The organism is Saccharomonospora sp. CUA-673, from assembly GCF_001942305.1.
Taxonomy (GTDB): Bacteria; Actinomycetota; Actinomycetes; order Mycobacteriales; family Pseudonocardiaceae; genus Prauserella.
Window position 1 is genome coordinate 115,344 of sequence record NZ_MKKE01000002.1, and the last position, 40,964, is coordinate 156,307.

The 40,964-nt window shown below is 70.5% G+C and carries 37 protein-coding genes, 1 tRNA gene and 3 pseudogenes (1 of these 41 only partly in view); 6 read left to right on the top strand and 35 right to left on the bottom strand.

Annotated elements, in window-relative coordinates; all coding sequences use genetic code 11:
* On the bottom strand, positions 1 to 238 hold the 5' portion of the coding sequence (locus BJF85_RS01405) for an NADPH-dependent FMN reductase (RefSeq protein WP_075845457.1). It extends 341 nt beyond the left edge of the window; 238 of the gene's 579 nt are visible here — the first part of the coding sequence; the start codon lies at positions 236 to 238; its stop codon lies beyond the left edge, outside the window.
* A 71-nt stretch (positions 239 to 309) separates the two neighbouring features.
* Between BJF85_RS01405 and BJF85_RS01410 the strand changes: the two genes are divergently transcribed.
* Positions 310 to 723 carry a MerR family DNA-binding transcriptional regulator gene (locus BJF85_RS01410; RefSeq protein ID WP_075845409.1) on the top strand — a complete coding sequence of 138 codons (414 nt, stop codon included), beginning with the start codon at positions 310 to 312 and terminating at the stop codon, positions 721 to 723.
* On the opposite strand, the gene BJF85_RS01415 is transcribed toward BJF85_RS01410, so the two are convergent.
* From BJF85_RS01415 to BJF85_RS01530, 24 genes and pseudogenes are all read right to left on the bottom strand, one after another.
* A complete protein-coding gene (locus tag BJF85_RS01415) occupies positions 654 to 1,994 on the bottom strand; it encodes an MFS transporter (protein WP_075845410.1) in 1,341 nt (446 codons plus the stop codon). The two genes, BJF85_RS01410 and BJF85_RS01415, sit on opposite strands and share 70 nt — an antisense overlap.
* A 25-nt stretch (positions 1,995 to 2,019) precedes the next feature.
* On the bottom strand, positions 2,020 to 2,919 hold the full coding sequence (locus BJF85_RS01420; RefSeq protein WP_255375319.1) for a biotin carboxylase N-terminal domain-containing protein: 900 nt from the start codon (positions 2,917 to 2,919) through the stop codon (positions 2,020 to 2,022).
* A gap of 98 nt (positions 2,920 to 3,017) precedes the next feature.
* Positions 3,018 to 3,764: a glycosyltransferase gene (locus BJF85_RS01425; RefSeq protein ID WP_075845412.1), complete on the bottom strand. Its 747-nt coding sequence runs from the start codon at positions 3,762 to 3,764 to the stop codon at positions 3,018 to 3,020.
* Positions 3,765 to 3,803: 39 nt separating this feature from the next.
* Complete coding sequence (locus BJF85_RS01430; RefSeq protein ID WP_222844413.1) at positions 3,804 to 5,159, bottom strand: NDP-hexose 2,3-dehydratase family protein; 1,356 nt, start codon at positions 5,157 to 5,159, stop codon at positions 3,804 to 3,806.
* On the bottom strand, positions 5,156 to 5,752 hold the full coding sequence (locus BJF85_RS01435; RefSeq protein ID WP_075845458.1) for a dTDP-4-dehydrorhamnose 3,5-epimerase family protein: 597 nt from the start codon (positions 5,750 to 5,752) through the stop codon (positions 5,156 to 5,158). Before BJF85_RS01435 ends, BJF85_RS01430 begins: the two co-directional genes overlap by 4 nt.
* Before the next feature lie 64 nt (positions 5,753 to 5,816).
* Positions 5,817 to 6,812, bottom strand: a complete 996-nt coding sequence (locus BJF85_RS01440) for a Gfo/Idh/MocA family protein (protein WP_255375312.1) — start codon at positions 6,810 to 6,812, stop codon at positions 5,817 to 5,819.
* 117 nt (positions 6,813 to 6,929) lie between these two features.
* Positions 6,930 to 7,529, bottom strand: coding sequence for a DsbA family protein (locus BJF85_RS01445; RefSeq protein WP_158056735.1), 600 nt, complete (start codon positions 7,527 to 7,529; stop codon positions 6,930 to 6,932).
* 25 nt (positions 7,530 to 7,554) lie between these two features.
* Positions 7,555 to 8,831: pseudogene (locus BJF85_RS01450) on the bottom strand (nucleotide disphospho-sugar-binding domain-containing protein).
* A gap of 93 nt (positions 8,832 to 8,924) precedes the next feature.
* Positions 8,925 to 10,163: an MFS transporter gene (locus BJF85_RS01455; RefSeq protein WP_075845414.1), complete on the bottom strand. Its 1,239-nt coding sequence runs from the start codon at positions 10,161 to 10,163 to the stop codon at positions 8,925 to 8,927.
* A 158-nt stretch (positions 10,164 to 10,321) separates the two neighbouring features.
* Entirely contained in the window at positions 10,322 to 11,470 is a 1,149-nt protein-coding gene (locus BJF85_RS01460; RefSeq protein ID WP_075845415.1) for a nucleotide disphospho-sugar-binding domain-containing protein, read from the bottom strand.
* Positions 11,471 to 11,551: 81 nt separating this feature from the next.
* The gene (locus BJF85_RS01465; protein ID WP_083665831.1) at positions 11,552 to 12,331 is read right to left on the bottom strand and encodes a trans-aconitate 2-methyltransferase; all 780 of its coding nucleotides are present in this window, start codon (positions 12,329 to 12,331) and stop codon (positions 11,552 to 11,554) included.
* Positions 12,332 to 12,369: 38 nt separating this feature from the next.
* Positions 12,370 to 13,700, bottom strand: a pseudogene (gene rfbH, locus BJF85_RS01470) (lipopolysaccharide biosynthesis protein RfbH).
* Between the two features lie 41 nt (positions 13,701 to 13,741).
* Complete coding sequence (locus BJF85_RS01475; protein ID WP_075845416.1) at positions 13,742 to 14,884, bottom strand: DegT/DnrJ/EryC1/StrS aminotransferase family protein; 1,143 nt, start codon at positions 14,882 to 14,884, stop codon at positions 13,742 to 13,744.
* Positions 14,881 to 15,873 carry a dTDP-glucose 4,6-dehydratase gene (gene rfbB / locus BJF85_RS01480; protein WP_075845417.1) on the bottom strand — a complete coding sequence of 331 codons (993 nt, stop codon included), beginning with the start codon at positions 15,871 to 15,873 and terminating at the stop codon, positions 14,881 to 14,883. The genes BJF85_RS01475 and rfbB overlap by 4 nt, the downstream gene beginning before the upstream one ends.
* A pseudogene (gene rfbA / locus BJF85_RS01485) lies at positions 15,870 to 16,762 on the bottom strand (glucose-1-phosphate thymidylyltransferase RfbA). The gene rfbB and the pseudogene rfbA overlap by 4 nt, the downstream one beginning before the upstream one ends.
* A gap of 61 nt (positions 16,763 to 16,823) precedes the next feature.
* Positions 16,824 to 18,026: an MFS transporter gene (locus tag BJF85_RS01490; RefSeq protein ID WP_075845418.1), complete on the bottom strand. Its 1,203-nt coding sequence runs from the start codon at positions 18,024 to 18,026 to the stop codon at positions 16,824 to 16,826.
* The gene (locus tag BJF85_RS30870; protein WP_075845419.1) at positions 18,023 to 20,158 is read right to left on the bottom strand and encodes an SDR family oxidoreductase; all 2,136 of its coding nucleotides are present in this window, start codon (positions 20,156 to 20,158) and stop codon (positions 18,023 to 18,025) included. Before BJF85_RS30870 ends, BJF85_RS01490 begins: the two co-directional genes overlap by 4 nt.
* 1 nt (position 20,159) lies before the next feature.
* Positions 20,160 to 21,095 carry an aromatase/cyclase gene (locus BJF85_RS01500; protein WP_075845420.1) on the bottom strand — a complete coding sequence of 312 codons (936 nt, stop codon included), beginning with the start codon at positions 21,093 to 21,095 and terminating at the stop codon, positions 20,160 to 20,162.
* Positions 21,096 to 21,107: 12 nt separating this feature from the next.
* Positions 21,108 to 21,896: an SDR family NAD(P)-dependent oxidoreductase gene (locus BJF85_RS01505; RefSeq protein WP_075845421.1), complete on the bottom strand. Its 789-nt coding sequence runs from the start codon at positions 21,894 to 21,896 to the stop codon at positions 21,108 to 21,110.
* 24 nt (positions 21,897 to 21,920) lie between these two features.
* A complete protein-coding gene (locus BJF85_RS01510) occupies positions 21,921 to 22,196 on the bottom strand; it encodes an acyl carrier protein (RefSeq protein ID WP_075845422.1) in 276 nt (91 codons plus the stop codon).
* Positions 22,197 to 22,260: 64 nt separating this feature from the next.
* Positions 22,261 to 23,493 (bottom strand): ketosynthase chain-length factor, encoded by a 1,233-nt coding sequence (locus BJF85_RS01515; RefSeq protein ID WP_075845423.1) that lies wholly within the window; start codon positions 23,491 to 23,493, stop codon positions 22,261 to 22,263.
* Positions 23,493 to 24,758: a beta-ketoacyl synthase gene (locus BJF85_RS01520; protein WP_075845424.1), complete on the bottom strand. Its 1,266-nt coding sequence runs from the start codon at positions 24,756 to 24,758 to the stop codon at positions 23,493 to 23,495. The genes BJF85_RS01515 and BJF85_RS01520 overlap by 1 nt, the downstream gene beginning before the upstream one ends.
* A complete protein-coding gene (locus tag BJF85_RS01525) occupies positions 24,755 to 25,081 on the bottom strand; it encodes a TcmI family type II polyketide cyclase (protein WP_075845425.1) in 327 nt (108 codons plus the stop codon). The genes BJF85_RS01520 and BJF85_RS01525 overlap by 4 nt, the downstream gene beginning before the upstream one ends.
* 49 nt (positions 25,082 to 25,130) lie before the next feature.
* A complete protein-coding gene (locus BJF85_RS01530) occupies positions 25,131 to 26,594 on the bottom strand; it encodes an FAD-dependent monooxygenase (protein WP_075845426.1) in 1,464 nt (487 codons plus the stop codon).
* 336 nt (positions 26,595 to 26,930) lie between these two features.
* On the opposite strand from BJF85_RS01530, the gene BJF85_RS28645 reads away from it, so the two are divergent.
* Positions 26,931 to 27,770 (top strand): helix-turn-helix domain-containing protein, encoded by an 840-nt coding sequence (locus BJF85_RS28645; RefSeq protein WP_075845427.1) that lies wholly within the window; start codon positions 26,931 to 26,933, stop codon positions 27,768 to 27,770.
* A 66-nt stretch (positions 27,771 to 27,836) separates the two neighbouring features.
* Here the strand turns inward: BJF85_RS28645 and BJF85_RS01540 are convergent, their stop codons facing one another.
* The 3 genes from BJF85_RS01540 to BJF85_RS01550 form a co-directional block, all read right to left on the bottom strand.
* Positions 27,837 to 28,595, bottom strand: coding sequence for a response regulator transcription factor (locus BJF85_RS01540; protein WP_075845428.1), 759 nt, complete (start codon positions 28,593 to 28,595; stop codon positions 27,837 to 27,839).
* A gap of 891 nt (positions 28,596 to 29,486) precedes the next feature.
* A complete protein-coding gene (locus BJF85_RS01545; RefSeq protein ID WP_075845429.1) occupies positions 29,487 to 30,341 on the bottom strand; it encodes an ABC transporter permease in 855 nt (284 codons plus the stop codon).
* Positions 30,338 to 31,306: an ATP-binding cassette domain-containing protein gene (locus BJF85_RS01550; RefSeq protein ID WP_075845430.1), complete on the bottom strand. Its 969-nt coding sequence runs from the start codon at positions 31,304 to 31,306 to the stop codon at positions 30,338 to 30,340. Before BJF85_RS01550 ends, BJF85_RS01545 begins: the two co-directional genes overlap by 4 nt.
* 111 nt (positions 31,307 to 31,417) lie before the next feature.
* On the opposite strand from BJF85_RS01550, the gene BJF85_RS01555 reads away from it, so the two are divergent.
* On the top strand, positions 31,418 to 32,212 hold the full coding sequence (locus tag BJF85_RS01555; protein ID WP_075845431.1) for an MOSC domain-containing protein: 795 nt from the start codon (positions 31,418 to 31,420) through the stop codon (positions 32,210 to 32,212).
* Here the strand turns inward: BJF85_RS01555 and BJF85_RS01560 are convergent.
* Together BJF85_RS01560 and BJF85_RS01565 are read right to left on the bottom strand one after the other, a co-directional pair.
* Entirely contained in the window at positions 32,205 to 33,101 is an 897-nt protein-coding gene (locus BJF85_RS01560; protein ID WP_075845432.1) for an alpha/beta hydrolase, read from the bottom strand. The genes BJF85_RS01555 and BJF85_RS01560 overlap by 8 nt on opposite strands.
* Before the next feature lie 131 nt (positions 33,102 to 33,232).
* The gene (locus tag BJF85_RS01565) at positions 33,233 to 33,892 is read right to left on the bottom strand and encodes a TetR/AcrR family transcriptional regulator (protein ID WP_075845433.1); all 660 of its coding nucleotides are present in this window, start codon (positions 33,890 to 33,892) and stop codon (positions 33,233 to 33,235) included.
* A gap of 129 nt (positions 33,893 to 34,021) precedes the next feature.
* Here BJF85_RS01565 and BJF85_RS01570 point away from each other — a divergent pair, with 129 nt between their 5' ends.
* Complete coding sequence (locus tag BJF85_RS01570) at positions 34,022 to 34,663, top strand: NAD(P)-dependent oxidoreductase (RefSeq protein ID WP_075845434.1); 642 nt, start codon at positions 34,022 to 34,024, stop codon at positions 34,661 to 34,663.
* Here the strand turns inward: BJF85_RS01570 and BJF85_RS01575 are convergent.
* Together BJF85_RS01575 and BJF85_RS01580 are read right to left on the bottom strand one after the other, a co-directional pair.
* Positions 34,602 to 35,099: a hypothetical protein gene (locus BJF85_RS01575; protein WP_139320411.1), complete on the bottom strand. Its 498-nt coding sequence runs from the start codon at positions 35,097 to 35,099 to the stop codon at positions 34,602 to 34,604. The two genes, BJF85_RS01570 and BJF85_RS01575, sit on opposite strands and share 62 nt — an antisense overlap.
* A 113-nt stretch (positions 35,100 to 35,212) precedes the next feature.
* The gene (locus BJF85_RS01580) at positions 35,213 to 35,488 is read right to left on the bottom strand and encodes a PASTA domain-containing protein (RefSeq protein ID WP_075845436.1); all 276 of its coding nucleotides are present in this window, start codon (positions 35,486 to 35,488) and stop codon (positions 35,213 to 35,215) included.
* Positions 35,489 to 35,597: 109 nt separating this feature from the next.
* On the opposite strand from BJF85_RS01580, the gene BJF85_RS01585 reads away from it, so the two are divergent.
* Entirely contained in the window at positions 35,598 to 36,254 is a 657-nt protein-coding gene (locus tag BJF85_RS01585) for an alpha-ketoglutarate-dependent dioxygenase AlkB (protein ID WP_075845462.1), read from the top strand.
* A gap of 6 nt (positions 36,255 to 36,260) precedes the next feature.
* Here BJF85_RS01585 and selB read toward each other — a convergent pair whose 3' ends face one another.
* The 3 genes from selB to BJF85_RS01600 all read right to left on the bottom strand — a co-directional run bounded on the left by selB (position 36,261) and on the right by BJF85_RS01600 (position 39,483).
* Positions 36,261 to 38,060 (bottom strand): selenocysteine-specific translation elongation factor, encoded by a 1,800-nt coding sequence (gene selB / locus BJF85_RS01590; RefSeq protein ID WP_075845437.1) that lies wholly within the window; start codon positions 38,058 to 38,060, stop codon positions 36,261 to 36,263.
* Positions 38,048 to 39,364 carry an L-seryl-tRNA(Sec) selenium transferase gene (gene selA, locus BJF85_RS01595; RefSeq protein ID WP_075845463.1) on the bottom strand — a complete coding sequence of 439 codons (1,317 nt, stop codon included), beginning with the start codon at positions 39,362 to 39,364 and terminating at the stop codon, positions 38,048 to 38,050. The genes selB and selA overlap by 13 nt, the downstream gene beginning before the upstream one ends.
* A 27-nt stretch (positions 39,365 to 39,391) precedes the next feature.
* Positions 39,392 to 39,483: transfer RNA gene (locus BJF85_RS01600), tRNA-Sec, on the bottom strand.
* A 122-nt stretch (positions 39,484 to 39,605) separates the two neighbouring features.
* On the opposite strand from BJF85_RS01600, the gene selD reads away from it, so the two are divergent.
* Complete coding sequence (selD, locus tag BJF85_RS01605; RefSeq protein WP_075845438.1) at positions 39,606 to 40,601, top strand: selenide, water dikinase SelD; 996 nt, start codon at positions 39,606 to 39,608, stop codon at positions 40,599 to 40,601.
* Positions 40,602 to 40,964: the final 363 nt, after the last annotated feature.

Here is a 40,964-nt window from a genome sequence, read left to right on the forward strand (position 1 = left end):
CCACGAAGGCGTCGGCGGCCGCCATGCGCGGCGCCAGCTCGGTCACGGGGGCCTCGGGCTCCTCGTGGAAGTCGCCGATCGTCTCGGGCAGCTTCGCCTCGGCGAGGTCGATGATGTCGACGTCGACGTCGTCACGGCCGCCGAGCTCGGCGGCGTACCAGTTGGCAACGACCGGGCCGAAACGGCCACGGCGGGTGCTGCCGATGATGACAGCTACGGAGATCTTGTCTTCAGTCATGAACCCATCCTCGATCTTGAACATATGTTGAAGTCAACCCGGCGGTCGCCTAGGCTAACGGCATGACACCCATGACGGTGACCAGCCCGACCGTGACCAGGCCGGCGCCGACCGGCGAGCACCTGTCCGTCAGCGAGGTGGCCGAGGTCGCCGGCATCGCGCCGTCGGCGGTGCGCTTCTACGAGAAGCACGGCGTGATCAAGGCCGTCCGCACGCCGGGCAACCAGCGCCGCTTCGACGACTCCGCGGGCTGCCGCGTGCAGGTCGCCAAGCTCGCCCAGCGCGTGGGGCTGACCATCAAGGAGATCGCGGCGCTGTTCGACGGCCTGCCGCCGAACCCGTCCCCCGACCACTGGGACCGCATCGCGAACCGACTCGTCACCGAGGCACAGCAGCGCGTCGAGGAACTCAAGAGTCATCTCGAGGTGCTCGGCTCCGACGCGCTGCTCTGCGAGGCCGGCGCGACACTCGACTCGGACTCGTAGCCCTCGGACTCGTAGCCCTCGGACTCGTAGCTCTCGGACTCCTCGCGTTCGGAGTCGTAGCGCTCGGGTCCCGAGCCGCGGCGGGCGTAGCCCGCACCGGTGGCGATCAGTGCCGCCACGGCGCACGCGGCACCGCCGAGCAACAGCGGCGCCTGCGGCCACACGTGCTCGGCGAGCACACCGGCCAGCAGCGCACCCAACGGCGCGCCGCCCAGCAGCAGCAACAGGTACAGGGCCATCATCCGGCCTCGCATACCCGGCGCCACGGTCAGCTGCACGGCGGCGTTCGCCAGCAGCGTGAAGACCATCTGGCCGGCCCCGGCGATCACCAGGCCGACGACACACCACACCAGCGACGGCGCCAGCGCCGCACCGAGCTGCGCGACCCCCAGCACCGCCGCGGCCGTGACGAACCGCCGGTGGTTCGGGCCGTCCCGGGTGAACCGCCACGCGCACAGCAGCGCACCGCTGAACGTGCCCACCGCCAACGCCGTGTGCAACAGGCCGAAACCGTCCGCGCCCAGCCCGTACACACTGCCCGCCAGCACCGGGATCGACGTGGTGAACGTGTTACCGAGCGTGCCCACCGTCAGCACCAACGCCAGCACCATCGACAGGTCCCGATGCCGGCACGCGTGCCACACGACGTCCCGTAGCCGGTAGCTCGACGTCCGGTCCGGACCGTCGAGGTGGAACCGGTCGGGATTCATCAACCACAACGTGATGACCACCGGAATCAGGCTCGCGGCGTTCAGCGCGAACAACCACCCGGTACCGATCAGCAGGATCAGGAAACCACCGATTGCGGGCCCCGCCACCCGCGCCGAGTTGAAGATGATCGAGTTGACGGCCACCGCGTTGGTGACGGTGTCCCTGCCGACGATCTCCATCACGAACGCGTGCCGCACCGGAACCTCGACCGCGCTGGCACACCCGAGGATCAGGCACAGGGCCAGCACGTGCCACAACTGCACCGCGCCCGTGAGATCCAGGACCGCCAACAGCGCCGCGCAGGACCCGACGACGTACTGCAGCCGAATGATCAGCGTGCGCTTGTCCAGCCGGTCGGCCAGTACGCCCGCCCACAGCGTGAACACCGGCATCGGCACGAACTGCAACGCGACGGCCAGGCCGAGGGCCACGGGACTGCCGTCCGAGATCTGCCAGACCAGCCAGTCCTGGGCCACCCGCTGGATCCACGTACCGAGCAACGACAGGATCTGCCCGATCGCGTACAGACGGAAGTTGGCTACGCGCAACGACGCGAGCATCGGTCCCCCACTGGGTTGTCGATCGTCAGCCGGCCTCGGCCAGCCGGTCGGGCTGCCACGGTGCGGCCGCCGGCGGCGCTCCGCCGCCCACCCGCGGATCCTCCAGCGCATCAGCGGCGCGCCGCAGCACGACGTCCCGGTCGGCACCGAAGACGAGGATCGTGTCCGCGCCGCCACAGACTCGGAGCGCGAGCGCGTGGCCGTGGGCCGGTAGCCGGTCGTAGGTCAACGGATGGCCGTCGACCACGCGGATGTGCTCGAACACGACGTCGACGTCGGCGACCTGCTCCACCGCCCGGCTGCGCGCCGGCCCGGCCGCGACGTCCACGAACGACACCGGCCCGGCACCGGACACCGTGAACGAGCACGTCGCGATCCCGACGTAGCCCGCGTCCCGCAGCACGGCCGTGCAGACGCCGCGCAGCACGGCCTCATGCTCGCCGGACAGGAACGGTGCCGGTGCCTCCTCCACGATCGGCCCGCCGAGGTGTCCCGGCGTGCGGTCCCGGGTGGACACGACCACGACCGTCCCCGCGGCATCCGCGAGGCATTCGGCGTCCACCCTGCGGACGGGGCCGGGCCCGGCACCCACCGCGGTCCGGACGCCCGCGCGCGCCGCACTCGCCCGCACGGCGGCGGAGTCGAGCAGTCGGCGGGCCGCGCTCGGCTGCGGCCCGATCCACGCCAGGCCGTGGTCGAGCACGGCGGCGGCCACGGAGGCGTCGCACGCGAGCGGTCCGTGTCCGGGGTGGACCGCATCGGCGCCGGCCTCGTCCGCCGCGGCGACGAGCGCATCCGCCGTCGCCGCAGAACCCGTCGCCTCGCACGCGGCCGCGGCCACCGCGCTCAGCCCCAGGTCCTCGCACGTTCTGACGATCCGAGCACCGGTGACACCGCGGTCCGCGACGAGCACCTTGCGCAACATCGTGATCACGACCTTCCGTCTCGACTTCGGATCTCTCACTCGGCCGGCACCCCAGACCCGCTACCGCACCGCCCCGGCCACCGCGCACGCCGAGCGCTTCACGCGCTCCGGACGGACATCCCCGTGGACCGCAGCGCGGCCAGGCGTTGGTCGATCATCCGGACCGCGGCATCACCGCGCGCCTGCCAATCGGCCTCGAGGTGGGTCTGCGCGCGATGTCTGCGGTACAACCAACCGACCTCGTCGTCGACGTAGCCGTCCGACAGTTCCGCCAGCGCCGTCATCAGACCCACGTCCTCCGACCTCGGCGCCGCCATCCACCCACCCAGCGCTCGGACCAGGTCCGTCCGCGCCGTCAGTCCCGCACACATCTGCGACCACGACCCACCGACATCGGTGACCGCGCCGACCGTGCCGCGGGGCACCGAGCCGGTCCGGGCGGGCGCGGCCCCGCCGGACCGGACACCGGTCTCGTCGATCTCCCCCGCGGCCGTCATGACCCAGCCCAACGCCGGCTCGTCGGCCAGGCGCGTGAGCGGGTTCGCGAGTGCTCCGTCCAGCAGGACGTCGTCGTGGTCCAGGACCCGCACCAGCTCACCCCGCGCCCGGGCGAGCGCGAGGTTGCGGGTGCCCGCGATGCCGGCCTGGGTTCCGTTGGCCGCGTAGCGGACCCCTGCCACCCGCCCGACGACGGACTCCAGTGCCGGCTCGGCGCCGTCCTCCTGCACCAACCACTCGAACTCCCAGTCGTCCGGGAGTTTCTGGTCGGCCAGGCTCTCCGCGGTCTCGGCCAGGAAGGCCGCCTTCGGCGCGTACGCGGCCGTGATCACCGACAACATGGGCATGGGACACCGATCCTCACCGGGGACGACAACGACACTGGATCACACCGCGGCGGCCAACGTGGCCTTCTCCCCGGCGATGCAGCTCATGAGACAGCGGGCGGCCACGTTGACGTGATTGCCGTGCCGGATGAACGAGGTGACCTGGCTCAGGGTCATCCAGCAGAAGTCGTCGTCCACGTCCAGATCGAAGTCCTCGCCGACGTCGACGATCAGGTACCGGTTCTCCGCGTGGTAGAAGCGGCCGCCCTCCTCCGAATGCACGACGTCCACCAGTGTCCGGCTCTCCGGGGCGCCCAGCAGGTCGTCCAAGAAGGCCGGTCGGTACGCGGCGAGACTTCCGGTGTAGTTGTCGGGAATGCAGCTCACCGTCGGTGCCATCTCCACCGTGTCGTGCGTTCCCGCCTCGGCCTCGGCGCGCACCAGAACGTGGAACGTGCCGTCGATGTAGCGTCCGAGGAAACCGATCACGCCACGTCCCTGCGGTTCGAACAGCGGCTGCGACCAGCGTGCGACCTCCCGTCCGGACGCGGCCACGTCGACCCCGATCACCGCGAAGTGCTTGCCCTCGCGGTGGACGATCTCGCCGCCGCGCAGCGACCAGTCCGGCAGTTCGCCGAGCGGGACGAGCCGCCGCTCGATCTCGTGCCGCGATTTCGCCTCGGTGAACCAGCTGAGCAGCTCCGAGGTCGAGTGCCGGGCCCGCTCGACACGCCCACCGCTGAGTTCGGTGCCGAGACCGGACACCCGGCCCAGCCCCGACAGCAGGAACGGCAGGCCCGACAGCACCGTGCGCGCGTCCATGTTCACGAGGTTCGGTTCGCGCAGCAACGCCGACATCTCGGTCAGCGACACCCAGCGGAAATCGTCCTGCGCCGGAACCTGCTCGTCGATCTCGACGATGACGTTGCGGTTCCGCTTGGCCAGGAACCACGAGCCCTGCTCGGACTGCAACGCGTCGTACACCCATCCCCCGTGCCGGGGCGGGCGGAAGTAGTCGAGGTACGGAACGTCCTTGCCCTTGTGGACCTTCTGGTAGTTGCTGCGGGTGGCCTGCACGGTCGGCGACAACTGGATCCGGTTGATGTTGCCCGGTTCCATCTTCGCCTGCATCAGGAAGTGCACCTCGCCCCGCGCCACCGTCGCGACGATGCCGAGGATGCCGATCTCCGGCTGCACGATGATGGGCTGCGACCACTCGCCGGGCCCGCGTGCGGCTGTCTTGGCATGCAGTCCCCGGACGGAGAAGAACCGTCCCGTCTCGTGGACGACGTCGCCGGTGTCTCCGTCGATCCGCCATCCGCCCAGGCTCTCCAACGGAGCCTTGGTCACCTCGTACTCGTGTTGTCTCGCACGCTCGTCGTACCAACTGTGGAAGTCGGAGATCTGGTCGGTCACGATGATGTCCCCTTGCTGAGGGTAGGGCCAGGCCAGGTCATCAGGAGTCCGTCCCGTTCCGCCTCGGCCACACTCGGTGCCGCGCGGTCCTTGTCCGAGATGTAGACCGGTTCCACGGCCTTCCACGGGAGGTTCAGCGACGGGTCCCAGGGGTTGATGTCGATCTGCGTTCCCGGCACATGCACCGACGACAGCACGTAACAGATCACGGTGTCGTCGGTGAGGGTCAGGAACCCGTGTCCCACACCCTCGGGCACGTACACGGTGCAGGCGCGGTCGGGGTCGAGGATCGTGCTGTGGTGCACGCCGAACGTCGGGGACCCGAGGCGCAGGTCGACGGCGACGTCCCGGGCGGCGCCGCGTACGCAACTGACCAATTTGGCCTGCCCGGGCGGCACCGTCACGCTGTGGATCCCGCGCAGGGTGTTGCGCCGGGAGGTCGAGTAGTTCACCTGCGCCGCGCGGAACGGCCGCTCCGTCAACTCCTCGAGGTGCGGAAACCGCAGGGCCTCGAAAAAATCACCACGATTGTCGAGGATCTTCTTCGGGTGGAACACGAAGACATCGGGAATCGCGGTTGTCTCAACGTCCATGAGCATCCTCGTCCATGACAATCCTTCTGATCGGCCTGGTCCGCGGCCGTGCCGCGGGTACCGCCTACCTCGCGTGCACCGGACGGGCGTGCGTCCGGATCGCGTCGATCAACCTCGCCTGGCGGGCGATGGCGCCGTGGCCCCATTCCGGCAGGTCCGGTTCCTTCCGGACCGCGCCGGCGAACGCGTCGACCGCGGCCCGGAACTGGTCGGCCGCGGGCAACGTCACCGGCTCGCTGCCGTGGGAGGTCACGAGGCGCGCCTCCGGCACGTGTCCGACCGGCGTCGTGAACACGTGCGAGACCTCGATGCGTCCCGTGCTCCCGGTGATCTCGTACGCCGACGTGTAGGCGTCGGCAAGTCCGAATCGGACCTGGGCGAACACCCCGTCGGGTCGGGCCAGCAGCGCCGCGCCGCCGAGATCGACCTCTCCGGTCTCCGGTTCGCGCAGCACCGTCCCGTGCACGGTGAGCGCGGGGCCGAGGAACATCTGCGCCGCCCGCACCGGGTACCCGCACGTGTCGTGCAGCGCCCCACCGCCGAGCTCACGGCGGTGGCGGATGTCCCCTTCGGGCCGTGCGGGGATGGCGAACGTCGAGGAGAACGAGCGGAGCTCGCCGATCGCGCCGTCGTCGACGAGGTCGCGCAGCGCGCCGTGCATCGGGTGGTGGCAGAACATGAAGTTCTCCCGCAGCACCAGGCCGGATTCCTCGGCCAGCGTCAGGAGCGCATCGGTCGTGTCCCCGTCCAGGGTGAGCGGTTTCTCGGCCAGCACATGCTTTCCCGCACGCAGGGCACGCTCGATCCACTCGGCGTGCAGCCCCGAGGGCAGCGGGAGGTAGACGGCGTCGACGTCGTCGCGCTCCAGCAGTGCCGCGTATCCGGTCATCGCCTCCGCTCCGTGGCGTTCGGCGAACTCCCGCGCCTTCCTCTCGGTCCGGCTCGCGACGGCCACGAGATGGCAGCGGCGGCTCGCGGCGACGGCGGGCAGGACCCGCCGATCGGCGACGTCGGCGCAGCCGAGCACCCCGATACCCACGGATTCGTCGTCAACGGACACGGAGACCTCCTCGCCAGGGTCACCGGCGGCGCCGATGATGTGTCGGTCGGACCGACACGCAGCGAGGGCGACCCACCGGCTTCGGTGGATCGCCCTCGCTGCGTGTCGCGTGTTGTCTTATGCGCCGGTCAACGCCGTGTAGTAGTCGTCCTCGGCGCGGACCCCGGACAGCTGCTTGCCGTCGGGCAGCAGCACATGCGGAACCGACCGGAAGCCCATCGCCCGGACCCGGTCGAGTTCGGCGCGCAACTCGTCCGCCCCGTCGGTGGTGAAGGAGACATCGAGTTCCTGCGCGATCCGGCCCAGCACCGCCGTGTCGCCGATGTCGAGGCCGTCGGTGAAGTGCGCGCGGAACAGCCGCTCGGTCATCGCGCGGCCGCTCCCCTGCTCGGCGGCCTGGCGGATCAACCGGTGCGCCTCGAACGTGCCTGCGCCGAGCGCGCGGTCGTAGTCGAGCACGACCCCGTCGGCCTTCGCGTCGACCGCCATCTGCCGGGCGTGGGCGATGGCCTCCTCCCCGAAGTGTTCGCGGAGTTCGTCGAGCAGTGGGCGGCCGTGTTCCTGCTCCCCCGGCGCGAGCTCGAACGGCAGCACGGTCAGTTCGCAGGACCCGCCGTCCGCGGTGAACCGGTCCACGGCCCGCCCGAAGCGCGTGAAGGCGACGTACGAGGCCGAGCAGATGACATCGAGTACAAAGTGTACGGTTACCGGTTTCACCGATCCCTCTCCCATAATCCGGCGTTCACCCCGTGTTGGCGGGGCGTGCCTTGTCGTGTTCCGATCGCTGTGCCTTCGCCCGGTGCAGCGCGGTGAGCTCCTCGATCGCGGGCACCAGATCACCCGGCCGAGCCGCCGCGACGAGATCGGCGTGGAGTTCGCCCGCACCGAGTTGGAACGACGGTTCGGTGATCACCCGCAACAGTTGTTTGCGCAGTTCCGGCACCGACAGTCCCTCCCTTCCCACCACGACCCCGCCGCCGCGTTCGGCGACGTACTCCCCCGTGAGCTCCTCGTTCCACTCGGTCAGCGGGACGATCAGTTGGGGGATTCGGTAGTTCGCGGCGCGGCCGCGGTGCCGTCGCCGCCGTGGTGGATGATCGCCGAGCAGGTCGGCAGAATCTGACTCAGGGGAAGGTACTCCATCGTCCGGACATTGTCGGGGATGCGCGGCAGCATCGCCCGTTGAGCCGAATTCATCGTCACCAATGCCTCGACGTCGGACTCGGCGACCGCTTCGAGCACATCGCCGAGCGAGACCCGCTGCCAGTCCCGTTCGTAACCGGTGGTCGCCGCCGGGATGCAGATCCGCGGCCGCCGGGGCGGTTCGCGGAGCCAGTCCGGCACCGGCCGCGAACCGTTGTAGGGCACCCAACGCATCGGGATGGAGCGCGCCGGACTCGGCAACCGCAACGGCGCCGCCATCGGGTCGAGGGTCCACTGGCCGAGCACCGTCTCCGGGTCGAACTCCACCCCGTGCCGCTCCGCGTGCGGCCGCATCAGCCCGGCCACCGCCTCGGCGGCGAGCCGCGCACCCGGCGAACCCGACCGTGCGAGCCCGAGGACCCATCCGAAGTAGTCCGGCCCCCACAGCACCCGCGCATGCGCCGCCCCGCACACCCGCGCCGCGACCGGCGAACCCACCATGGCCGGGTCCCACAGGACGAGGTCTGGCCGCCAGGACCGCGCGTAGGCCACGAGGTCGTCGGTCGCGGTCCGCTGCGGCGCCTCGGCCGGCAGCGGCGGGCAGAAGTACGCCATCGCGGGCAGGATCCGGTTCCGCAGCACCGCCCAACTCCGCCGGTCCTCGGCGGCCAGCTGCCATTCCGCATCGACCTCGGCCAGCTGCTCCTCGACGCGGTCGAACGACTCCTCGCCGAGAGTTCGGACCGTCCCGTCCTCGCCGTCGCCGACAAGCACCGGGGTCAGGCCGGCGGCGATCACCTCGTCGACCAGCGACGGGTACGCCGCGATCTGCACCTCGTGCCCGGCGTTCCGCAGCGCCCACGCGATCGGAATCATGGTCAACAGATGGGATCTGTTGGGAAACGTCGTGATCAGTACGCGCACCGGCGCTCCTTCGAGGTGATGTGACGAGCTGCGAAGGTCACCGCGTCAGGTGCGGGCCTCCTCGGTCTCCGGGGTCTCGTCGGCCTCACCGGTCCGGTCGTTGTCCTCGGCGGGTTGCTCCGCCAACCGGACCAGCAACAGGGCCGCGAGGATGACCGCACTGAACGCGGCCGCGACGAGGTAGCCCGTCTTGATCGTGGTGGCGTCGATGATCGGGCCGAGCACCAGCGGCGACAGGAACTGGCCGAGGAACGTGGCGGTGCCCGTCGCGGCGAGCGCCTGGCCCCGCAGCGCCGCGGGCACCCGCTCGCCGATCAGCACCGTCAGTGCCGGGATCGCGATACCGGTACCGATGCCGAACAACGCGAGCGCCACGGCCATCAGGTACGGCTCGTCGACGACACCCACGATCAGGAACGCCGCCGTCCACGTCAGACCCGTCACCCGCAGCAGGCGGGTGTAGCCGAGCCCGGCGCGCAACTTCGCGTACACCAGACCGACCAGGGTCATGGCCACCGAGATCGACACGCCGATGATCGCGACGATCAGCGGGTCGGTGACCCCCACCTCCGCCAGGCGCAGCGGCAGGAAGACACCGATACCCATGAGCAGGATCGACGTCGCGAACAGCAGGCCGTACAACCCGAGCAGACCCGGGGTCAGCAGCGTCCACATGCTCACCTCGGCCCGTTCCTTGGGAGGGGCCGGCGCCGTGTTCGGCAGGGACAGCACGGCGAACACGCCGAGCGGCACGCCGATCAGGTAGATCGCGAACGGGGCGTGCCACGACATGCCGCCGACCGCGCCGGCCAGGATCGGCCACAGGATCCCGCCGAGGCTGATGGCCGAGGACCGCCAGCCCATCACGCGGTCCAGCTCGGCGCCCCGGTAGAACTCCATGAGCGCCACCGTCGTGCCGGCGAACACGGCCGCCGCGCCGAGGCCGAAGATGAAGCGGCTGGCCAGCAGCGCCTCGTACGACTCGGTGACGACGCCGGCACCGCCGGCGAGGCCGTAGACGATCAACCCGCCGATCAGCGGCGCTCGCACGCCCCAGCGGTCGATCATCCACCCGGCCAACGGGCTCGCGGCCGCGATGGTCAGACCGTGGGCCGTGCCGATCAGGCCGGCCGCAGTGCCCTGGACTCCGAGGTCGCCGCGGATCAGCTCCAGTACCGGCGAGACGATCGCGCCGGCCATCACGGTCAGCGTCGAGGCCAGCAACAGGACGGTCAGTGGCAGTCGGCTGGTGCGAATCTCCAGCGTGGGGGTGGCTGCGGACATAGTGCGTTCCTGCTCTCTCACGTGCCGGCGACGGGGTCTACCGCCGCCCGCGTCGTTGGACACCCACCACGCTGGTGATTGAACATATGTTTAAGTCAAGTGAGATCGACGGGCGGTTGCGGAAGATTCACCCGCGCGACCGTCCCGACCGCCGGGAATCAGACATCTCCGGCGGACTCGGACACCAGTTTCTCCAGCTGCGGGACGATCTCGAACGGGGTCGGCAACCCGTGCAGCTGCCCCGCCAGTTGTCGGGCCCTTTCGCGGTAGCCCTCGTCGGTGAGCAGCGTGCCGCATGCGGCCGCGACCGCCTCTGCCGTGGCGTCGGCCGCGCTCAGCACGATCGCCGCGCCGTAGTCGGCCAGCCGCTGCACCGGCGGGCCGAACGCGACGGTCTCCGGGATGGCCAACTGGGGCACGCCGGCGTCGACGGCGGTCATCGTCGTGGCGCCGCCGGCGTGGTGCACGACCAGGCTGCAGGTCGGCATGAGCACATCGAGCGGCACCCACCCGGTCCGGACGTCGTCGGGGACGCGTTCGCGGAGCGCGGCCGCCAGCTCCTCCGGGGCGGGAATCACGATCTCGACGTCCAGCACGCGCAGACTCTCGACCGCGGCGAGCAGGAAGTCCAGACTGCGCTCCTCGCTCGCCCGGCTGCCTGCGGTCAGACACACCCGGGGCCGTGCCGGCGGGGTCACCATCCACGGCTCGACCTCCTTCTGGAGGTTGCCGGGGGTCCACCGCATCAGCGTCGCCCCGTCATCCGGTGCCCGTAGCGCAGGCGGGCAGATCTCGATCCGCACGTCGGGGGCCGGGAGGTCGGCCAGCCCGAGCTCCTGCAGTTCCGGGGCCAGTACCGGACGGGCGCCCTCGTCGGTCCACGGCCAGTCCCCGGAGTCCCAGGCGACCTGCACGTGCGGCACCCCGAGACGCGCCGCGAGCAACGGCGCCGCGTAACACATCCGGCCCCCCACCACGAGGTCCGGTCGCCAATGCTCCGTCAGTGCCCGCAGGTACTCGTACCCGTCGGCGCCGAGGTGCGCGAACCACCCGCCGGTGAACTCCAACTCCTCGCGGTAGCCCTCGACGAACGTCCGCTCGTTGCCGGCCCGGTCCTGCCACACGTAGTGCCAGATGTCGTGCTCGACCATGGCGACGGCGGGCATCCCTGCGCCGGCCGCGATCGGCACGGACGGCCGGTTGACCGCCGCGAGGACCTCATGTCCGTTGCTGCGCAACGCGTTCGCCAACGGAACCAGGCCGAAGACGATGGCGGGACTCCCCGCGCCGACGAACAGAACTCTCACGTTTCCTCCCTGACGTTGTGCGGATCCGTGTGCGCCCGCCCGCTCGGAACAGCCCCGGGGCGTCCGGGGTCCGTCCCGGCGTCAGGCCCGGACGGCGGTGAACAGGCCGCGTCCGCTCGGACCTCCGGGCTCGTACTCGGCCCGCAGTCCGGCAGCCGCGAACGCGGCCAGATACTCGTCGAGCTCGAAGAGGGTGTAGAGCTCCTGCTCGGCGAAACTCCGGATGCCCCGGGACTCGGCCACCGTGTAGTTGACGCTCATGCGGGTGGCGTTGCCCTCGCGCACGGTGTGCGAGACGCGGCTGACGACGAGTCCCGGCTTCTCCGCGATGCCACCGGAGACGAATCCGTCGAGGAAGTTCTCCGGGAACCACCACGGTTCGGCGATGACGACCCCGCCCGGGGCCAGACAGTCGGCCATGACCGCGACGGCGGCCTCGAGCTCCTCGCGATCCTTCATGTATCCCAGCGAGAAGCACATGCACACGACCGCGTCGTAGGTCCGCTCGGCGCGGAAGGTGCGCATGTCGCCGGAGGTGATCGTGGCCCGCGGCGCGTTCCGGCGGGCCATGTCGCACATTCCCTCGGACAGGTCGAAGCCCGCCGTCACGGAGAAGTGGTCCGCCAGGCGCGCCAGGTGGGCGCCCGTGCCGCACGCGACGTCCAGGAGCGAATCCGCATCGGGTTTCACGGCCCGCACCCGCTCGGCGAGCTCGTCGGACTCACCGGCCCAGTCCCGCCCGCGTGCCGCGTGGATGAAATCGTAGATCTCCGCATGCCGGCGGCTGTAGTAGGTCGCGTCGTCCTCGATTTCCACATCGGACACGAGCCCGACCGTGCTGCCGGGAACCGTCTCGGTCATCGCTTCGGCCCACCCTTCTTTCGTTGCCGTCGGTGCGGTCAGCCAGCCTTGACGCCGGACAGGGAGCTGCGCTGCGCGAACTCGGCGATCGACGAGACCATGTAGTCGATCATCTCCTCGGTCAGTCCGGGGTACACGCCGATCCAGAAGGTGTCGCTGGTGACGATGTCGCTGTTGGTCAGATCGCTCGCGATGCGGAAGTTCTGCCCGTCGTAGGCGGGATGCCGGGTGAGGTTGCCGCCGAAGAACCGGCGGGTCGCGATCTTGCGGGATTCGAGGAAGTCGCACAGCTCGCGTCGCGTGTACGCGGCATCGGGCCGGACGGTGATGACGAACCCGAACCAGCTGGGATCCGAGTTGGGCGTCGCCTCGGGCAGCATCAGTCCCGGGACGTCGGCCAACCCGTCGTGCATCCGCTGCCAGTTCCGCCGCCGGGCGCGCCGAACTCCTCGACACGCGCCAGTTGCTGGACGCCGAGCGCGGCCTGCAGGTCGGTCGACTTCAGGTTGTAGCCGACGTGGGAGAAGATGTACTTGTGGTCGTAGCCGTGCGGCAACGAGCCCATCTGGTGGTCGAACCGTTTGAAGCAGGTGTTGCTGTCGCCGGGCTCGCACCAGCAGTCCCGGCCCCAGTCGCGCATCGACTCGACGAGCCTGGCCAGCCGCAGGTCGCCGGTGACGACACAGCCGCCCTCGCCCATCGTGATGTGGTGCGCGGGATAGAAGCTCGTCGTGGCGAGGTGGCCGAAGGTTCCGGTGAGCCGGCCGTCGTAGCGCGAGCCGACCGCGTCGCAGTTGTCCTCGACCAGATAGAGCCCGTGTTCGCGCGCCAGGTCGGCGATCTCGGTCGCCGGGAACGGATTTCCGAGCGCGTGCGCGATCATGATCGCGCGGGTGCGCGGTCCGATGGCGTCGGCCACGCGCTCGGGGCTGGTGTTGTAGGTGCCGAGTTCGGTGTCCACGAACACCGGGACCATGCCGTTCTGCAGGATCGGGTTCACCGTCGTCGGAAATCCCGCGGCGACGGTGATGACCTCGTCGCCGGGCCGGAGCCGGTCGTCACCGAGTTGCGGGGAGGTCAGCGAGCTCAGCGCGACCAGGTTGGCCGACGAGCCCGAGTTCGTCAGATGGGCCTTGCGCAGGCCGAAATAGCGGGCGAAGCTCCGCTCGAACTCCCGCGAGTTCGGGCCGGCCGCGATGCGCATCTCCAGCGCCGCCTTGACCAGTGCGACCCGGTCGCGTTCCTCGAGCACCGCTCCGGAACTCAACAGCGGTGTCTCGCCGGGGACGAACTCGGCCGCATCCTGTTCGGCGTGGTACGTGCGCACCAGCTCGAGAATCGTCTCGGCGGTGTCCTGGGCGTGCGACATCGTCCTGCCTTTCCGGGGGTTCGAACCGTGCCGGGCGCCGGTCACGCCGCGACGCTCGTGAGGGAGTCGGTCAGCACGGACGTGACGTGCTCGACGTCGGTCCTGCTGATGGTCTGGTGGATCGGCAGCAGCAGGGTCCGGTCCGCGGCGCGATCCGTGGCCGGCAGGTCCGGTCCGGACCAGCCGTACACCGGCACACGGTGCAGCGGCGGATACCGGAAGGTGGTGTAGACGCCGTTGTCGAGCAGGTCCTTGGCCAACGCGTCCCGCTGCGCCGGCTCGACCTGCACCCAGTAGAAGTAGTACGAGGTCGTGTGGCCCTCGGGCAGCGCGGGCGGCCGCAGCAGGCCCGGGACCTCGGCCAACAACGAGTCGTAGTGGCGGGCGGCCTCGGCGCGCTGGGCGACGAAGCTCGGCAACCGCCGTAGCTGGACGCTGCCGATCGCGGCGGTCAGGTCGTTGCCGATGACCCGGCGGCCGAACTCCCGGACGTCGAGTTCCCACCACCGGTGCGAGACCCGTGCCGCGGACGAGAATCCGCTGGCTCGCTCGAGGCCGTGGTAGGCCAGCCGTCGCGCCGTGCGCGCCAGCTCCGGGTCACGGACGTAGAGCATGCCGCCGTCGCCGGTGACGAGCACCTTCATCGCGTCGAAGCTCCACATGGCGACGTCGCCGAACGTGCCGCAGGCCTGCCCGTCGGCACTGGAGGCCACGGCACACGCCGCGTCCTCCACCAGCAGTAGGCCGCGGTCGCGGCACAGCTGCGCGATCTCCTGCACCTGACCGGGGTATCCGCCGTAGTGGAGCAGGAACACCGCCCGGGTGTCCGGGGTGAGGGCCGCCTCGATGTCGGCTGCCGTCGGGTTCAGCGTGCGTTCGTCGACGTCGCAGAACACCGGTCGCGCACCCGTGGCCGCGATGGCATTGGCGGCGGAGACGAAGCTGACCGACGGGAGCACCACGTCGTCGCCCGGTCCGAGGCCGAGGAGCTCGGTGGTGAGAAACAGCCCCGCGGTGGCCGAGTTGATGAACAGCACGTGCTCCGGCTCCACCCCGATGTGCTCGGCGAACTCCGCCTCGAACGCGGCCGTCCGCTTGCCGTGCCCGAGCCAGTTCGACGACAGCACCTCACCGATCGCGGCGAGTTCCTCGTCCCCGAGGCTGGGCTGGAATACGTTGATCATGCGGATGCGCCTTTCTCGGAGATCTGTGCCTTCCACCAGTCGGCGTTGTCGCGGTACCACCGGACCGTCTCGGCCAGGCCGTGCTCGAACGACGCGTGCGGCGCGTACCCGAGTTCGTGGCGGATGCGACTGTCGTCCACGGCGTAACGCCGGTCGTGGCCGAGCCGGTCGGTGACCCGCTCGACGCTGCTCCAGTCGCCGCCTGCGGCCTCGAGGATGCGGGTGGTGAGCTCGACGTTCGTCAACTCGACGCCGCCGCCGATGTTGTAGACCGCGCCCGGGGTGCCGCCCTCGGCCACCAGCCGCAGCGCCGCGCAGTGGTCGTCGACGTGGAGCCAGTCCCTGCGGTTCTGCCCGTCGCCGTAGAGCGGGAGCGTGCGGCCCTGCAGCAGGTTGGTCACGAACAGCGGGATGACCTTCTCGGGGTTCTGGTACGGGCCGTAGTTGTTGGAGCAGCGCGTGATGCACACCGGAAGGCCGTGGGTCCGGAAGTACGAGCGGGCGAGCAGGTCGGAACCGGCCTTGGCCGCCGCGTACGGCGAGTTCGGCTCCAACGGGTCGGTTTCGCGCGAGTGTCCTGTTTCGACACTCCCGTAGACCTCGTCGGTCGAGACGTGCACGAACCGCCGGACCTCGGCCTCCAGGGAGGCCTCCAACAACACCTGCGTACCGAGCACGTTGGTCGTGACGAACTCGGCCGACCCGGTGATGGAGCGGTCGACGTGCGTCTCGGCGGCGAAGTGCACCACCGTGTCGATGTCGCGGAGGGCGGCGGTGACCGCCTCCGGGTCGCGGATGTCGCCCCGGCGGAACTCGAACCGGGGATCATCGGCCACCGGGTCCAGGTTGGCGAGGTTGCCCGCGTAGGTGAGGGCGTCCAGCACGACGACCCGCTCCGGGACCGCCTCGGCCGCCACCGTGCCGTCCAGCAGCCGCCGCACGTAGTTCGAACCGATGAACCCGGCACCGCCGGTGACCAGGACCCTCATGAGGCGACCGTTTCCAGGCGCGCCCGCGGGGCCGCGACCTTCGTGACGTACTGGCCGTACTCGGACTTGCCGATGCGCTCACCGAGTTCCAGACACTGCTCCGCGTCGATGTAGCCCATCTGCAAGGCGACCTCCTCGACACACGCGACTCGCACGCTTGGCGCTTCTCGATCAGCTGCACGTACAGGCTCGCGTCGGTGAGCGCGTCGTGCGTACCCGTGTCGAGCCAGGTGAACCCGCGACCGAGGTCGTACACGGTTGCCTGGTCGCGCTCGAGGTAGGTCCGGTTGACGTCGGTGATCTCGAGTTCTCCGCGCGCCGAGGGGGTGATGGACCGGGCGATGTCGACGACGTCGTTGTCGTACAGGTACAGGCCGGTCACCGCCATGTCCGAACGGGGCCGCTCCGGCTTCTCCTCGAGCGAGAGCAGCCGGCCGCGCGCGTCGGACTCGGCGACGCCGAACCGTTCGGGATCCGAGACCCGGTAGCCGAACAATGCGCAGCCGTCCAGATCGGCGCACGCCCGGTTCAGCAGCTCCCGGAAGCCCGGCCCGTGGAAGATGTTGTCCCCCAACGTCAACGCGACCCGGTCGGTGCCGATGTGGTCGGCGCCGATCCGGAATGCGTCGGCCAGACCGCGCGGCTCGGACTGCTCGGCGTACGAGAAGTTCAGGCCCAGCTGGCTGCCGTCGCCCAAGAGGTTCCGGAACGCGGCCTGATCGCGGGGTGTCGAGATGATCAGGATGTCCCGGATCCCGGCGAGCATCAGGACCGACAGCGGGTAATAGATCATCGGCTTGTCGTGCACCGGCAGCAGTTGCTTCGAGACGCTGTAGGTGATGGGTCTGAGCCGGCTTCCGTTTCCGCCGGCCAGGATGATGCCCTTCATCGTCGACTCCTTGCGGTTCGTCAGGCATGCGGTGTCGCGGCGCTGATGCGCGCGGTGGGTCTCAGGCCGGCGTCCTTGCCGAACTCCTGATCAGGGACAGGACGAGCGTGAGCGCGCCGGCGCAGCCGACGACGGCGACGAGGATCCGGGCGTCGTCGAACCCGCGCAGGGTGGCGAGCGCCGCGGTGGCCACGAGCATGGCGACGGCGCCGCACTGCACCGCGCACTGGTACACCGGCACCGCGGCACCGCGGGCCTCGGCGGGCACACTCGCCGTCGCCGCGGTGTTCAGTGCGCCGAACGACAACACGAACGCCAGGCCGACGAGCACCAGTGCCGGCAGGGTCTGCGTCGCGTAGCCGCCCGGGATCGGCAGCGCGGCGAACACCTGGCCCGCCGCGGCGGCGCTCGCGCCGGCCACAACGAGCCTGCCCGTGCCGACCCGCTCGATCAGAGTGCCGCCGAACGGCGTCGTGAGCGCGACGGGCAGGCACGCCGGCAGGAAGGCCAGCGCCACCAGCCACGGCGGCCAGCCCCGGCCGTGCAGGGTCAGTGCCGTCAGCAGCAGCATCGCCAGGTAGGTGCCGTTCAGGACGGCAGCGCCGAACGCCGCGCGCGCCAGCCCACCGCTGCGCCACCAGCCCGCAGGTGCAGGCGTGCGCGGCTGCGGGGTGTCGGCCGGGACGACCCGCGCCGCCACCAGCAGGACGGCCACCGCGATCGGCGCCCCGAACACGAACGCCCACTGCCAGCCGACGCTGCTCAGCGTACCCGACACGAGCAGTCCGACGGTGAATCCGGCGGCGCCGAACAGCGTGTACACCGTGACCGCGCGCCGCCGCTCCGGTCCGTCCGGGTAGGCGTCCGCGAGGATCGCCAGGCCGACCGGCGCGGTCAGCGCGGCGCAGGCGCCCTTGACGATCCGGCTGAGCACGATCAGCGCCGGATCGTGCGTCAGCAGCGGCACCACCGAGGCGGCGGCGAAGACCGCCAGCGCCACGAGGTACGGCACCCGGCGGCCCCAGCGGGCCGTCACCTGGCGACCGGCCAGCAGCACCGCGGCGAAGCCGAGGGCGAAGCCGCTCATCACCCACTGGCCCTGCCACGGCGACAGACCGAGGTCGTCGGCCATCCCTGCCACGGCGGGGAGCATGACCGACACTTCCACAGCGTCGAGCAGCATGTTCGACGCGAGGACCGCCAGCAACGCCGACCGGCCGGCACCCCGCACGGACTCCCGGCCGGTCGCGGCGCCGCCGCTCACTGGCCGCCGAGGAGGGTGCCGCCGCTGGCGTCCAGATACGACCCGGTGATCCACCGCGCCTCGTCCTGCGCCAGGAACGCCACCACGGCGGCGATGTCATCGGTCTCGCCGACCCGGTTGAACACCGACATGGCACCCATCTGCTGCACCGCCTCGGGGATCCCGAAGACCGGCGAGTCGTTGCGGGTGATGCCGGGGCCCACGCTGTTGACGGTGATGCCGCGCGGACCCAGGTGCTTCGCGTAATGCAGCGTCAGCTGGTCCACTGCGCCCTTGGTCATCGCGTAGGCGACCTCCTGCGGATTCGCGAACCGTGTGAGGCCGGACGAGATGTTGATGATGCGCCCGCCGTCCGGCATGTTCTGCAGGCCGCGCTGCACGATGAAGAACGGCGCGCGGGCGTTGACCGCGTAGAGCCGGTCGAACAACTCCGGGGTGACGTCCTCCGGCGCGACACCGCCCATGATCCCGGCGTTGTTGACGAGAATGTTCAGGTCCGTGCTGCCGGTGCGCTCCTTGAGCCCGGCCTCCAGGCCGAGGAACAGCTCGTGCACGTCACCCGGCGCACCGAGCTCGGCCTGCAGGGTGAAGGCGCGCCCACCGTCCGCCTCGATGGCGGCGACGGTCTCGTCGGCCGCCTGCTCGTTGCTGGCGTAGTGCACGGCGACGAGGGCGCCCTCGCGCGCCAGCCGGATCGCCGTGGCGCGGCCGATGCTGCGGCTCGATCCGGTGACCAGGGCGGTTTTTCCAGCGAGAAGATCCATCGTGGCCTTCCTTCGGGTCGGGATAGCGGCGGCCGCCGGCCGATGCCGGCGACGCGACTGCGAGTGGGTCCCCGGCCGCACCGGGGTGGGCCGGGCGGGGTCGGGGCGGTTCGTCCGCGGTTGCGGAACGGGTGGCAGCGGCGTGTCGACGGCGCTGATCATCGTGGCCAGGTGTCGCCGCACCGGAGGCATGTCCAGTAGTTCGCCGAGGACGGTCCGGAGCGCGTCGACCTCGGGCCCACCGAGCAGCAGTTCCGATTGCGCCGCGATGTTGGTCAGGGTGCGCCGGCCGATCGGGTGCCGGACGGCGTGATAGCCCTCCAGCAGCTCCTCCCGGTCGGCGGCACCGAGTGGTTCGGTGGACGTGCCGTCGTCGGGCGGCTCGCCGAACTGGGCCGCCAACCGCCAGGACAGTTCGGCGGCGTCCTGCAGTCCGAGGTTCAACGCCTGGCCGCCCACGGGCAGCTGGATGTGGGCGGCGTCGCCGGCGAGCAGGACCCGGCCCCGGCGATAACGGTCGGCCTGCCGCCGCGCGTTGCCGAACGCGTTCACCCAGAGCGGCCGGCCGTGGGTGATGTCCTCACCGGTGACGTCCCACCACGCCTGCGCCACCTCCGCGAATTCGGGCGCTGTCGTCCGCGGTTCCGGCCTGCGGCCGCGGACGTGGACCATCACCCTGGTGACGCCCTCCGGATTCCGCGCCGCGATGGCGAGTCCGTTCTCGCGGCGTTCGAACCGCCGGTTCGGGATCTCGATCCCGTCCACGTCGGCCCGGAACAGTTCCTTCGTGGCGTCCTCACCGGGAAAGGCGAAGCCGGCCGCGGCCCGCACCGTGCTGCTCTCGCCGTCGCAGCCGACGACGAAGCCGCCGCGGACCGCCATCGAACGTCCGTCCGCGGCGACGGCGGCCACGTCGACGTGACCCTCGGCCGTGCCGTCGCCGCCGTCACCGGGCACCACGTCGATCACCCGGCAGCCCCGCCACACGACGGCGCCGTGCCGCTGCGCCCTTCGGCCCAGCACCGCCTCGAGCGACGTCTGCGGCGCCTTCCACTGCCCCGCATAAGGGTGCTCCGGGTCCGCCGCCGTCAACTCGAGGCGCAGCCCGCCGAAATGTCCCGGACCGCCCGCAGGCGGCCCCAGTTCGCCGAGCAGGTCGCGAGCGGCGAGCAGGTCCATCGTGCGCGTGTGGACGGTCGAGGCACGGGACTCGGTGATCGGCTCCGTGCGTTCTTCCAGCACCAGGACGTCCACACCGGACCGCGCGAGGTCTCCCGCGAGGAGCAGTCCCACGGGACCGGCCCCGACGATGACGACGTCGGCGGACCTGGCAGGCGGCAGCGGAGCGGGCTCCGTCCGCGCAGCCATGTCAGGACCGCCGTGCCTCGGCGTACTCCTTGGCGTGCCGGAGCGTCGCACGGCTGTTGTTGCCGAGCGCCTCGCGGACGAAGGTGCGGGCCTGGGCCACGTCCGCATCCTCGCCGAGCACGGCCGCGATGTTCTCGGTGTTGATGACCACCGTGTGCTGCGAGGTGGCCTCCGTGGTGCCGTCGGCCCTTTCCTCGAACAGCCAGTATCCGGTGTGGACGGTCATCAGCGCCGGCAGCGTGGTCTGCTTGTAGGCGATCTTGACGTCCGGGAAGCACACCCGCACCGACTCGGTCGTGTGCTTGTTGCCGTCCTTGGTCAGTGTGTCCATCCGCAGCAACTGCAGACCGGGCGTCTCCTCCCGCAGATCCACCGACGCCACGTGCGGCAGGCGCTCCGACCACTCCTGGGCCTCGTTGATGAAGTCGTAGGCGTCCTTGGCCCTGCCCTCGATCTCCAGGGAGTCGGTGAACGACAGCGTGAGGTCGGCGTCGACGACGAGCTCGATGTTGCGTTTCAACGACGCCAGTTCCGAACGGCTGTTGGTCTCCACCGCCTTGTCGATCCACTCGAGCTTGTCCGGGTCGTCGTCGACGGCGCTGTAGGAGTGCAGCAGCCGCACGCGCGAGCCGGCCGGGGTCGGCTCGATGATCCAGGTGCCCTCCATAGCCCGGACGGGTTCGGCGGGGACCTCCTGGCGGAACACGATCCGCAGCGCGTCGGGGTCCAGCTCGCGGCGCGACGTCCAGTTCTTCGGCTCACCCTGGGCCAGGGCCCAGATCCGGATGCGCTCGGTGTTCTCGGTGTGCTCGACCCGGTCGACGTACACCGACGGCGGGAAGATCAGCGGCCAGTTCTCCACGTCGGCGAGGAGCCGGTACACCTCCTTGCCCTCCGCCGCGATCTCGATCTCGTGCTCGACCTCGTTGGTCGTCATCGCCGTACCTCCTCAGAAATTGCCGAGCCCGCCGCACACGTTCAGTGCCTGCGAGGTGATGGACGCCGCGCTGTCGGTGACGAGGTAGCCGACCAGTCCCGCCACCTCGTCGGCCGTCGAATAGCGGCCGAGGGGGATCTTCGCCTGGAACTTCTCCAGAATCGCGTCCTCGGTGGAGTCGTAGGCCGCCGCGTAGCCCTGCCGGACACGTTGGGCCATCGGGGTCTCCACGTAGCCGGGACACACGGCGTTGACCGTGACGCCCGTCGGAGCCAGTTCGTTGCCGAGCGCCTTCGTGAAGCCGACGACGCCGTGCTTGGACGCCGAGTACGGTGCACCCAGCACCACGCCCTGCTTGCCCGCGGTGGAGGCGATGTTGATGATGCGGCCGCGGCCGCGCTCCAGCATGCCGCCCTCGCGCAGGACCTCGCGGGTCATCCGGAAGACGCTGTTGAGGTTGGTGTCGATCACGTCGAGCCACAGCTCGTCGACGATGTCCTTGGTGACACCGCCACCCGAACGGCCCGCGTTGTTGACCAGGACGTCGACGCGTCCGTAGGTCTCCACCGCCTTGCCGACGAACGCGGTCACGTCGTCCTGCGAGCGCACGTCGCACACCGCTCCGTCGACGTCGAGCCCCTCGTCGCCGAGCTGCTTGACGGTCGTCGTCACGTTCTCCGCGGTCCGGGCCGCGACGAACACCCGGTGCCCGTTGCGGGCCAGCAACGTCGCGGTGGCCAGTCCGATCCCGCTCGTCGCGCCGGTGACCAGGGCGACGGGTGCTTGTTCCTGTTCCGTCATGTATCCACTCCAGACGTTCGAAGGTCAGGCGACCTGTTCGGCGCTCTTCGCCAACTGCCGGTTGACGACCTCGATGAATTCACGAGGCGTACCGGCGGTGGCCAATTCCTCATCGTCGAGTTCGACCTCGAACTCCCTTTCCACCCGGCTTCCCGTCTCCAGCAGCGCAATGGAGTCGTAACCGATCACGTCGAACTCGAGATCGAGAATGTCGGTCTCGAGATCGGCGCCCTCCACCTCGCCGGCACCCTCCAGCAGAATCCGCTTCAGGTCGTCCACGGTGAACAATCGCTGTGTCATGGCAACATTCCCTCGATAGAAAAGGACCCGTGCAGCGGCGGGTCGCCTACGGTCGGCCGGTGGGTCAGTTCCCGGCCGTGCGAACCAGCAGGGTCGAGTTGAAACCGCCGTGCCCGCGCGCGATGACGAGCGCGGTGCGCATTCCGGCGGCCGGTCGGGCCTCGGTCACGAGGTCGAGGTCGTAGTCCTCGGCGGGGGCGACCCCCGGCGTCGGCGGTACGACCCCGTTCCGCAAGGCGAGCAGGGCGGTCGCGACGTCCAGCGGGGCGCCGCCCGAGTTGAGCCGGCCGACCAGGACCTTCGGCGCCGTCACCGGCACCCCACGCGGCCCGAAGACCTTCGCGATCGCCACGGCCTCGTCCCGGTCCAGGTGCGGAATCCCGGCCGCGTCGGCGAACACGACGTCGACCTCGTCCGGGGTGATGTCCGCGTCGCGGAGCGCCTGCCGGATCGCCTCGCCCAGGCCGGACTCCACCTCCCCCGTCGCCACGCGATGCGGTGCGGGGTCGAACGTCGCGCCGTAGCCGATGATCTCGCCGTACACCGTCGCCGCACCGCGCTCCGCGGCGTGCTCGGCATCCTCGAGGACGAGCAGCGCCCCGCCCTCGCCGGCGACATGTCCCTGCGCCGACGGGTCGAACGGCAGGAAGGCCCGCTCCGGGTCGGTGCTCGTGCTCATCCGCCCGCCGGCGAGCTGGGCGACCCAGCCCCACGGGCAGATCGCGGCGTCCATGCCGCCCGACATCACCAGCTGGGTGCCCTTGCGCACCTGCCTCGCGGCCTGCGCGATCGCGTCCAGGCCGCCCGCCTGATCGCTCACGAGCACGCCGCTCGAGCCCTTCATCCCGTTGCGGATCGAGATCTGGCCCGTGTTGACCGCGTAGAACCAGGCGAAGGACTGATAGGCGCTGACGTACTTGCCGCCCTTGCTCCACAGTGCCCGCAGCTCGTTCTGGCCGAACTCGAACCCGCCCGAGGAACTCGCCGTCACGACCCCCATGTCGAACGGGTCGAGCGCACCGGGATCCACCCCGGCGTCGGCCAGCGCCCAGTCGGCGCAGACCAACGCGAGCTTGGTCATCCAGTCGGTCTGCGGGAGCAGCCTGCCGGGCAGGTGCTCGGCCGGTTCGAACGTCGTGATCTCGCCGGCCAGCTGCGACGGGTACTGCGCCGGGTCGAACCGCGAGATCCGGCCGATCCCCGACGTCCCGTCGATCGTCGCGTCCCAGTACTCGTCGAGTCCGAGCCCGTTCGGCGCGGCGGCGCCGAGACCCGTGACGACAACGCGGCTGCTCATCAGGTCCTCTTCTCCGGACGGGCCAGCACCACGGCGCTCTGGAAACCACCGAAGCCGCTGCCGACCGACAGCACGACGTCGGTCTGCTGTTGCCGCGCCTCGAGCGGGACGTAGTCCAGGTCGCACTCCGGGTCCGGCGTGTGCAGATTCGCCGTGGGCGGCACGACGTTGTCGTCCATCGCCAGCGCCGACGCGGCCAGTTCGATCGAGCCGATGGCGCCCAGCGAGTGGCCGACCATCGACTTGATCGAGCTCACCGGAACCTCGTAGGCGTGGGAGCCCAGGCTCCGCTTGACCGCCATCGTCTCGTGCCGATCGTTCTGCTTCGTGCCGGAACCGTGGGCGTTGACGTAGTCGATCGCGGACGGGTCGAGCTCGGCCTCGTCGAGCGCGGCCGTGATCGCGCGCGACATCTCCTCGCCGTCGGCCCGCAGCCCGGTCATGTGGTAGGCGTTGCAGTACGTCGCGTAACCGGCGACCTCGGCGTAGATGTGCGCGCCGCGCCTGCGGGCCGATTCGAGCTCCTCGAGCACGAAGAAGGCCGAGCCCTCGCCGAGTACGAATCCGTTCCGGGTCGCGTCGAACGGACGGGACGCATGCTCCGGATCGTCGTTGCGCGGCGTCGTGGCCTTGATCGCGTCGAAACAGGCCAACGTGATCGGCGAGACCGGCGCGTCGCTCGCACCCGCGATCATCACGTCCGTGCGCCCCTCGCGGATCAGCTCGGTCGCGTAGCCGATGGTGTCCAATCCGGACGTGCAGCCCGTCGAGATCACCGTCGCGGGACCGCGCGCGTCGACCGTCCACGCCACCTCGGCCGCGAACGAGCCGGGCACGAAGTAGTCGTACAGGTGCGGAACCGCGTAGTTGTGGTCGACGAGTTCGAGCCGCCCGCCGTCGGAGACCGTGCGGTACTCCCAGTCCAGACCGGTTGTCGCGCCGACGGCACTGCCGACGGCCGTACCGGTCCGATACGGATTCAGGTCCGCGAAATCCAGACCACTGTCCTCGACCGCCTCGGCCGCGCTCACGACGGCCAGCTGCGCCGCCCGATCCATGCGCCGCTGCTGCTGCGGCGTGAGTCCGCTCAGGTCCGGGTCGAAGTCGATCTCGGCGGCCACCTGGGACCGGAACTGCGAGGGGTCGAAGAACGTGACCCGCCGGGTGGCCGTGCGGCCGGCGGTCAGCAGACCCCAGAACTCCTTGGTGCCGACGCCGCCGGGAGCGGTGACTCCCATGCCCGTCATGACGACACGGCGGCTCATCCGGCGGTCCAATGATAGAACTGCTGCGCCATGGCGTCCCGCGGCGAACGCCACGTGTCCGGGTCGAATGCCGTGATGTGCGGCTTCAGGTCCGCGCTGATCCGGACGAACTCCGGTTCGGTCTTGGCGCGTTCGATCCGCTCGCCGCCGTCGTCGGAGTCGAAGTCCTGCAGGTGGAAGTACAGGCCGTGGTAGTGGAACAACTGCCGCCGGCGCGTGCCCATGCGATGCGGCATGTCGGAGGCGTCGAACGCGGCGAACAGTTCGGACACCTCGTCGGCGGACCGGGGGTCCATCCGGGCAACGATCAAGGAACTGTGCATCTCGGGATGCCTTTCCGCAGTCGGGGAACGAATCGGGGAGGTTGGCGGGTCAGTGGGAAGGTCCGAACCACTGCCCCAGCGCCATCTGGAGACTGTGGTGGCTCCCCGGCGCGGCCCACGCGATGTAGCCGTCGGGCCGGATCAGCACCGCCGACGTGGTCGCCAGCTCGGCGGGCGGATCGATCGGCTGCGCCGTCACGACGTCGATCCGGTCCTCCCAGCCGACAGCACGTTCGCGCAGCACCGGGTTGTCGGCGAGATCGAGCAGGACGCCGTGTGCCCCGTGCATCAGCTCGACGCTCGAGGTCACCCGATCGCGGCCGGTCAGGGCCAGGCGCGGCATCCGCATGCCCAGCAACGGATGACTGCCGCCACCGACCTCGTAGCGCACCTCGAGACCGCTCACCATCGCGGCCAGATGCTTGCTCACCTCGTCGTACGCGGTGAGCTCGCCCAGCACGGCCCGCAACGGCTGCATCTCGGCGCCCGAGAGGAACAGCAACCCCTGGGCCTGCGTGTTGAGCAGCAACCGCTGCCCCACCGCATGCCGTTCGCTGTGGTAGCTGTCGAGGAGTTCGAGCGGCGCCGTCCCGCGCACCACCGCGGCGAGCTTCCAGCCCAGGTTCACCGAGTCCTGGATGCTCACGTTCATGCCCTGACCGCCCGCGGGCAGATGGATATGAGCGGCGTCGCCGGACAGCAGCACGCGTCCGCGGCGGTATTCGGTCACCTGCCGCGTGGCATCGCCGAAGGCGCTCACCCACACCGGCTCGGCACTCGAGATGTCGATGCCCGTGATCCGCTTCCAGGCATCGGCCACCTCCTGGAACGGCGGCGCGTCGTCGCGTCGTTGCGGCGGGCTGTCCCGCTCGCACACGATGATCCGGGTGATGTCCCCCGGCAGCTTGCCGACCATGACCATGCCGCGGTCGAGCGTCTCGCCGATCATCCGCGGCTCCAGCTCGACACCGCGGATGTCGGCGAGGAACATCTCCCTCGTCGCCGCCGTGCCCGGGAAGTCGAAACCGACGAGCTTGCGAATGGTGCTGCGACCACCGTCGCAACCGACCAGCCAGGACCCGCGCAGTTCGTAACCGCCGTCGGCCGCGTGCACGCTCGCCCGCACACCGTCGCCGTCGTCGTGCACCGAGGTGACCTCGTGGCCACGCCGGATGTCGGCGCCCAGTTCCGTCGCCCAGCTCTCGAGAATCGCCTCGGTGGTCGACTGCGGGATCGTCTTGGCGGCCTGGTGCGCGCCGTCCAACACCCCGAAGTCGATCGGGATGCCACCGAAATGTCCCTGGTTGCTCGTCTCGACCTCACCGAAGCGACGCAGCAGGCCGCGTTGGTCGAACACCTCCATGGTGCGTGCGGTGAACCCGAGGCCCCGGGACTGCCCGGTGCGCTCCGGCAGTCGCTCGAGGACCACGACGTCGACGCCCGCGAGGCGAAGCTCGCCCGCGAGCATGAGGCCCGCCGGGCCCGCGCCGACGATAATGACCGAGGAATCCAATATCTTCTCCCTCCAAAGCCGGCCACGGCGCATATCCGCATACGCGAACACGACGCGAAGGCCACGTGAATTCCGGGAGGTACACGGCGGAAGAGTTCATCGCCGCCCGAACAGAGATGTTGCAAATCTAGGAACGATCCTCTTCGCCAGGGCCGGGTCTGCGCAATACCCGGGCCGTCAAGAAACATACAAATCCCCGTGAAGCGCTTTTGGTACATTGTGGACGTTCACACCACGTCCGTTTCGTGACAAGGTTTCGCAAAGCCCCTTGCCGGACTCGGCCCGCTCAGTAGCGTCGCTGCCGCGAGCCTCCCCCGAGCGAAGGGATGTCCGACCATGACCACCACCGAGCTCTGTGCCGGCCGCCGATGCCGCGACGACGAGCAACGCCGCGAGCCGACCGACGCCGGATCCCGACTGTGCAAGACCTGCCACCACGAACTGGTCACCGACCTCCGCCGACTGCCCGCCCTCTATGCGGCCACCGAGACCATCCTCGGCGGCGGCGGTCCCTCCGAACCGGGTCAGCGCCGCACCAACGACGTCAGCACGGGGATGCCGTTCAACCTCGCCGCATGCGAGACCCGCACGCAGATCGTCGACATCGTCAGCTCGTGGTCGGCGCTGGTGGTCGACGAACGTCGCGTGCGTCCGCCGCGCCGAACCGTCGCGGCAATGAGCGCGTTCCTGCTGACCCACTCCGACTGGCTCGGCAGGCACCCGGCCGCCGACGACATCAGCCGTGAGATCTCGACGCTGGTGCGCAGGGCCCGGCGCCTGCTCGACACCGAGCACACCAGCCGCCGGCCGGTCGGCGCGTGCGTCGAACCGGACTGCACCGGATCACTCTGGGCGGTCCTGCGTTCCGGGGCCACCAACACGGTCCGCTGCGATCGCAACCCCGCCCACCGCTGGGACGATGCGGCGTGGCTGACCCTGCAACGGCGCATGCACGGTACTCCCGCCGGGGCACCGGAACCCGCCAGCACGTGGCTGTCGGCCACCGACATCGCGAAGCTTCTGCGGCTGTCCACGGGGAGCGTCTACCGGCTCGCCAGCGAACATGCGTGGCAGCGTCGGAATCAGGGCGGTCGCGTGCAGTATCGCGGCGACGACGTCGCGACGACGATGCGCCGGCGCCAGGCTGCCGCCGACGCCGGGCGGCAACCCGCCTGACCGGCGGCCGAGCGTGCCGGACCGAGGCGGCTGCGCACCAGCGCCGGTGCACAGCCGCGTCCGGTACTACGGATCCAACGCCTCGGCCGGGCCGTCACCCGAGCGGAAGCTGAACCCGACCCCACGCACGGTGTAGATCCAGTGCGCCGAGCCGAGCTTGCGACGCAACGCGCTCACGTGCGTGTCGATGGTGCGACTTCCCTTACCTGCCGCCGAGTACTCCCGCGGGACGTCCCACAGTTCCGCCATGAGCTGCTGCCGCGTGAACACCACGCCCGGCTCGCTCGCCAGCAGGTACAACAGGTCGAACTCTTTCCTGGTGAGTTCGACCGGACAGCCCGACACGTCGACCTGCCGGGTGGTGAGGTCGATGTTCAGGTCGCCTCGCACCAGACCGGACGTGCCCGTCGACTCGCCTTCCGGTCGCACCGCGGGCTGCGGCTTGGCCGCGTAGGTGCGCCGCAGCAGCGCATCGATGCGCGCGACGAGCTCGCGCAGGGTGTACGGCTTGTCCAGACAGTCGTCGGCGCCGGCCTGCAGTCCGAGCACCCGGTCCGCCTCGGTGCGGTTCTCGGTGAACGCGATGATCGGTGTGTAGCTGTTGCGGCGGATCTGCCGGCACACCGACAGCCCGTCGACGTCCTGCAGGCCCAGATCCAGCAACACCAGATCGGCATCGTGGTAACTCTGGAGCACCGCCGCACCGCTGAACACCGCGGTCGCCGCGTAGCCGTGCCGGCACAGATCCTCGGCCAGCCCGTCGATCTCCGCGGTGTCCGTCCCCGCGGTGAGTAATTTCGCCACACCCTGGGCTTGGTCGAGCATCCCGTCGTGTGCACCTCGATGAATTGTTTCGTATCGCCGAACGTCGCTGTCCGACCCCTGATTATTTGTCGACTCTTTCCGTCCCAGCCATGCGGTGGTCTTCTGCTGGGAACTTGGCAGTATCGGTCTTCGGTGCATATCGCGATGCCCGAGCATGGTTACACCTTAGGGGTAGGCCGGCAGTCCGGTTCACAGGTTTCACCCTGGACGGTTTCGTTCCCACTCGGCAATTCGGCTGCGTTCGCTACTCCATGCGGCCGCCCGACACCCGACCGCCGGACACGACACCGATACACGCCTCCTGCATCATGCACTCATCCATTCCGCCCCCAGTGACAGTCCGAATATCGACGAACTTATACCACACTTCGGCGAGGGCGGTTGATGCGTGTAGATTCATATCTACTACCGCACGATGGCGCCGATCGAAAAATGTCGATAAAGCGGGCAAAGCGCCCCGGTAATCCATCAAAACTGCAGGTCAACGATTCGATGAACAGGCTCCGAACACTCTGACGGACGCGATCGCGGACGCCGCGACGAAACAATGCGGCAATCCAACCTCGACCGCGTCGATGCCACTCGTTCACCCCGGAGTCCACCACGAAAAGAAGTCAACCTACGTCGGTCGGGAAATGCATAACAATCCGATCGGCAATCCCGGACGACCGTCCCAGAACTACTACACGGTAACCACAACCTGCAGCAAAGGTGATTCCTTACGCTGTGCCGATTCCCGCCCTCACGCAGTGCGATACTCCCTGCATGCGCCGCACCGCGCGCAATTCCTGTGGAGCTGCTCACACGAGGGGCGACAAGCAAAGGGGAGCGTGCCCTCCCAGCAGGAGGGCACGCTCCCCTTTCATCGGCCCGGCCACGCAGACGGCTCGCTCAGTGGCGGTTGTAGACGCGCATCGTCAGCGGCCCGAAGATCGCCAGGATGATCGCCGCGGAGACGAACATCCACATCGTCGACGAGGCGTCCCACTCCCCGCTCAGTGCGCCCCGTACCGCGCCGACCAGGTTCGCGATCGGGTTGACGTCGACGAAGCCCTGCAGCCACGACGGCATCGTGCCCGGGTCGACGAACACGTTGCTCAGGAACGTCATCGGGAACAGCACGAGCATGCTCACGCCCATGACCGAGCGCTCCGAGCGCAGCACCAGCCCGAACAGTGTCCAGATCCAGCTGAACGCGAACGAGAACACCAGCAGCATGCCGATGCCCGCGGCGACGCCGACGAACCCGCCCTCCGGCCGGTAGCCCATGACCAGGCCCACCACGAGAATCACGACCGAGGCCATCAGGTAGCGGCAGATGTCGCCGAAGATCGCGCCCACCAACGCCGCCGGCCGCCAGATCGGCAGGGTCCGGAACCGGTCGAACACGCCCTTCTCGATGTCGTTGTTCAGCCCCACGCCGGTGTACATCGTGATCATGGCGACGCTCATGACCAGGATGCCCGGCAGCAGGTACTGCAGGTACTCGTCCGGCGAACCGGCCAGAGCGCCGCCGAACAGGTACGTGAACATCAGAGTCATGATCACCGGGAACGCGGTGACGTCGAACAGTTGCTCCGGCACGTGCTTGATCTTCAGCATCGCCCGCCACGCGAACGTCACCGATGCCGACCACGCACTCGGCCGGGCCGGCGGCGTTCCGGTTTCCAGGACCGTGCCGAGGCTGTCGGCCGCAGGCGTGTAGTCGTCGGTCTCGGTGCGCTGCGCACCCGATGTCGTGGTCATGCCCGCGCCTCCTTCCGGTCCGTCAACGCCAGGAACACCTCGTCCAGGCTGGGCTGGCCGAGCGAGAAGTCGTCGACCGTGATGCCGTCCTCGGCCAACCGCGCCAGCGCCCGTGACGCCTGCTCGGCCGCACCCCGGCCGCTCTCGCCCTCCGCGACGCGTGCCGTGAGCGCCACCGGATCGGCATCCAGGGACACGTCCGCACCCAGCTCGGCGGCCAGCACCCGTTCGGCCCGGCCGCGCTGACCGGCGTCGCGCAACCGCACGTGCACCGACCCGGCGCCCACCGACGACTTGAGCTCACCCGGTGTGCCCTCCGCGATGACGGTTCCGTGGTCGATGACCGCGATCCGGCTCGCCAGATGGTCGGCCTCGTCCAGGTACTGCGTCGTCAACAACACCGTGGTGCCCTGCGCGACGATGATCCGCACGATGTCCCACACCTGGTTGCGGCTCCGCGGATCCAGACCCGTCGTCGGCTCGTCCAGGAACAGCAGCCGCGGTGTGGAGATGATGCTCGCGGCGATGTCGATCCGCCGCCGCATCCCGCCCGAGTAGTTCTTCACCTGCCGGTCGGCGGCGTCGGTCAACCCGAACGCGTCGAGCAGCTCGCCGGCCCGCCGCTTCGCCGCCGTCTTACCGTGCCCCAGCAACCTGCCCAGCAGCACCAGATTCTCGACGCCGGTCAGGTCCTCGTCGATCGAGGCGTACTGCCCCGTCAGGCTCACCTGCGAGCGCACGCCCGCGGCGTCCCGCACGATGTCCCGGCCGAACACCGTGCCCTCACCCGCATCCGGACGCAGCAACGTCGCCAGCATCCGCACGAACGTCGTCTTGCCCGCGCCGTTCGGCCCCAGGATCCCGTAGACCGTGGCCTCGGGCACCGACAGGTCGATCCCGTCCACCGCCCGGGTCTTGCCGAAGACCTTCACCAGGCCCGACGTCTCGATGGCGTGCTCCGCCATGGTCGTCCCCTCCTCCTTGTCCCTGCTCGGCTGTGCGCCGGCTCATCGGACATAACGCACCCACCGGTTAGATTGCTTCCCACGGCACCGCACGCGAGAAGGGCATCCGGCATGGCAGGCGAGATCCGCGGACTGTACGTCTACCCCGTCAAGGGGTTGAGCGCGCAGGAATTGCCCCACGTGACCCTCGAAGCGGGCCGGGGCGTACCGCACGACCGCTCGTTCGCCCTCGCCCGGCCCGGCGGCACGTACACCCCCGGCCTCACCGAACCACTGCCGAAAACCCAGTTCCTCATGCTCGCCCGCGACGCCGCCCTGGCCGGATACCGCACCCACTTCGACCCGGAAACCGGAATCCTGCGCGCCGACCGCGACGGGCAGACCGTGCTGTCGGCCGATCTGACCACCGACGACGGCGCCGCGTCCGCGACGACATTCTTCGCCCGGGCACTGGGTTTGTCCACTCCGCCGGTGCTCGCCCGCGGCGCCGCGAACGGCACCGGCACCGACCGCCGGTTCACCGACGTGTCGGTGAAATCCGACGCCATGATGAACGCCGTATCGCTGGTCAACCTCGCGTCCGTGCGGGCCCTGTCGGACCGGCTCGGCATGCCGCTGGATCCGCTGCGGTTCCGCGCCAACCTCTACTTCGACGGGTTGCCCGCGTTCAGCGAACGCGACCTCGTCGGCGAGGAGATCACGATCGGCGGCCTGCGGCTGCGCGGGGTCCTCGCGACGAAGCGCTGCGCGGCCACGGAGGTCAACCCGGACACGGCCGAACGTGACATCGACCTGCCGCGCCGGCTCAACGAGGAGTTCGGCCACATCGAGATGGGCATGTACGCCGAGGTCGTCGGCGGCGGCACCGTCCGGCCCGGCGACGTGATCGACTACCCGGTCAGCTGACACTTCCGGACCCCACCGCCTCGCCGGTCGGCGACGGCGTCGCCGCGGCAAGGGCGGCCAGCAGATCCGCCGCCTCGGCCCGCGGCGCCTCGCGCACCAGGAACCCGACGTGGCTGCCGTCGAGCGTGTGGACGTCGAACGGCCGCGCCGGTGTCATGGCGTCGGCGTCGGCGATCAGCCGGTCCTGCAACGCGAGCGGCATCGAGGTGTCCGCGATGAGCCGCACGTAACTGCGCGCCACGCTCCCCCAGCGCTCGACGTCGGCGCGCTCGCCCGGGTCGAGGATCTCGTCGGCGTCGAGCAACGCCAGGAAGGCCAGGAACTCGTCGTCGGTGCCGTCGGCGAGCATCGACTCCTTGAGCGCCGCCAGCGCGGCCGGATCGCCGGTGCGCCAGTTCATCCGCAGCGCACCGAGCTCCGCAGGGTCGGCGGTGAGGATGTTCGGCAACCGGTTCAGCGCGCTGTCGGCGTACTCCGGCGAGTCCAGGTACTCCGCGACGGTCGCGGCCACCGGGCACCACGCCGAGATGTAGACCGCGCGGTCGACGAGTTCCGGCGCGGTGCTCAGCAGACCGGTGAGCGGCAGGCCGCCCCGGCTGTGCCCGACCACGACGACCGGTCCGTGCTCCCTGGCGCGGGTGACGACGTCGACGAGGTGGTCCACCGCGTGCTGCACGGTCACGCCGGCGGCCGCGGACGGAACCCGCGCGAGCGCGGCGGCGTCCTGCGGTGCCTGATAGCCGGCCGGCCACGTGGCGCCGAATCCGTGCGCCGGCAGGTCCACGGCGAGCGAGCGCACACCGCGCAGGGCGAGGTCGCGCTGCAACGGCGCCCACGAGAACGAGTTGCTGTTGGAACCGGGAACGAGGACGACCGTCGGCGATGGCATGCGCCGATCCTGGCACCCGGAGCCGACGGCGCCTACCGAATTTCCCTTCGTCCGAGCGATCGTGGCGGTGCCGGGAGGACGGCAACGGCGCACTGCGGGGGAGGGCACCCAGGGCCGAGAGGTATAGGTCGTTATACATCTGCCGGGAGCCAGCTGGCCAGGAGCGTGTCCACGAGACGTTCGGCCGTCGCCTGATGTTCCACGCCGCGCTCGGCGGCGTCCTTGGCAGCAGCGTCGTTCTCGGCAGCCTCGTTCTCGGTGCCGTCGTGGTCGGTGCCGCCCTCGAATGCGCCCAGCATCGCCGCCTGGAAGCACGCCCCCAACAGCAGCGCGGCGCCGGCGTCCGGGTCGGCCGCGCGTGCGAGCCTTCCCTGCTCCTGTTCGGCACGCAGATAGGCGGCGAGCTCGCGGCGCGGAACCCCGGGCCCGCCCGCACCGAGTTCGGCGAGCCGCCGGCGGTGCGCCTCCAGCAGTGCCCGCGACGAGAAGACCGACACGGCGATCGGGAACGTCGCCGCGTAGAACCCGAGGGCCGCCTGCGCGACCTCGACGAGCGTGGCCCGCACCGCACCGCGACCCACCCGGTCGGGCAGCGCCTGCAACACCGACAGCCCCGGCAGTCGCTCGGTCAGGACGGCGACGAAGATCTCGGTCTTGTCGCGGAAGTGCTTGTACAACAACGCTTCCGAGAAGCCGGCTGCGCGCGCGATCTCCTTCGTCGTGGCGTGGGCGTAGCCGCGTTCGCGCATCACGGACGCCGCCGCCTCGAGGATGTCGTCCCGCGTCGCCATGGCTGCACTCCCTGTGCTCGTTCGACCCCGACGCCCCGACCTGAGAGCCCCTCAGCCGCCGGGTTTGACAGGTTGGTGAATACTTACTCACCCTAGTGGTAAGTGAGCACTCACCCCAGGAGGCACGCCATGCGCATCACCGTTCTCGGGGCCACCGGCGGCACCGGCGTCCACGTGGTTCGACAGGCTCTCGACGACGGCCACGACGTCACCGCCGTCGTGCGCGACCCGAAGCGCCTGGCGGTCGAACCCCACAGTCGGCTCACCGTGGTCACCGGATCGGCCACCGATACGGCCGATCTCGCCGAGCACCTCCGGGACCGCGATGCCGTGATCTCCGCGCTCGGCTCGCGCACCAAGGGGCCCACGACCGTCACGGCCGACGGTGCCCGCGCCGCGTGCGCAGCGATCCGCAAGACAGGCGGCGGCCGGTTCGTCGTCGTCAGCGCCAGCGGTGCGTTCACCGACGGCGACAGCCTGCCCGTCCGCCTGCTGGTCAAGCCGCTGCTGGGCCGCGTCCTGCGGCACGAGTTCGACGACATGCGCGCCATGGAGGCGATCGTGCGGGACTCGGCCGAGGTCGATTGGACGATCGTGCGGCCCCCGCGCCTGACCGAGGGCACGCGCACGGGCACGGTCGCCACTCGCACGGACGGCAACGTCCGCGGCGCGTTCACGATCTCCCGCGCCGACCTGGCGGCCTACCTGCTCACCGCCGCCGCATCGCCGTCACTGAGTCGCGCCACCGTGTCCGTGGCCGGTGGTAGGTGACCGGTCCACGGCCGGTGACCTGCACCGCGAAGCATCCGGGACAGACGAGACAGCGGCGCCGCACCGCCACGAGGGTCGCCTCGCACCATTCGAGACAGCCCGCGCACACGAAACGCACCACATCGGCGAGGCTGTGCAGTTCGCGAACCTCGGCCGACCCGGCAGGCTCCATGTACTCGGCGGGCTCGGCGGATTCGGCGAGGCCACCGGGACCCCGTGGATGCGGGACGCACGGTTCGACGTCCGGCCGCGTCGAGGGCACCGGATACGACGTCAGCACGCGCACCCGCCAGCCCCGACCGGACAACCAGCGCTCCGCGGTGACATCACCGGCGCCGTTCGCGGCGCTTCCGACGTCCCCTGCACCCCCGGCGTCCGACACGATCCGGACCGGACCCGGCAGATCCCCGGTGGCCTCGCTCGCGTCCTGCGCCATCGTCATTTCTTCGTGGTACCCGGCGACCCGGCACCGAAACACACCGAAAAGAACTGTGGGGCAACGGCAATGTCCGCCCCGCGGGCCACGAACGTCCGAAACGGACGGACTCGTCAGACGGGTCTGAGGTCGGCGCTCTCCGTGGGACTCGGCCCCACCAGCACCTCGGCGGCGTCGCGCCCCGGATGGGTCCAGAGCACCACCTTCGCGCCCTCCTCGGCACCGGCGGCGCCGATCGGCCGCTGGGTCGACACGACTCCGCTCTCGGGCGCGTCCGCACCGTCCGGACCGACGGGCACCAGTCCGGCCCTGCGGACGATGTCACAGGCGTCCTCCGCTCCGAGCCCGACCACGTCGGGGACCTCGGTCACGGGTCGAGGTCGATGCATGTCCCCGATTGTAGGCGAGCCACGTCCCCCAGGGACCCCGCTGAACGTGGTGTACACGCGGACGTGACCATACTGGAACATGTGTTCGATCCCCGTTATGCTCGAACACATGAACGTGGCACTCCAGGGCTCGCTCTTCGATACCGGCACGGACAGCACCGACGACACCGGCGCCGCCGGGACGCCTGCCGTGCGGCAGCTCGACGGGCTGCGCCGGACGGATCTCGGCGACGGCGCCTGGGTGGACGTCCTCCCGGGCTGGGTGACGGGCGCCCATGCGCTGTTCGACGTGCTCGCCGCCGAGGTGCCGTGGCGGGCCGAACGCAGGCGGATGTACGACCGCACGGTCGACGTCCCGCGACTGCTCAGCTTCTACGACGAGCACCATCCACTCCCCCATCCGGTGCTGACCACGGCGCGCGACCGACTCTCCCGGCACTACGAGGCGGAGCTCGGCGAACCGTTCCGCACAGCGGGACTGTGCTTCTACCGCAACGGCAACGACAGCGTCGCCTGGCACGGCGACACGATCGGCCGCGGCAAGGCCGAGGACACCATGGTCGCCATCCTGTCGGTCGGTGAGGCGCGGCCCCTGCTGCTGCGTCCGCGCGGCGGCGGTCCCACCGTCCGGTACGGACTGGGCCACGGCGACCTGATCGTCATGGGTGGTTCGTGCCAGCGCACCTGGGAGCACGCGATCCCCAAGAGCTCCCAGGCGGTCGGTCCGCGCATCAGCATCCAGTTCCGCCCGCGCGGGGTGCTGTGAGCGACCTCAGCGCAGTTCGCGGGTTCCGTCGGCCAGGCGGCATGTGACACCGGCGGCGTCCAGTCGCTCCAACAGCGGCACGGCGACCCTGCGGGTCGTGCCGAGGGCCCGGCGCGCCGCGCTGACGGTGAACGGCGCGTCGAGTCCGGCCAGGACCTCCGCGGCGCGCTCGGGCGCCCCGGCGGCGAGCACGATCGTGTCGGTGATGCGCACCAGCCGGCCGGCCCGCTCCGCGGCGGCCAGCTCCCGGGGACCGAGTCCGAGGTCGGCGAGCTCGTCGGCATCGGGTGCGTCGAACGGCTCGTCCGCCAACCAGCCCTCGATGCGCCGCACCGCCCGGTCGACGTGCTCGGGCAGGGTCGTCGCCCCGCCCGGCGCCGAGACGAGTCCGTCGTGGACCTCGAGTCCGGTGCCCTCGACGGCACGCGGCACCAGCGCGGCCGGCACGCCGAGCTCCCGGCGCAGCGCGTCCACGGGCATGCCCGCGACGAGGGGCTCGGCCGCGGTGAACGCGTCGAACCGCTGCCGGGCGCGGGCGGGAAGCTCGGCCAGGAACGTCTCGTCGACCACCCACTCGCCCACCGTCCGGCCGGTGACGCCGAAGCCGCGGGCCCGCAGTTCGGCCCGCTCGACCACGCCGCGGCGGCGCAGATACGCCGCCGCCGGATCAGCGCTGTTCAGACCGGAACTGTCGAGACCGGCACTGTCGAGGTCGGCCGCCCGCTGCCGCGCGGCGCCTCGCCGGCGGAGCGCGGGCGGGTCGGGGTCGAGCACCTCGATGCCGGCGGGAACCCGATGCCGACCCGGATCACGCAGCAGGCCGGTGTCCCCACAGCGCAGCGGCAGCGCGGCGGTGAGGCTCAGGCGGGCGGTGTCGTCACCGAGCGGGCGCACCCGGCAAGCCACGGCCGCGGCGCCGAGATGCAGCACGAGCTCCCGGTGCAGTTCACCCGCCTTCGCACCCCGGATCCGCACGTCGAGTTCGCGCGCCGGGCGCCAGGCCCGCGGTGTCAGCAGCGCGTCGCCGCGGCGCACCTCGGCGCGGTCGACCCCGCGGAGGTTCACCGCCACCCGCGCCACCGCGTCGACGTCCGAACAGGACGAGCCGAGCGTCTGCAGACCGCGCACCGTCGCCCGCGTGCCCGAGGTGGCCAGTTCCAGCTGGTCGCCCACCGCGACCCGCCCGGCCCCGAGCGTGCCGGTGACGACGGTGCCCGCGCCGCGGACGGTGAACACGCGGTCGGCCCACAGCCGCACGTCGGCGTCCCGGTCCGGCGAGGGCAACGCGCGCACCAGCTCGGCAAGCCGCGTCCGCAGCGCGTCGACACCGTCGCCGGTCGCGGCGCTGACCGTCACGGCCGGCACCTCGCCCAGGCTCGTCGCGGCGATCCGCCGGCGGGCGTCGGCGAGTACGGGCTCGGGGTCCGCGCGGTCGGCCTTGGTCACCACGAGCAGGCCGTGCCGGACGCCGAACGCGTCGAGCGCCGCGAGGTGCTCGTCCGACTGCGCCTGCCACCCGTCGTCGGCGGCGACGACGAACAACACCGCGGGCACCGGACCGGCGCCGGCCAACATGTTCGGCACGAACCGTTCGTGGCCCGGCACGTCGACGAACGCGAGCGTCCCGTCCCACCCGGCGGGTTCGGCCGGCTCCGCGGGCTCGAGCTCGGTCCAGGCGAACCCGAGTTCGATGGTCAGGCCGCGGCGGCGTTCCTCCTCGAGCCGATCGGGCTCCATGCCGGTGAGCCGCCGCACGAGCGTCGACTTGCCGTGGTCGACGTGACCCGCCGTCGCTACGACGTGCATCGCCGTGGCCCGTCTCCCGCACGCAGCACGGCGTCGACGACGGTGCGGTCGTCGTCGGCGTCCACCGTGCGCAGGTCCAGCAGACACCGCCCCCGCTCGACCCGGCCCACGACGGCCGGGCGCCCTGTGCGCAGGGCGGCGGCATGGTCCTCCGGCAGGGCGACGGCTGCGCTGGGCAGTTCGACGCCCGGCGCCCCGCCGCCGCCGACGGCCGCGACCGACGACACCGCCCGCGCGTCGATCCCGCGGCCCCGCAGTTGGGTGGCCATCCGGTCGGCGCGCGCGGTCAGGTCGGCGACGTCGGCGTCCAGCGCGGCCGCCACGGGCGGAGCCGGTCCGCGCAGGGTCGCCTCCAGGGCCGCGGACGTCAGCTTGTCCACGCGCAACGCCCGCGCGAGCGGATGCCGCCGCAGCCGCTCCACCAGGGCCTGCTCCCCCAGCAACAGCCCGGCCTGCGGACCGCCGAGGAGCTTGTCGCCGCTGGCCGTCACCAGCGCCGCGCCGTCCCGCAACGCCGTGGTGGCGTCGGGTTCGTCGGGCAACAGCGGATGCGGACGGAGAAGCCCGGAGCCGATGTCGACGACCACGGGGACCTCGAGTGCCGCCAGCTCGGCGACCGACGCCGCGGACGTGAAGCCGCTGACGACGAAGTTCGACGGGTGGACCTTCAGCACGAAACCCGTGTCCGGGCCGATCGCCTCGGCATAGTCGGCCACCGTCGTGCGGTTCGTCGTGCCCACCTCGCGCAGGCGCGCGCCCGTCGCGGCCAGCAACTCCGGGATCCGGAACCCGTCGCCGATCTCCACCAGCTCGCCCCTGCTGAGGACGATCTCCTTGCCGGGCGCCAAGGTCAACGCACACACCACGAGGGCGGCGGCGTTGTTGTTGACCACGTGCACCCCACCGGCCGCCGGCACGGCCTCGGCCAACGCGGCGAGTGCGCCCCGCCCACGGCGGCCGCGCGTGCCCGTCTCGAGGTCGAACTCGACGTCCGTGTGACCGGCCGCGCCGCGCACCGCCTCGACCGCGGCCGGTGACAGCGGGGCCCGGCCCAGGTTGGTGTGCACGAGCACGCCCGTGGCGTTCACGACCGGCCGGAGCGACGAGGCCGAACGGCCCGCCAACGCGGCATCGGCGGCGTCGGCGACCTCCTCGGGGGCGATCTCGCCGGCCCGCGCACGTTCCTGCGCAGCGACGATCGCCGCCTTCACGAGGTCCCGGCCCAGCAGGTCGGCCGCCTTGGCGAGCCGCGGGTCGGCCAGCAGGCGGTCGGTGGCGGGGATGCGCCGTCGTGGATCGGTCACCGCGCACCCCCCGCCGACCGACACTCGCGGAGGCGAACGGGAATCGAACCCGCCAACGACAGGGTCTGCCGTTCCTCGGTTTTGAAGACCGGGCCGCTCACCAGACCGGACGCGCCTCCCTGTGCCGGCGCGCCGGGTCCCCGGCGGCGCATCCCGCGCCCCCGCAACGACCCCGTCCTCGCCGACATGCCGATCATCTTCGCAAGGACGACCGGCGAATGCACAGGCAGGATGGGACGGCATGACGACTCGCCTCACCCAGTACGCCCACGGCGGCGGCTGCGCCTGCAAGATCCCGCCCGGAGAACTCGAGGAGATGGTCCGTGGCGTGAGCGCCGGACCGCCGCCCGTCGGCGCCGGGGAACTCCTCGTCGGACTCGACACCGGCGACGACGCCGCCGCGGTCCGTATCGACGGCGACCGCGCGCTCGTGTCCACCACCGACTTCTTCACCCCCGTCGTCGACGACGCCTACGACTGGGGACGCATCGCCGCCACCAACGCCCTGTCCGACATCTACGCCATGGGCGCCGACCCCGTGCTCGCGCTCAACCTCCTGTGCTGGCCGCGGGATCAGCTGCCGCCCGAACTCGCCGGCGAGGTCCTGCGCGGCGGCGCCGACGTCTGCCGCACCGCGGGCTGCCATCTCGCCGGCGGACACAGCGTCGACGACCCCGAACCCAAGTACGGACTCGCCGTCACCGGCCTCGGCGACCCCGACACGCTCCTGCGCAACGACACCGGCACCGCCGGCGTGCCGCTGTCGTTGACCAAACCGCTCGGACTCGGCGTCCTCAACGCCCGCCACAAAGCCACCGGCGAACGGTCCGAGGAAGCCGTCGCCGTCATGACCACCCTCAACGACACCGCCGCACGCCGCGCCGTCGCCGCCGGCATCCGCTGCGGCACCGACGTCACCGGATTCGGGCTCCTCGGCCACGTCTACAAACTCGCCCGCGCCAGCGGCGTCACCGCCGTCCTCGACTCTGCCGCCGTCCCGTTCATCGACGGGGCTTGGGAGGCGTTGCGGGACGGGTATGTGCCTGGTGGGAGTCGGCGGAATCTCGACTGGGTTGCTCCCGACGCCGACATCTCCGGGGTTGATTCCGACATGGCTTTGATGCTTGCCGACGCACAGACATCCGGCGGGTTGCTGGTTGCCGGGGAGATCGACGGGGGTGTCGTTGTCGGGGAGTTGGTTTCTTCCGATCCTCGGGGGGTTGTTGTGGTCCGGTGACGTGGGGGCGCGGCGATTTCGCGTCGCCGTGTCAGCGTCCTGCGGCGCCGTGTCAGCAATCTGCGGCGTCGTGTCAGCAATTCGCGGCGTCGTGTTGGCAATCTGCGGCGTGGTGTTGGCGGTTCGGGGCGGTGTGGGGTGCTCGCCGGCGGGCAGGTCTCCGGGATGGCGAGGGGTGGGTGCGGTGTGGCTCCGTGTCATCCCTCGACCTGCGGTTTCGTTTATCACACTGCAGTCGAGTGGTGATGGTTCGGTTGGTCGGTTTGGTTGGGTTGGGTTGGCGGGCTTTTGGTCCGGTTGGGCTTGGTCGTGCTTGGGTTCCGGTTTGGTTCGGTTGGGATGGACTCCGGGGGGTTTGGGGGT

Coding starts and splice junctions, on each gene's coding strand:
- BJF85_RS01410 (WP_075845409.1), top strand. CDS start 310: ATGACGGTGACCAGCCCGACCGTGACCAGGCCGGCGCCGACCGGCGAG.
- BJF85_RS01415 (WP_075845410.1), bottom strand. CDS start 1,994: ATGCTCGCGTCGTTGCGCGTAGCCAACTTCCGTCTGTACGCGATCGGG.
- BJF85_RS01420 (WP_255375319.1), bottom strand. CDS start 2,919: ATGTTGCGCAAGGTGCTCGTCGCGGACCGCGGTGTCACCGGTGCTCGG.
- BJF85_RS01425 (WP_075845412.1), bottom strand. CDS start 3,764: ATGCCCATGTTGTCGGTGATCACGGCCGCGTACGCGCCGAAGGCGGCC.
- BJF85_RS01435 (WP_075845458.1), bottom strand. CDS start 5,752: ATGGACGTTGAGACAACCGCGATTCCCGATGTCTTCGTGTTCCACCCG.
- BJF85_RS01455 (WP_075845414.1), bottom strand. CDS start 10,163: ATGTCCGCAGCCACCCCCACGCTGGAGATTCGCACCAGCCGACTGCCA.
- BJF85_RS01465 (WP_083665831.1), bottom strand. CDS start 12,331: ATGACCGAGACGGTTCCCGGCAGCACGGTCGGGCTCGTGTCCGATGTG.
- BJF85_RS01475 (WP_075845416.1), bottom strand. CDS start 14,884: ATGATCAACGTATTCCAGCCCAGCCTCGGGGACGAGGAACTCGCCGCG.
- rfbB (WP_075845417.1), bottom strand. CDS start 15,873: ATGAGGGTCCTGGTCACCGGCGGTGCCGGGTTCATCGGTTCGAACTAC.
- BJF85_RS30870 (WP_075845419.1), bottom strand. CDS start 20,158: ATGGCTGCGCGGACGGAGCCCGCTCCGCTGCCGCCTGCCAGGTCCGCC.
- BJF85_RS01500 (WP_075845420.1), bottom strand. CDS start 21,095: ATGACGACCAACGAGGTCGAGCACGAGATCGAGATCGCGGCGGAGGGC.
- BJF85_RS01505 (WP_075845421.1), bottom strand. CDS start 21,896: ATGACGGAACAGGAACAAGCACCCGTCGCCCTGGTCACCGGCGCGACG.
- BJF85_RS01510 (WP_075845422.1), bottom strand. CDS start 22,196: ATGACACAGCGATTGTTCACCGTGGACGACCTGAAGCGGATTCTGCTG.
- BJF85_RS01515 (WP_075845423.1), bottom strand. CDS start 23,493: ATGAGCAGCCGCGTTGTCGTCACGGGTCTCGGCGCCGCCGCGCCGAAC.
- BJF85_RS01520 (WP_075845424.1), bottom strand. CDS start 24,758: ATGAGCCGCCGTGTCGTCATGACGGGCATGGGAGTCACCGCTCCCGGC.
- BJF85_RS01525 (WP_075845425.1), bottom strand. CDS start 25,081: ATGCACAGTTCCTTGATCGTTGCCCGGATGGACCCCCGGTCCGCCGAC.
- BJF85_RS28645 (WP_075845427.1), top strand. CDS start 26,931: ATGACCACCACCGAGCTCTGTGCCGGCCGCCGATGCCGCGACGACGAG.
- BJF85_RS01540 (WP_075845428.1), bottom strand. CDS start 28,595: ATGCTCGACCAAGCCCAGGGTGTGGCGAAATTACTCACCGCGGGGACG.
- BJF85_RS01545 (WP_075845429.1), bottom strand. CDS start 30,341: ATGACCACGACATCGGGTGCGCAGCGCACCGAGACCGACGACTACACG.
- BJF85_RS01550 (WP_075845430.1), bottom strand. CDS start 31,306: ATGGCGGAGCACGCCATCGAGACGTCGGGCCTGGTGAAGGTCTTCGGC.
- BJF85_RS01555 (WP_075845431.1), top strand. CDS start 31,418: ATGGCAGGCGAGATCCGCGGACTGTACGTCTACCCCGTCAAGGGGTTG.
- BJF85_RS01560 (WP_075845432.1), bottom strand. CDS start 33,101: ATGCCATCGCCGACGGTCGTCCTCGTTCCCGGTTCCAACAGCAACTCG.
- BJF85_RS01565 (WP_075845433.1), bottom strand. CDS start 33,892: ATGGCGACGCGGGACGACATCCTCGAGGCGGCGGCGTCCGTGATGCGC.
- BJF85_RS01570 (WP_075845434.1), top strand. CDS start 34,022: ATGCGCATCACCGTTCTCGGGGCCACCGGCGGCACCGGCGTCCACGTG.
- BJF85_RS01575 (WP_139320411.1), bottom strand. CDS start 35,099: ATGGCGCAGGACGCGAGCGAGGCCACCGGGGATCTGCCGGGTCCGGTC.
- BJF85_RS01580 (WP_075845436.1), bottom strand. CDS start 35,488: ATGCATCGACCTCGACCCGTGACCGAGGTCCCCGACGTGGTCGGGCTC.
- BJF85_RS01585 (WP_075845462.1), top strand. CDS start 35,598: ATGAACGTGGCACTCCAGGGCTCGCTCTTCGATACCGGCACGGACAGC.
- selB (WP_075845437.1), bottom strand. CDS start 38,060: ATGCACGTCGTAGCGACGGCGGGTCACGTCGACCACGGCAAGTCGACG.
- selD (WP_075845438.1), top strand. CDS start 39,606: ATGACGACTCGCCTCACCCAGTACGCCCACGGCGGCGGCTGCGCCTGC.